58 protein-coding genes (1 of these 58 cut by a window edge) are annotated in these 57671 nt (G+C 45.9%); 46 read left to right on the top strand and 12 right to left on the bottom strand.

The window, feature by feature from the left end:
* Positions 1–137 precede the first annotated feature (137 nt).
* The 4 genes from C1714_RS14005 to C1714_RS06590 form a co-directional block, all read right to left on the bottom strand.
* Entirely contained in the window at positions 138–308 is a 171-nt protein-coding gene (locus C1714_RS14005; protein WP_167849954.1) for a hypothetical protein, read from the bottom strand.
* Positions 274–1113 carry an ExeA family protein gene (locus C1714_RS06580; RefSeq protein ID WP_167849955.1) on the bottom strand — a complete coding sequence of 280 codons (840 nt, stop codon included), beginning with the start codon at positions 1111–1113 and terminating at the stop codon, positions 274–276. Before C1714_RS06580 ends, C1714_RS14005 begins: the two co-directional genes overlap by 35 nt.
* Positions 1106–2713 (bottom strand): ISL3 family transposase, encoded by a 1608-nt coding sequence (locus tag C1714_RS06585; protein ID WP_102342427.1) that lies wholly within the window; start codon positions 2711–2713, stop codon positions 1106–1108. The genes C1714_RS06580 and C1714_RS06585 overlap by 8 nt, the downstream gene beginning before the upstream one ends.
* 164 nt (positions 2714–2877) lie before the next feature.
* Positions 2878–3462 carry a hypothetical protein gene (locus C1714_RS06590; RefSeq protein ID WP_102342428.1) on the bottom strand — a complete coding sequence of 195 codons (585 nt, stop codon included), beginning with the start codon at positions 3460–3462 and terminating at the stop codon, positions 2878–2880.
* Between the two features lie 452 nt (positions 3463–3914).
* Between C1714_RS06590 and C1714_RS06595 the strand changes: the two genes are divergently transcribed.
* The 46 genes from C1714_RS06595 to C1714_RS06820 all read left to right on the top strand — a co-directional run bounded on the left by C1714_RS06595 (position 3915) and on the right by C1714_RS06820 (position 49972).
* A complete protein-coding gene (locus C1714_RS06595) occupies positions 3915–4847 on the top strand; it encodes an immunoglobulin-like domain-containing protein (protein WP_102342434.1) in 933 nt (310 codons plus the stop codon).
* 1099 nt (positions 4848–5946) lie between these two features.
* Positions 5947–11682: a hypothetical protein gene (locus C1714_RS06610; protein WP_135567904.1), complete on the top strand. Its 5736-nt coding sequence runs from the start codon at positions 5947–5949 to the stop codon at positions 11680–11682.
* A 247-nt stretch (positions 11683–11929) separates the two neighbouring features.
* Positions 11930–12298, top strand: coding sequence for a hypothetical protein (locus tag C1714_RS06615; RefSeq protein ID WP_102342438.1), 369 nt, complete (start codon positions 11930–11932; stop codon positions 12296–12298).
* Between the two features lie 47 nt (positions 12299–12345).
* Complete coding sequence (locus C1714_RS06620) at positions 12346–12654, top strand: hypothetical protein (RefSeq protein WP_102342439.1); 309 nt, start codon at positions 12346–12348, stop codon at positions 12652–12654.
* Between the two features lie 105 nt (positions 12655–12759).
* Positions 12760–13497 (top strand): hypothetical protein, encoded by a 738-nt coding sequence (locus C1714_RS06625; protein WP_135567905.1) that lies wholly within the window; start codon positions 12760–12762, stop codon positions 13495–13497.
* Between the two features lie 63 nt (positions 13498–13560).
* Positions 13561–14859: a toprim domain-containing protein gene (locus tag C1714_RS14410; RefSeq protein WP_425349056.1), complete on the top strand. Its 1299-nt coding sequence runs from the start codon at positions 13561–13563 to the stop codon at positions 14857–14859.
* Positions 14860–14976: 117 nt separating this feature from the next.
* A complete protein-coding gene (locus C1714_RS06635) occupies positions 14977–15726 on the top strand; it encodes a class B sortase (RefSeq protein WP_102342442.1) in 750 nt (249 codons plus the stop codon).
* A gap of 5 nt (positions 15727–15731) precedes the next feature.
* Positions 15732–16007 carry a hypothetical protein gene (locus C1714_RS06640; RefSeq protein ID WP_102342443.1) on the top strand — a complete coding sequence of 92 codons (276 nt, stop codon included), beginning with the start codon at positions 15732–15734 and terminating at the stop codon, positions 16005–16007.
* A 53-nt stretch (positions 16008–16060) separates the two neighbouring features.
* On the top strand, positions 16061–16453 hold the full coding sequence (locus C1714_RS06645; RefSeq protein ID WP_102342444.1) for a hypothetical protein: 393 nt from the start codon (positions 16061–16063) through the stop codon (positions 16451–16453).
* A gap of 130 nt (positions 16454–16583) precedes the next feature.
* A complete protein-coding gene (locus tag C1714_RS06650; protein WP_102342445.1) occupies positions 16584–16976 on the top strand; it encodes a hypothetical protein in 393 nt (130 codons plus the stop codon).
* Positions 16977–16980: 4 nt separating this feature from the next.
* Positions 16981–17349, top strand: a complete 369-nt coding sequence (locus C1714_RS06655) for a topoisomerase C-terminal repeat-containing protein (RefSeq protein ID WP_102342446.1) — start codon at positions 16981–16983, stop codon at positions 17347–17349.
* Positions 17350–17405: 56 nt separating this feature from the next.
* Positions 17406–17660 (top strand): DUF5348 domain-containing protein, encoded by a 255-nt coding sequence (locus C1714_RS06660; protein ID WP_135567906.1) that lies wholly within the window; start codon positions 17406–17408, stop codon positions 17658–17660.
* Between the two features lie 90 nt (positions 17661–17750).
* Entirely contained in the window at positions 17751–18401 is a 651-nt protein-coding gene (locus C1714_RS06665; RefSeq protein ID WP_167849959.1) for a helix-turn-helix domain-containing protein, read from the top strand.
* 9 nt (positions 18402–18410) lie between these two features.
* Positions 18411–19151 (top strand): hypothetical protein, encoded by a 741-nt coding sequence (locus C1714_RS06670; protein ID WP_102342449.1) that lies wholly within the window; start codon positions 18411–18413, stop codon positions 19149–19151.
* 44 nt (positions 19152–19195) lie between these two features.
* Positions 19196–20290 carry a DUF5011/hyalin repeat domain-containing protein gene (locus tag C1714_RS06675; protein WP_135567908.1) on the top strand — a complete coding sequence of 365 codons (1095 nt, stop codon included), beginning with the start codon at positions 19196–19198 and terminating at the stop codon, positions 20288–20290.
* A 12-nt stretch (positions 20291–20302) separates the two neighbouring features.
* Positions 20303–21148 carry a HEAT repeat domain-containing protein gene (locus C1714_RS06680; protein ID WP_102342451.1) on the top strand — a complete coding sequence of 282 codons (846 nt, stop codon included), beginning with the start codon at positions 20303–20305 and terminating at the stop codon, positions 21146–21148.
* A 42-nt stretch (positions 21149–21190) separates the two neighbouring features.
* Positions 21191–21562, top strand: a complete 372-nt coding sequence (locus C1714_RS06685; RefSeq protein ID WP_102342452.1) for a single-stranded DNA-binding protein — start codon at positions 21191–21193, stop codon at positions 21560–21562.
* Entirely contained in the window at positions 21531–21779 is a 249-nt protein-coding gene (locus C1714_RS06690) for a hypothetical protein (protein WP_102342453.1), read from the top strand. The genes C1714_RS06685 and C1714_RS06690 overlap by 32 nt, the downstream gene beginning before the upstream one ends.
* The gene (locus tag C1714_RS06695) at positions 21776–22123 is read left to right on the top strand and encodes a hypothetical protein (protein WP_102342454.1); all 348 of its coding nucleotides are present in this window, start codon (positions 21776–21778) and stop codon (positions 22121–22123) included. Before C1714_RS06690 ends, C1714_RS06695 begins: the two co-directional genes overlap by 4 nt.
* Positions 22124–22207: 84 nt before the next feature.
* A complete protein-coding gene (locus tag C1714_RS06700; RefSeq protein WP_102342455.1) occupies positions 22208–22777 on the top strand; it encodes a helix-turn-helix transcriptional regulator in 570 nt (189 codons plus the stop codon).
* A gap of 219 nt (positions 22778–22996) precedes the next feature.
* Positions 22997–24340: an ArdC family protein gene (locus C1714_RS06705; RefSeq protein WP_102342456.1), complete on the top strand. Its 1344-nt coding sequence runs from the start codon at positions 22997–22999 to the stop codon at positions 24338–24340.
* Positions 24341–24424: 84 nt separating this feature from the next.
* Positions 24425–25078: a type 1 periplasmic-binding domain-containing protein gene (locus C1714_RS06710; protein ID WP_135567909.1), complete on the top strand. Its 654-nt coding sequence runs from the start codon at positions 24425–24427 to the stop codon at positions 25076–25078.
* Positions 25071–25199 (top strand): hypothetical protein, encoded by a 129-nt coding sequence (locus C1714_RS14560; protein ID WP_280951995.1) that lies wholly within the window; start codon positions 25071–25073, stop codon positions 25197–25199. Before C1714_RS06710 ends, C1714_RS14560 begins: the two co-directional genes overlap by 8 nt.
* Positions 25180–25776: a JAB domain-containing protein gene (locus C1714_RS06715; protein WP_167849960.1), complete on the top strand. Its 597-nt coding sequence runs from the start codon at positions 25180–25182 to the stop codon at positions 25774–25776. Before C1714_RS14560 ends, C1714_RS06715 begins: the two co-directional genes overlap by 20 nt.
* Before the next feature lie 8 nt (positions 25777–25784).
* Positions 25785–26363 (top strand): JAB domain-containing protein, encoded by a 579-nt coding sequence (locus tag C1714_RS06720; protein ID WP_102342459.1) that lies wholly within the window; start codon positions 25785–25787, stop codon positions 26361–26363.
* Positions 26364–26374: 11 nt separating this feature from the next.
* Entirely contained in the window at positions 26375–26710 is a 336-nt protein-coding gene (locus tag C1714_RS06725) for a hypothetical protein (RefSeq protein WP_102342460.1), read from the top strand.
* Between the two features lie 95 nt (positions 26711–26805).
* A complete protein-coding gene (locus C1714_RS06730) occupies positions 26806–28287 on the top strand; it encodes a conjugal transfer protein TrbL family protein (protein ID WP_102342461.1) in 1482 nt (493 codons plus the stop codon).
* 13 nt (positions 28288–28300) lie between these two features.
* Positions 28301–28651 (top strand): hypothetical protein, encoded by a 351-nt coding sequence (locus tag C1714_RS06735; protein ID WP_102342462.1) that lies wholly within the window; start codon positions 28301–28303, stop codon positions 28649–28651.
* Complete coding sequence (locus C1714_RS06740) at positions 28620–31226, top strand: VirB4 family type IV secretion system protein (protein ID WP_135567910.1); 2607 nt, start codon at positions 28620–28622, stop codon at positions 31224–31226. The genes C1714_RS06735 and C1714_RS06740 overlap by 32 nt, the downstream gene beginning before the upstream one ends.
* A gap of 83 nt (positions 31227–31309) precedes the next feature.
* Positions 31310–31462: a hypothetical protein gene (locus C1714_RS14010; protein WP_167849961.1), complete on the top strand. Its 153-nt coding sequence runs from the start codon at positions 31310–31312 to the stop codon at positions 31460–31462.
* Between the two features lie 313 nt (positions 31463–31775).
* A complete protein-coding gene (locus C1714_RS06745) occupies positions 31776–32621 on the top strand; it encodes a type III toxin-antitoxin system ToxN/AbiQ family toxin (RefSeq protein ID WP_102342464.1) in 846 nt (281 codons plus the stop codon).
* Between the two features lie 113 nt (positions 32622–32734).
* Positions 32735–34090, top strand: a complete 1356-nt coding sequence (locus C1714_RS06750; protein ID WP_167849962.1) for a C40 family peptidase — start codon at positions 32735–32737, stop codon at positions 34088–34090.
* 1 nt (position 34091) lies between these two features.
* The gene (locus C1714_RS06755) at positions 34092–34850 is read left to right on the top strand and encodes a hypothetical protein (RefSeq protein ID WP_102342466.1); all 759 of its coding nucleotides are present in this window, start codon (positions 34092–34094) and stop codon (positions 34848–34850) included.
* A gap of 373 nt (positions 34851–35223) precedes the next feature.
* Positions 35224–35679 carry a hypothetical protein gene (locus C1714_RS06760; RefSeq protein ID WP_102342467.1) on the top strand — a complete coding sequence of 152 codons (456 nt, stop codon included), beginning with the start codon at positions 35224–35226 and terminating at the stop codon, positions 35677–35679.
* Position 35680: 1 nt separating this feature from the next.
* A complete protein-coding gene (locus C1714_RS06765) occupies positions 35681–35938 on the top strand; it encodes a hypothetical protein (protein WP_102342468.1) in 258 nt (85 codons plus the stop codon).
* Entirely contained in the window at positions 35935–37428 is a 1494-nt protein-coding gene (mobL, locus tag C1714_RS06770) for a relaxase MobL (RefSeq protein WP_102342469.1), read from the top strand. The genes C1714_RS06765 and mobL overlap by 4 nt, the downstream gene beginning before the upstream one ends.
* Positions 37429–37440: 12 nt before the next feature.
* Positions 37441–39993 (top strand): type IV secretory system conjugative DNA transfer family protein, encoded by a 2553-nt coding sequence (locus tag C1714_RS06775; RefSeq protein WP_102342470.1) that lies wholly within the window; start codon positions 37441–37443, stop codon positions 39991–39993.
* A 63-nt stretch (positions 39994–40056) separates the two neighbouring features.
* On the top strand, positions 40057–40320 hold the full coding sequence (locus C1714_RS06780; RefSeq protein WP_102342471.1) for a hypothetical protein: 264 nt from the start codon (positions 40057–40059) through the stop codon (positions 40318–40320).
* Between the two features lie 145 nt (positions 40321–40465).
* Positions 40466–40657 carry a hypothetical protein gene (locus C1714_RS06785; protein ID WP_102342472.1) on the top strand — a complete coding sequence of 64 codons (192 nt, stop codon included), beginning with the start codon at positions 40466–40468 and terminating at the stop codon, positions 40655–40657.
* A gap of 114 nt (positions 40658–40771) precedes the next feature.
* Positions 40772–41221, top strand: coding sequence for a hypothetical protein (locus C1714_RS06790; RefSeq protein ID WP_102342473.1), 450 nt, complete (start codon positions 40772–40774; stop codon positions 41219–41221).
* 206 nt (positions 41222–41427) lie between these two features.
* Positions 41428–43263: a DNA methyltransferase gene (locus C1714_RS06795; RefSeq protein ID WP_210115267.1), complete on the top strand. Its 1836-nt coding sequence runs from the start codon at positions 41428–41430 to the stop codon at positions 43261–43263.
* 3 nt (positions 43264–43266) lie between these two features.
* The gene (locus C1714_RS06800; RefSeq protein WP_102342474.1) at positions 43267–45864 is read left to right on the top strand and encodes a DEAD/DEAH box helicase family protein; all 2598 of its coding nucleotides are present in this window, start codon (positions 43267–43269) and stop codon (positions 45862–45864) included.
* A gap of 87 nt (positions 45865–45951) precedes the next feature.
* Positions 45952–46614 (top strand): GIY-YIG nuclease family protein, encoded by a 663-nt coding sequence (locus C1714_RS06805; RefSeq protein WP_102342475.1) that lies wholly within the window; start codon positions 45952–45954, stop codon positions 46612–46614.
* Positions 46615–46634: 20 nt separating this feature from the next.
* Positions 46635–47291: a recombinase family protein gene (locus tag C1714_RS06810; RefSeq protein ID WP_102342476.1), complete on the top strand. Its 657-nt coding sequence runs from the start codon at positions 46635–46637 to the stop codon at positions 47289–47291.
* A gap of 203 nt (positions 47292–47494) precedes the next feature.
* Complete coding sequence (locus C1714_RS06815; RefSeq protein WP_102342477.1) at positions 47495–48919, top strand: recombinase family protein; 1425 nt, start codon at positions 47495–47497, stop codon at positions 48917–48919.
* 405 nt (positions 48920–49324) lie between these two features.
* Positions 49325–49972: a hypothetical protein gene (locus C1714_RS06820; protein ID WP_102342478.1), complete on the top strand. Its 648-nt coding sequence runs from the start codon at positions 49325–49327 to the stop codon at positions 49970–49972.
* 47 nt (positions 49973–50019) lie between these two features.
* On the opposite strand, the gene gdhA is transcribed toward C1714_RS06820, so the two are convergent.
* The 8 genes from gdhA to tsaA all read right to left on the bottom strand — a co-directional run.
* A complete protein-coding gene (gdhA, locus tag C1714_RS06825; protein ID WP_102342479.1) occupies positions 50020–51366 on the bottom strand; it encodes an NADP-specific glutamate dehydrogenase in 1347 nt (448 codons plus the stop codon).
* Positions 51367–51469: 103 nt separating this feature from the next.
* Complete coding sequence (gene phoU / locus C1714_RS06830; RefSeq protein ID WP_102342480.1) at positions 51470–52123, bottom strand: phosphate signaling complex protein PhoU; 654 nt, start codon at positions 52121–52123, stop codon at positions 51470–51472.
* Between the two features lie 5 nt (positions 52124–52128).
* Entirely contained in the window at positions 52129–52899 is a 771-nt protein-coding gene (pstB, locus tag C1714_RS06835; protein WP_102342481.1) for a phosphate ABC transporter ATP-binding protein PstB, read from the bottom strand.
* A 2-nt stretch (positions 52900–52901) separates the two neighbouring features.
* The gene (pstA, locus tag C1714_RS06840) at positions 52902–53792 is read right to left on the bottom strand and encodes a phosphate ABC transporter permease PstA (protein ID WP_102342482.1); all 891 of its coding nucleotides are present in this window, start codon (positions 53790–53792) and stop codon (positions 52902–52904) included.
* A 4-nt stretch (positions 53793–53796) separates the two neighbouring features.
* Positions 53797–54675 (bottom strand): phosphate ABC transporter permease subunit PstC, encoded by an 879-nt coding sequence (gene pstC / locus C1714_RS06845; RefSeq protein ID WP_102342483.1) that lies wholly within the window; start codon positions 54673–54675, stop codon positions 53797–53799.
* A gap of 75 nt (positions 54676–54750) precedes the next feature.
* Positions 54751–55623 (bottom strand): phosphate ABC transporter substrate-binding protein, encoded by an 873-nt coding sequence (locus C1714_RS06850; RefSeq protein ID WP_245305069.1) that lies wholly within the window; start codon positions 55621–55623, stop codon positions 54751–54753.
* Positions 55624–55721: 98 nt separating this feature from the next.
* Positions 55722–56714, bottom strand: a complete 993-nt coding sequence (trpS, locus tag C1714_RS06855; protein ID WP_102342485.1) for a tryptophan--tRNA ligase — start codon at positions 56712–56714, stop codon at positions 55722–55724.
* A gap of 280 nt (positions 56715–56994) precedes the next feature.
* Positions 56995–57671, bottom strand: the 3' portion of a protein-coding gene (gene tsaA, locus C1714_RS06865) for a tRNA (N6-threonylcarbamoyladenosine(37)-N6)-methyltransferase TrmO (protein ID WP_102342487.1). The gene runs 34 nt beyond the window's last position; only the last 677 of its 711 coding nucleotides appear in the window; its start codon lies off the right edge, out of view; the stop codon is at positions 56995–56997.

Raw genomic sequence — 57671 nt, forward strand, 5'->3', positions numbered from 1 at the left:
AGAAGGGTGCTCCAAAAATACGTATGGTCGGCTCTGATGCGCTCCAAGATTACTGGAGGTCAGGCCGACCATATTTTTGTGCGGAGCTTCTGAAGTCAGGCTGAATGCCTGCGGGCTCTGCAGATGTTACAGCACCGTCAGTTTTTCGTGCAGACAAGCTTCAGCGACAGCTGCAGGCATCCGGTTTCTCTGATATTTCTGATCTCGTCGATGGTATAGCCGGCACTGTACAGCGCTGCTTCAAGGTTCCGGCATTCTTTTCTCAGCTTCTCTTCATTCGCTGAGCAGGTTTCTGTCTTCTGTTTCATTTCTGTTCATGCAAAGCATCTCGTGCTGTTCGATATAGTGAATGGTGTTTCCGTCAATGGTATTCATATTGTTCTGTGCCGCATACATCAGGGCCGTTGTACAGATGCGGTTGATTCTCCGCATTCTTCCTCCGGTGTTGTTCTGAATGGCCTGATAAGCGTCCTCTGTAAACAGACTGCGCGTGCATCCGCAGCACTGAAGGCAATGCCTGATATATTCCTGTGTCTCGTTCAGGTTCAGCGGGTGAAGCGTGCAGCCGATCTGGAAGCGGTCCTCAATCGCATGATACTCATTCACGTCTGTCATCTTCTTCCAGAGTTTCGGCTGTCCGCACAGAACCATTGACAGATAGCTTTCTGAATCATAGGCCTCGTTCAGCAGGTACTGTGCTTCATGAAGAAGATTGATACGGAGCACATGCGCCTCATCAATGACCAGGCATACCTTCTTTCCTTCTCTGTGAAGGTGGGCAAGCTGTGATTTGGCCAGCTCCCTGGCATCGACACGGTAATAGCCGATATCAATTCCCATCTGCCTGAGAATGTCACAGTACAGCTTGCGGGTGTTTGTATTCAGCCCGTTGACATAGATGAAGAGCACATCTTCATTTTCTTTATACAGGCGCCTCAGCAGCGTCGTCTTTCCGCATCCTGGTTCACTGACCAGAATCATGAACTCATTGCCGGCAATGCCTGCCCGCAGCCTTTCCGCCATTTCCTTCAGCTCCGCTGATTCGTACATCTCACTGACCGGTACGTTCCTGGAAAACGGTTCTCCGGTCATTCCGAAATAGTCTTTATACATGTTTTCCTCCATCGTGGCTGTAGGAGACCGCATTCGATACCGGCACTTCTTCTCTGCTTTCAGCAGGCACCGGCTTGTTTTCCTTCTTCTTACCGATGGCATTCTCTGTCAGCGCCTTGTTGTATTCTTCGATCTCCTCCCGCCGTTTCTCTGCCGCCTGCAGGTATTGTTCTCTGCGCTTCTGATCACTGCGCCGTGCAGCTTCCATCGATGTGATGCGTTCGTCTGTGTCCGGCATAAGGATATACAGTCCGCGGTTGCGGAATCTTTCCCAGTTCGTATAGCCGCACGATGCTTTCTTGAGCAGTCCGTTTCTCCGTTCCAGCGGACCGGTTGTCGGACGGACGCCCTGAGTGCTGACCTCACCTGTAGCGGGGTCTATTTCATAACAGGCATCCACAATATCAAACGAATTGAGAATCTCGTTCCGCCAGCTGGTCAGCGTCACGCCGAAGCTGTTCATTTCGGGAACGGATGAATTCCTGAATTTCCTGATCAGTTCCGGGAACTGTTTCTCTGCTGTCTTTCTTGTATTTTCTTCATAGAACCTGATCAGTGATTCCTTCAGCTCCCAGGCTTCTTTCAGCTCGGGACTGAGAGAAAGAAGCTTTTCTCTGATCTGGTAGTAGTTCAATGTCTCCTTCAGTACGCTGTTGTATTTTCCCGGGGCGTTGGTCGCAAACAGAAGATGGCCGGCATCGTCAGTTTCATCATCACGCCGCCACAATACCCAGTTCCATGTCTTGTACAGATAGTAATCCGGGTTCTTTCCGTGTCCATCCGGGTTGCGGCGGGGACAGTTCTTCATCAGACGCCGCCTTACTCTGTCTGCCTGGTCATTGATTTCTTTTGAAATGTGGAATCGATCCACCGCGTGACAGGCATGTCTGAGGAAGGTTCTGCTTGCCCAGCGATAGTCTTCCCACATGTCTGAGCATACAAGCTTCACGTTGTCCCGTTCTGCCTGCGGGATAGATTCAAAGAAGCTCCGCAGGCATCTCTTCTGACGTGAAGGAAGAAGATCCACCGGTGTCTTTCCGGTGAAGTCATACAGTACACAGACATACTTGGAGTCCAGTTCCTTATGCCTGAAACTGTATACCTCATCAATATCAAGGTATTCAGGAAGCTTCTGACGGGGAATGTTCACGTGTGTGTCGAAGATCGATGCCGCACTGGTCGGTGAGATATGGTTTCTTTCCGCTGTCGATGTGAATGTCACGGCAGGATCTTTCAGATCTTCCAGTACGTTATTGACTGTCAGAACTGATATCTTCTGCTTTTTGAACGTAAGCGGATTTTTCTCGTAGTATGTATGACCGCAGCACCGGCATTCATACCGCCTTGCATGATAGATGACAATGCATTCTCTGCCGGAGAGCGCCGAGTGCCGGATCCTTTTCGTCACGTATTTGTTTACCTTTGGCGGCGGATCCTTACATCCGCAGGACGGGCAGGGCTCATACCTTGGGATCAGTGTCAGTTCAACGAAGAGTGTTTCTCCTTTCTCTCTGACATTGATGTCTTCTACATCTTCCGCTTCCAGCTGGAACACAGCACACAGACTTCTCTGCTTCTCATCAAGCTGTTCAATTTTCATACAGTCTTCCCATGCCGAAACAGACCGGATTGTCCGGTCCTGTGATAAAGCGTTCCTTTTCCATGCCTGAAGCGGCTGTTCCGCTGTGAATTGCGCAGGTTTGCATAAGATTCGTCTCCTTACGCATCGAAAATACTTCACACCAGCGGAATATTCAGTCTGAGTTATGTTGCAATGTTCTCGTAAAGCAGTACCTTCAGGCGGCTGTTCTGGAAAAATTGACGTGAGAAATTCTGTACAAAAGCGGTGCAGACTTCGAACCTGTCGCTTCTTACTGTCAGATCAAGAGTCTTCAGTTTCTTCCGCTCTTCTTCCATCTTCCTTTTCAGCCACTGAAACCATGAGCAGTCTCTGTCACAGAGATCCGGGTTTTCCTCGGGTTTGTGCTTCTCAGCGGCTTCCATCACATCAAGAAAGAAATCCGCTGTATTCTCCAGATACGGAACGGCATTCCGGAACAGTATGGCATGTGTCTCATACCCGCCGTCCGGTTTCCTTCGCCCGACTCTCTGGACACGCAGTAGCGCTCTGCCCTGGCCTTTAATGAACACCCAGCGGAAATAGGAGCCCCACATTCTCCATCCCGCAGGCAGGGTGACCGCCTCAAGCATCATTTCATACGCAAGCTGTATGACATGATCCGGATTCCACTCTTCCGGATCGCCTTTCTGCTTTTTCCATTTTCTCTTTCTGTTTTTTCTGATGATCAGCTCAGCAGGCTTGAAAGAAAGCCCTTTGCCAAGTACCATTGATATTGCCTTTCTAGGTGGCTGTAAACAGACTTGTGGAAGAGGGTGTTTACAGTCTTTTATTTATTCACGGAACAAGAAAAACACAGGTACGGTTTCCCGTCAACCGGTGAACAGCCGGTTTATCACTTTCGGGAAGAGAACCTGTGTTTTATGTTTGCGCTGCCATGGGCTGTCCTGCTGAACAAACCATATTTCATTTTGAAGCGTTTCAGCTCAGCAGAAGTACATCACCATACGTTGCCGGGGAGGACACCCTCGACCATATGTAAACGGGGATATTCCTAAACAGTAACGATGTAATTTATCTTACTATTGATCAATTCATGAATGAGTGCGACTCTATTGATTCATGGCGGGATATTTATTTTCCGAAATCACTTGAATCGATATAATTTGTTTATAAACACATTTATTGACTACATTGCTGGCAAAACAGATTGGAGGCCATTATGAATAAGAAGAAAGTCATTATTATTACTTCCATTGCAGTCTGCGCCGCTGCCGGAATCGGCGGATACGAATACTGGAAATATGAGGACGCAAAGAAACGTGCTACTGCATACCAGACCGCTAAGGATTCTCTGGTTCTTGAACTTGCGGTGGATCCTACGATTGAATACGGGGATACCATTGAGGATCCGGAAGCACTGGCAATGTCTTATGTTACGGATTCGTCTGGAAATGTTACGGTCACAAATGCAGATAAGCTTGATTCCAGTAAGCTTGGCTCCGTTGATCTGACCTATACCGTTTCGGCAACAGATACTTATGGTGTTGAAGTGTTGGAGTCAAAGGACCTGACTGTTACAGTTAAGGATACAAAGGCACCGGAAATCACACTGGAGTCCGATTCTGTTAGCATCCAGGAAGGCAGCGACTTCGATCCGCTGGCGAATGTGACAGAGGTCAAAGATCCGGTGGATGGAGATCTTGATAAGGCCACATTAACCGTTGATAATCCTGTTGATACAGCGGCTCCGGGCGATTACACGGTATCTCTTTCCGCTGCAGATGAATCCGGTAATACAACCGATGTTTCGTATGCTGTTACGGTTACACCGAAGCCCGTTGCAAAGAAAACAACGACAACCGCATCTTCAAACAATACTTCAAGTGGATCGACGGCTTATGCCGCTGCCGATTCTGGTTCTGAATCCAGCTATACGCAGCAACCAGCAGCAAGTGATTCCGGAACAGATGTAGCGGTAAACGATTCTTCTTCTAATTCCTCTGGCGGGGATTGGAGATACACAATTTCCAACGATATTATTGGACAATCTAAAGCTGTATATGATGAGGGTATGGAACATTATGGAGAAGGCACTTCATGGGGGGCTGGAATTATGCCGGATGGATCTGCTGATTGGTGGCAAGAATATTGATTTATACTTTACTAATTTACTAATGGTGAAAAATTTATACATTTAGCACAACAAAAATATATTCTTGTAGTTTTAATCAAAATACCTCTTCTCGACCGGAGTTAGAAAGGGTATGATGTTTATGCTGTTAGAAGTGTAGATGAGAAGCGTTCCGACAAGACGGAGCGCTTTTTTTCTGCACTTTTTTTCTTTCCCGGGGCGAAACGCCCCGGACTTTTTGGAGGGATATATGAGAAAGGAAAATGGCTTCATCCGACCGTTTGCAGCTGTCCTTGCATTTCTGATGATGGTTTCATCGGTGAATGCAGAGGATCCTGCCCCTGTACCTGAAGAGACTCCTACAACGGAGGTTTCCGGATCCCGGGATTCTGCAAACAGTGAAACATCTTCAACTGCTTCCGAGTTGCCGGAGCCTTCTGAAGAAACAAGTTTACCGACTGATCAAGAAGGAAAATACAGTTCGGAACAACCTTCCGATGCTTTTTCATCTGATGAAAAAAGTGGAGAAGATACTTCATATACATCTTCTTTAATTGATTGGGATCAGGCATTACAGACCATTAACTCTGGAAACGTATATCGCACTGATACCATGATTATGGGCACAATTAATCAGGTTGCTTCTTTACTTACACAAAGCAGCTCTTCCGCAACTGGTATTCGACGAGCGCCTAGACGTGCACCAGCGCAGCTTGATACTGGAGGTGAAAACTCAGTTTATTCAACATATACAGTTAATGGAACTGAACGATGGTCCAGCCCAATGTCTTTGCAAGGCCATCCGGCATATTGCATTGAGCCAGGTGTAAATACAGGTATTAATTACGAATCTGAGCTTGCATTTGATACTTTTGACAGCGTAACGGCTCATCTGGTTGAAAGAATTATGTGGTATGGTTACGGTCATCCTTTAACTGGTACTGATCCTCTTGATTATGAAGCAACCCAATTACTTGTATGGAAATACACTGTACCTGAAAAATTCAGTGAGATCTGGGCAACGTATACACTTTGTCCTACTTTTCCATCAACTGTTTCAGCATGTAATTTCACTACGGGGACTGGAAAGGCTGATGTTCAAGAACGCATGGACAAGATCATGAATCTTGTAGAAAACCATGATAAGGTTCCTTCCTTCGCTAATGAGTGGCATGGCACCGAGCATTATGATTTGGACTGGAATGAAACACTGACTCTGACAGATACCAATGGAGTAATGGATTGGTTTAACGATTATTCAGAAGAAGATCATCCTGGCATTAATATCAAGCGTGATGGTGACACTTTAAAAATTGATATTGATAATATGTACAATGCTGACGGGCAGACACTTACTTTCATGAGAAAGGATTCTGAATGGAAGGCTTTCTTAAACGGAATCCTGGTTTGGAGATCGCCAGGAAAACAGTCAATTATGGCGGCTGGAGCAACTGACCCTACTCCCCAATATTCACTTTCCTTTTCTTTAAACCGCAGCAACATCACTCTCGTCAAGCTTGATGAATACGGCAATGCCGGAAACTTCACTGCCGGAACACAGTTCTATGTAGGATGGTATGAAGATCCGGAAACGCAGTATGAAAAGACCGGTGACAATGATACCAACTGGACTGATATTCACGATCCCAATAAGGTGAAGAAGGACGATGTTGACGGCATGTCAAATGTCACCAACGGGACAACCTTCTATTATCCGATCATGACCGAGGACGGATCTTCCGTTCGGATCTTCACGGTTGGTGCAGATGGCAAGCTGCACATTGATGGGTTGCTGCCAACGAACAAGAAGTGGTGGATTCGCGAGGTTAACGCAACGAATCCATACACGGAAGATGACCGTGTCTTCTCTGTTACAACCGGAGCCACCGGAACAACGAATACCTATTCCTTTGAAAACGGGTTGCGGGATATTACCCTGTCCCTGGTAAAGAAGGACAAGGATGATCAATATACCAAGATCAACGGTGCTGTTTATCGGATCTGGGAAATCGGAAACGATCTGGATCTTTCCAAGGATCCGACGGAGTATGGAACAGAAGTCAATCTGAACCGCCTGAAGAATCCGACGCTGACCTATCAGCAGCTTGTAGAAAACACGAATCTTCAGAAGGGTGATGTGTTCCAGTTCAACGGCTATGTGTATGAGATCACGGAGGCCGGAGATTCTACCTATACCGTTAAGGCAGTTAAGGCAAGTGAGTACAACTTCAACACAGACGATGTTTTCTCCCGCTATCAGTTCTTAAAAGCGGAGGATCAGGATGATATTCTTGGATTCACCCCGGCGGATTCCTCCAGGGAAAACGCAGCCTATACGGTCTATGACATTTCCAAGCGCCATGCGACTTATGCAGCGGATGACGATGAGACGGCGGAACGCAAGATGAGCGTTACAAGTCTTTGCGACAATCTGAAGACGGATGACGGCACGATTGAGCCGGATCCGGACGGGAAGACACTTGCATGTGTTGTAAGCGTCACGGAAGACAGACCCGTCTCCCAGACCTTTACAGCTTCCACATCGCCAAGCATTGACGATATTAAGACGGCAGCCGCCGATCAGAATGTAGAGCTTGCCAAGGGCAATACAATTACCGTTAATAACGTTCGTTACACTCTGAACTCTGTTTCTGACGATCAGATTACAGCTTCCCCGGAACGTGATTATTCCGTCGATCTTTCCAATGCAAAGCCGAGTTACTACGATATACCGAACGTTCGTGACATTAAGACAGGCGATACCTTCACGCTTTCCTATCCGGAGACACTGGATGGAAAGACGTTCACGGAGGCAGAACAGAAGTTCATTGTTACGGACGCAAATGCTTACACTCTGACTATTGAAACAGTTCCGGAGGATCCGGATGAAACGCCGGAAACCTTCACCTATACCGTTCCGAACTGGATCGATTATGAAGATATTCCTTCTTCCATACCGGAAACGGAAACATTTACGATCACAGGCATTACGAATCCTACCTATACGGTTACTGACAGCAGAGGAAACAGCTATCTGGTCAAGAGCAGCGGAACCGAGGTGTTGACAAACGCATCCGGTGACGCTGCCATTACCGATATTGATTATCTGACAGTGATTGGATCCTTTACGACGGATCCGGATACCGGGGAGCTGGTTGAGGATGTGACAGGCTTACAGGAATCCGGCTGCCTGGATCCGGTAAATACGGAGGCATGTCCACTTGGGACGGAACGTCCCAAGTCCTTTACACGGACGGAAACGACGGAATACAGCGGTCCGCAGTATGCAGAAGCAGTCGGGGGCGAAACGCCCCGGAGCGCCGGAGACACATTTACAGTTGATGATGTTGAGTACACAGTTGTTACCGCTGACGATGGAACAAGCATCCAGCTGGGCTATGTGAAGGATGATAAGGAATGGATTGTCACGCTTCAGAAGGATACAGAAGTTAATGAAGCTGTTCATGGCGAGAAGTACGATGTTACCTTCACGATTGCCGCCAGTACGCCAAAGGAGTTTGATGTTTCCTGGAACAATATTAATGTTCCGGTTAATTCCTTAACGGCCAACAAGAGCTTCCATCTTTCTTCGACGGGGAATGATACAGGTCTTATTACCTGGGAAAGCATTCCGAATAAATCCGCCGCAGCCGGAACCACATACACGGACGCGAACGGCATTGAATGGACGATCCTTTACAATGACACGCTGAATCACAAGATTGTTGTTAATTCCAGCAAGGGACGCTACACGGTAACGCCGGAAGGCACGGAAAACAGCAATCCAACAAATTGGCAGTCGCTGATCGACGCAGAAGCAGCACGGGGAACGACCTATAAAGTCGGTGAATCGTATACGACAGAATGGACGAAGCAGCTGGAAAAGGGCGATACCTTCACGATTGACGGAACGCCTTATACCGTTCTTTCTCATGAATACACAACAACCAGCGGAACCACAAAGCTGACAGATCCAACAGCACATGTTTATACGCTTATTTTCCCCTGGGAGAAGGATGCACCTTATTCCTTCACGGAAGCAGAAACACTCGCTGCCGGAGGATCCAGTTTCACAGATGGAGGGAAGACCTATTCCTGGACCGCAGATCAGATCAACGGCAATACCGTCTATGTTCTGGAGGATCAGGGCACTGGAGAAACCTGGACATACAGCACGAAGACGCTGAAAGCTGATTCCAGTGCAAATGCACCTTATGAACAGATTGAACCGGAGTACACGCTGACAGTAATTAAGCCGTCTGCTATTACCTATCAGCAGATCACGAATGCAGCATACGATGAGAAACAGGTCGGAGACAGATTCACGATTGACGGTGTTACTTATACCGTAATGAAGATTGAAAACGTAACCGATCCGGAGTCCCAGAAGAAGATCACTGTAGAGAACGCTGACGGCGAAGAAAGCGTGATTTATGAGAAGCAGAATCCGGTAACAGATCCGGATGATGCAGACGCAGAAACCATTGCTGCATTCTCTTACGATGATTACACCGCCGCATCGAAGCTGGAGGAGGCCGGAGATACCGTTACCATCGAAGGAACCAAATACACGATTCTGAAGAAGGAAACGACTGACAATCACGGTGTAATGTTCCGGATCCGCAGCGCAGCCGGGGAAACAATGGATGTCTATGAGTCACCGGACAGCAACTACTACGATACGGAACGCATTTACACGCTGAAGACCAACACGGAGTACAACCTTTCGGATCTGTTCACTGGTGCCTATGATATGAAGCTGCAATCCGGCAATTATCATGTGACGCTTGAAAAGGAAGACAATGCGGACGGATCGAAGACAGTAACCGTTTCTTCTGATGGCAATACCACAATGGTTCTGCTCTTACTGGACAAGAACGGTTATGTTACGGATTCCAAGCAGATCGTCTTCTCATCCACGGGAACGGAAGGAAGTACCGATGGTCTTCCAGTCTTTGAAGGTGAAACCGGAAAGCAGTATTTACGCATTGTGGATTCTCTGAACCACAATGTTCCGGTCCCGTATGGAACTACACAGATCTACACCGATGAGGCACACACGAAGCTTTATAAGGAAGTGACAGCAGATAAGGATGGTGTTGTCGATGTTTCTGACTGGCCCGCGGGAACGTATTACTACACGACGGCAAGAGGCGAAGGAACAGTCGCAGTTGTCAGCCCGGAGGAAATGACAGGGCAGTTGAAGGTCAGCGGCCTGAAGTGGGGAAGATCTTACATGGCATGTGAGTTCGGTTTACCGGAAGGATATGACTATGGTAATGATGAAGTCTGCCATACTTTCACGATGAATGCGGATGCAGAAACCGATGTTATTAACGGCGAGGCATTGAACAAGCTGCGGAAACTGAAGCTGAAGGTATACAAGGTTGATCAGGACAACAACAGTATTCTTCTGAATGGCGCATGGTTCACGGTCAGTGATGTAAACAATACGGATACCGTCATTGACGAGCATGAAGCGAGTACCTTTAAGGAACGGATCACCCTGGCGGATATTCCGACAGACGCGGAACCAGGTGATGAAGTTATTGTCTGGAGAGCAAAGTCCGGCGGAACAGTGCATCGTTACCGGATCCTGAATGTTGCCGCAGATTCCATTCAGATTGAGTTGTTTGATAACAACAAGAGCGGAACGAAGTACAACATTCCGGTGAAGGGGATCAGCAGCACAGCACCGATGCTTTACAGCGATATTGTCCGTGCTGTTACCGTACCGAAGAAGGGATCTGTCTTCACGGTTACGGAGAAGGAACCGCAGAGCGCGGCACAGTATTATGAAGTGCTGGCAGTGACGCGGACCCAGGGAACCGATGCGTTTGGAAAGCCGACGGATATCGAAGTGATCAGCACTGCAACCGTCATCAACAAGAACGAAACCAATGCAGAGGCGATTGTACTGAAGGCAGTTGAGAGTAATGAAACCTATGCGGCTGAAGACTACGGAAAGTATGTTTCCGGCGGAATCTTCACGGAGGTTACGGAAGAAGTCAATGCACTTCCGGTCAGCTGGACGGATCTTGTGACAGCAGCCGGAGGAGCAGAGAACATTGCGGAAGGAACCGAAGTAACAATTCAGCAGCGGACAACAGTGGCTATGCCTTCCTACAGCGATCTTGAAGGACTGTTCGGAAAGACGCTTGCGGAGGTTACGGACGGGGACAACTTTGAATATCAGGGAGTCACCTATACCGTTGGATCCACTCTGATCCAGACGGAAGGTGAGACAACGACGTACACTTTCTACCTTGATGCACTTGGCAGCCGGTATACTTACAGGCCGGATACCATTGCGGGATCTGTAGCCTATACAGTAGCAGCTGCCGGAAAGGTAACAAGGCTGTATACAGATGCGTATGGAAACATTACCGCTGTTACCGTCGAGGATGGAAACGGCAATTCCTACTATGTGACAAATCAGGACGAGCAGAAGACGATTACCGTAGGAAAGCCTGGAGCTGAAGCTATTGTTAGTAAGAATGAGGATCTGAGCGATCCAGTCTATCTTGGATACACCGACGGTAACGGTCAGCTGGTTCTGAATGATGTTCCTGATGGAACTTATTACATTTCCAGAAACGGAACAGTCACAGAGGAACAGGTTGGCAAGGGTCTTATTTATCTGCCGGAAGTGGAATACGGACATAAGCTTCAAGTATGCGAAACCAAGTCTCCAGTCGGATACATGATTGGAAATGCCTGTGAGATTGTTGTTCCGACGGCGGACTATTCTACCGATGTTGTGACGAATTTCCGTACCAACGCGCAGATCCGCCGCAGACGGACAATCCAGCAGGCACGGATCCGGCGGTGGAGAATGGGCGCAATCGAAGAATGATTGCATATTAGTATCAGCTCTTGGGCGTGGCCCCTCCCCAAAGCGCGCTCAATCTGAATAGATGGCTGTAACAGCCGGAACAAGGTTTCCTCACGTGCCCGGCTGTTGCGGTCCTTTTTGTTAGGAATGCGAGAAACAGAATTACCTTGGGGCGAAACGCCCCAAGAGTAAATACTTTTGTTGACAGTTGGGACGAAACGTCCCAACTTTTTTACGGGGCGAAATGCCCCGGAAAGGATGAGAAAGAGTGGCAGAATATTCATGGAAGGAAGATTGGCCGGATGAGGAGAAGCTGAAGATCTTCAAACAAATGAAGTCCGATGGAAATACTTCAATCGAGGACCTGAGTGAATCGCTTTATGACTATGGGTTCCGTAGCAAAAACATTGATACGATACAAAGAGTCCTGGATCTGTCGGATGACCAGGCTGAAAAAACGGCTGATGATTTGAACAACTATGAACAGAATGACCGTGCGGAAGCACAGGAACTGTATGACATGGGGTGGCTAACACGTATTGATGAGGATGGCAGGTTGATTGCTACGCATCCGGATCTTGGGGATGACGCGGAGCTGTTTTATCCGGTCAGGGAATATCTCTTGGAGCTTCAGTAGAAAAACGAAGAAAAGACTATGCAGATAGTCCGGTAAAGGAGATCACAATGAAGGTTTTGAAATGGATCCTGCGAATTGCGCTTTCAATCGTTTTCTTTGCGGCATTCTTTATTCTTTCGATTGTCCTGGCAGTAGGCGGCTGGATCAGCAAGTTCTTTTGCGGGTTGTTCCTTATACTGCTTGGCCTTGAATCATTTTTCCGTATGTTCCACGTTGTCCTTTGGTGCTTTCCGGTTCTGTTGAAATACTTTGGAGTTGCTTTTCTAATTATGGCCGTCTGTCTAATTCTCGATGAATGCAATTTTGAATTGTATGACGGAAAAATAGCGGACTGGTTGGAATCACTTACCAAGTAAATCAGACTGAACTTGGGACGAAACGTCCCAAGTTTTTTGCGGGGCGAAACGCCCCAGAAGTAAACAGAAACATTGATAGTTGGGGCGAAACGTCCCAAGGTTTATATGGAGAAAAATACAATGCAATCCGAAAGGGAATATGAAATTGAACAGATAATCAACAATGTTGGAAGTGAATATATTTATGGTGATTGTTTGCCACGGGAAGCGGATCAATTAGCCATCCATGCAGAATTTGATCATCTAACGGATGAAGAAATTGAGAAGGAAGCTTTGGATATTTTTAAAGGGTATCCAAAGAAGATCCATGTAACGTTAAAGAATCTTGCAGATGCGCTTAAACGTGGGGAAACACTTGCAGATATGCTCCCGGTTGTGGCCGGACAGGAGTGTAATATTGTAAAGCTTTCTGATGAACAGTATGAGGAAGCTAATTCTGCTGATATTGTTTACATTCCGGATCTGAATTTGCATGAAATACCCTATTTCCGACCGGTTACCATTGAGGAAGCTGATGAAATCCTGCAAAGATGCTATACCAAACAGGATTTTATTGATGCGACCTTTGGCGTTAAAGATGCGGATCACTACCTGTTTGAGTTTGTTGACTGGCAGACACCAAATCTTCAGGATCTTCTGGAGGTTGGCCTTGGCGATGAAAACATGGAAAATGAACTTCAGTCACGCATGAATCAAAAGAAGAATGAAAAACAATTTAATGACTTGGGGCGAAACGCCCCAAGAGTAAATGCATGTGTTGACAGTTGGGACGTTTCGTCCCAACTTTTTAGGAGGATGAAATGTACAGTGCTGACTCAATCAAAAAATGCCGTGGATATCTAACGGACTATGTAAACAGCATTACGCAGCACAGTCCTTCCGGGGGACGGGGAATGTTGCTGTCCGATCTGCGGCAGCGGAACCGGAAACAGTGGCAAGAGCCGTCCTACCGGAGCATTTTCCATTGCCCCTGATAAAGAACACTGGAAGTGCTTTGCTTGCGGAACAGGCGGAGACATCTTTGATCTGGTACGGGAAAAGGAAAAGATCGAAGGATTCAATAAACAGGTGGAATTTGTTGCCGCAAGGTATTCCATTCCATTAACAGAAACAACCAGGGACGGCAAGGAAGTTCCGGTAAAGAAAACGGAGACAGATTACGGCTACCATAAACCGACAGAAGCCGGGATGAAAGCAGCGCAGCGTGTGATTGACGCAGCACAGCAGCATGGATCCGAAACGGATTATTTCAGGAAGCGGGGTCTTTCGGAGGAAATTATTGAACGGTTCCAACTTGGATTCAGTCCGGAAAGCCAGACGATCTATATCCCTTATGGATCTGGTTCCCATTACTTTGTAACCCGCAAGATAGGCGAAAAGGCGTATAGAAAGCTTCCGTCTGATATCTATGGAAGCGAACCTTTGTTCAATAAGGATGCACTCTACAGTGGGCAGCCATGTTTTATTTGCGAGGGTCCATTCGATGCCATGAGCATTGAACAGTGCGGCGGGAAGGCCGTTTCTATCGGCGGCAATGCCTTCTGGAAACTGATCCGCTGCATTCGTGAGAAGCAGCCGGACGGAACACTGATTCTTTCCCTTGATAACGATGATCCGGGACGGGAAATGCAGAAGAAATTTACGGACCTTCTGAGGAAGGAAAGTATTCCCTTTGTGGCGGCGCAGTATTCATATGATTCCTATCAGAAGAACAAAGATGCGAATGATATGCTTCAAAGCAATCCGGAGCAGCTGAAAGCAGACATAGCAGCAAACATAGAAAAAGCAAAAGAAGCTGAAAATAAGGAGTTGGGACAAAACGTCCCAACTTTTTATGAGGATCCGGATAGTTCATTAAAAGCCGGGCAGAATGAGCTTCGCCGATGGGATACGAAAGCCCAGGAACACGTTCGGGGGTATATGCAGCCGAATGAAAAAGGCTATTACAGTATGCCAGTTGATGGTGGAAAGGATTGGAGATTTGGGATCAGTCCTGGGAAATACGGCCCATATGTAAAGATTGGCAAGCACATCTTCCCGGTTAATAAATCCGGATACTTCTGGGTTAGACAGGGAAGCAAGAAGGAGGACAGCTTCAAAAATATTCTCCAGACAATGATCGACGCAATGCAGCAGAAACAAGAACAGTTCAAACAATTAGAAAGGAAATCAGAATGCCTAATGAATCCAGTGAAAACAATCTGAATAGAATCTCGCTTTCAGAAGCGCTTTGGGCGATAGTGATCTGCACTATTCTCACAACTGGTGCTGTATTTCTTCTGATGTTGATCCGTTAAATGCAGTATTCAGCCGGAGGAAATTATGGACAATAAAAAGAAACATCGGCGGCTTTCAAAGCGTGAAAAAATCATACTAAGTATGCTCGGCGTAATTGCCGGGCTTTCTGTTTATCTGGCTGGATCCAGAGCAAACGCTTCCTCTGAAATGGGGTCTTATGAAGTCAAGGACGGCAGCACTCTTTCTGATCTTGAAAGCTGGCAGCAGCAGAATCCAGAGATCCAGTACGTTCTGACCTTCCATGATGGTGAGAAAGTACGGCAGATTCCGGTGATTGAAACAGATCATCCGGATGATTATTACAGGCATAACGTTTATGGGAACAAGGATCCGATGGGCGCTCCATTTATCGATCATCTGATGGATCCGGTTGAGGATCAAAACATTGTTGTTTTTGCTCACTCATCCCCGACGGAAGATTGGAACTTTACGTTCCTGAAGAAGTACGTTGATTCAGATTATTTCAATTCTCATCCAACTTTTACTGTTGAAAGCGAAACCGGAACCAGTGAATACACGGTTCTTCTTCTGGAACACTATGACACCGACAATGAAGAAGAATGGTATGAATGGGCTGAACCAAGTTATGGAGGAATTGAGGAAACCGAAGCAGTGTTCCAGGAAGCTGCGAATCATGCGGTACAGATCCGTTACGGCATTCCATACCAGGGACAGACAATTATGACTCTTGTAACCTGTGATATTCCTTCCAACCTTTCCGGGAAAAACATGCGGTATGTGATCCAGGCGGTTAAGACAGCAGATTTGGGGTAAACAGAATGAATAACTATGAAAAGGATTTAGAGGACCTTGCCGGAAAGCTGAATGATTTCGGCTGGGAAGTATTGCCTTATGAAAGCGGGGATAACTTTAATTCCCCGGAAGAAGCGCTGGAAGATATTAAAGAATCTCTCCGTGAAGGACAGACAGATCATTATCGGGAGTATTTGCAATCATTCCTTGATGAAGGAATTGAGGTTGATTTTGATGTTCAGGGCCTGATCGATGATATTGATAAGTTTCAGAAAGCCTATTTTGTAAAAAGTATTACCTGATCGGGTTAAGGAGTTGGGACGAAACGTCCCAACTTTTTTGAAAGGAAGAAGAAATGGATAAGTATGACGATGAATTGTTAAATTGCTTTGCGGATGTTGCAAGGGATCTTGGATGGGAAAGCGATTGGGAAATGGAAAATGGATATCTGGATATCGAAAACTGGTCCCCATGGGGCGATAGCATTCTTATTTCATTAACTGAAGATGATTTTGAAAGCTATGCCAAGCTGACCCGCCGCCTGGATGATGAATATCAGAGCTTTATGACGGATGAATATGCAGCTGAATGGTATGAAAGAAACAGGGATGATCCTCATGGTATCCGGAATGCTTTGGAAAATGCAGATGGAATTGATGAGATCCTAAAAGAGATTGCCGAAACAACAAGATCAGAATTGGCAGAATCCAAAACCATAGATAAAGGCTACGGCGGAATAGATATTTAATTGAATGCATGGAGCTACAAGAAATAACTGACATTTTTATGCGGCAGGATAGTTTTGGGACGAAACGTCCCAAGAGTAAATGTAAACGTTGACAGTTGGGACGAAACGTCCCAACTTTTTAGGAGGATGGATGTGTGAAACATATGATGAAGAGTTGCTGAATCGCTTTGCCGATGTTGCAGAGGAACTTGGCTGGACGAGCGACTGGAATTTAAAAGGCGGATATTTGGAAATGGAAAACTATTCTCGTGCTGGGGAGGATCTGATAATGACGTTATTTACGAAGGACTTTCAATCTTTTGACAGTCTGATCCACCGTCTTAGGGATGAATGGTATGACTTTAATCCCGATGACCATGCGGCTATGTGGTACGGACAGAATAGAGGCGAATCCAGTAGCCTTCGGGCTTTGCTTAATGACGCTGACTATATTAGCGAAATGCTTTATGACCTTGAGAAGCTCACTTACAAAAGGCTTTATCAGTATGAAAAAAAGGAACACGATAATTTGACAATAGGTTGATGAAATGGCTAAAGAGACAAAACAGAATGCAGAACAGGTTGTAGTTGGTGTTTGCCCGCTCTGTGGGAACCCAGTAGTTGAAAAGGCGAAGTCTTATCAGTGCTCATCCAATAAGTTTCATAAAAACGATGATGGTGAGTGGGAGATGACAGAAGGCTGCGGATTGAAAATCTGGAAAACCATAGCCCATAAAAAGATTACACCGAAGATTGCAAAGACCCTGCTTGCGAAGGGAGAGACAGATACATTGTCCGGCTTCAAATCAAGATCCGGTAACGAATTTAGTGCTGCATTGAAACTGGAGGAAGACGGATCTGTAACTTTCATTTTTGATGACCAGGATGATGATTCCGAAGATGAAGAAGAGGAATAATCGGTAGCAATGACTGTTGGGGCGTTTCGCCCCGCTTTTTATAAGGGAGCAGGAGAGTGGCAGAAAAAATAGGAACATTTGCAATGAACTACCGCACAAGACGCTATGGAATCATGGATGAGCAATGGCACTGGATGAATATCTCATTCCATTGCGGAGATCCTGTTACGGTGATGAATCCAAAAACGGGCAAATGGATTAAGACAACTTTAGAAATGGAACATGGTCTTTGGTATTTGGCAGGAACAGATCTTTGCGGCGATGACCTGATGCTGTATTGCAAATTCCCGGAAAAAATACGTATGCGGTGACTCTGGGGGCGAAACGCCCCGGACAGCAGGTGGCTTGAATTTTGGCGAACATGCGCACCCATTGGGTGTAAAATGCTGATGGTGAAGCATATGGAAATAAGAGAAATGAGAGCGATGCTTGGAGATACGCGATCCGATTTTTCTGAGCGTTATAAGATCCCGGTACGCACAATTCAGAATTGGGAAAATGGAGTTCGCGAGGCTCCACAGTATGTGATGACCATGCTGGAAAAGCAGGTAAAGCATGATTGTGTCAATCGAAGAACATTCATGCTTCAGCAGCGTGATCCAAAGAAGGAAGATCTTCCGAAAATGCGAAACTTTTCGGAGACGATGGAATGGCTGGCTGCCGTTCAAAAGTGCCTGGGCAGTGACGTTGTTTTTGGGCTTGATGAAGCGCTTTTTTGTGATGAATCATTTCTGGGACGTATGGATGAATACCTTGTCTGGATCTATGGTGATGACTCGTTGAGAAAATTCAACGGGGTTATGGTTCTTGGAAATGAGATTGACCCGCTTTGCGTCAAGACTAAGAAGGGAATCCGTTATACGGATTTCAACAGGACACTGGCTGATGCATTTGCCAATGAGGGTATTCTTGATATGCAGGGAATTACGGAAGCACTAAGTTTTCACTACTTCAGAAACGGGGAGTCTTTCGATGGGATCTGTGTCCCGCCGGAATATCAAAAGCGTTTTGAAAAATTGGCTGATGATGCGGTTCATTATTATTCGGAATGATGAGGAGTTATGCCACACAATAATACGGAAGAAATGATGTATAAGGTTATGACTGCTATTTATGACAGTGGGCTGCCTATTGGATTTAAGGGATCACTTGTCTTAAAAGCCTTTCTTCGTAATGCTGGTTTTGAGGATGATTTGCGAACAACAAAGGACATTGATGCCAACTGGAGTTCTTCGGATTTTCCAACAGATCAGGAGGTTGTTAATGCTTTACAAAAAGCTGTTGATAGGACAGATCTTGGACTTGTTGTTACGATGACGAGACAGTATGGGGAAGGTAGATCGGCCGGTTTTGTTTTCTCCAATCCGGAAACAGGAATGAGTGTCTTTTCGATGGATATGGATATCAATAGACAACCGATCCCATCTACTCAAATGTATGAAGATTCTTATTTTCACTTTAGAGGGGTTCTTCCATCTAAGATGATTGCTGATAAAGTGACAGTTGTTTCTTCGGATAAGGTTTTCCGCCGCGTGAAAGATGTAATCGATCTTTATTATTTTTCTTCCGTTGTTGATCTTGATGCAGATAAAGTAATGAAGACAATAGAGGAATCCGGCAGAGAACTTGGAGACTTCAATGCTTTTCTTCATCGGAAGGATGAATTGCAACATGCGTATGAAAAGTTCCGCTTTGGAGAGGATATTTATAAACCTTCTTTTGAAGAGGTGTATCAGACTACGCATTCATATTTGTCTTCGCTTATGCCATTAGAGAAGGATAAAGGATTGATGATTGGATAAGTTGGGACGTTTCGTCCCAACTTTTTATGAAAGGAGGTGATCTTTTGGATATAAACATGCGGAAATATCTGGATTCCTTCCGCGCTGATGGAATGAACGACCAGCAGCTGAAAGAGATCCGGACAGGCATAGAACACAAAATATCAATCACACGGATCCGGCTGTATGCGAAACTGGAATACGACTCTCATCAGATGGAACAGATCCGTCTAGGAATTGAACACGGGTTGACGGATGAGCAAATTGCGACGTTTGCAGATCCATCATTTTCAGACGATGAAATGGAGCATATCCGGACGCGCCTGGAGTTTGAACGAAGATCCAAGGAAGAGATCACGGAGGAGTTGCACCGGAAACGTCTGCATAATCTTCTGATTGCTTTTGCAGCGGCGGGCCTCCTGATGGTGATTGGAGTGATCGGAATCTTTGGCTTTGACACCATACGGGACTATTTGCAACCGTTGAATATTGTGCTTACGTCGAATGATGTAACACTGGATCCTGGAGATGTTTTCTCACCGATGAATTACGTTAAATCCTACACACAGCAGGATACAGAGCTGATTCTGCCGGATCCCATTGATACAGACACCGTCGGAGATCAGAAGGTTCTCTATACACTGAAAAACGGCCATAAGTCGGTATCTAGGGAGCTGATGGTTCATGTGGTTGACGATGATGCTCCAGTGATTACCTTATCTTCAGACAGCGCAGAGCTGACACGGAAAACGGATTCCTTCAGCTGCCGCGCTTTTCTTTTATCCGCAACAGATTCCTATGATGGAGATCTGACAGATCAGGTCAAGTGCAACAGTCTGATTGATTGGAGCAAGGATGAGGTCACGGTTCCTTATACCGTCGAAGATTCTTCCGGAAATGCTGCGGAAGCGGATCTGGTGCTGACCATCAAAGAGAAACCAAAGCCTACACCGACCCCAACATCCGCGCCAACACCAACCCCACAGCCGAAGTACACACCTTCACCGGATTTCGGCAGCGGCCAGTCTTCCGATAGTTCTTCAGGAGGAGAATGGCAGACTTCCGGATGGGAAACGTATTCGGAGACGAGCGATTGGGTATATGAGGATGTCGGCGGCGGCGAAACTTACGTTGATAGCGAAGTAATTGAAGATTATTGAGGAAAGGAAATTATGCAAAAACCAATAAAGAAAGTATCTTTTGCAAGCGTTCCGGAAGAATACAGAGTGCTACTTGCCAGATACGGAAATGATACGGCTCTGGATACACTCTATGAGGATCCTAGTGAAAATGTGCGATATGAAGTTGCCAGACGAGGCCGTCCGCAGTATTCCCGTTATCTTCTGCATGATGATGCTCCTCTTGTGCGCAGAGGGGTCGCTGAAGGATATGGAAGCGCGGAGCTGGATGTTCTTGTAAATGATCCGGATCCGGATGTGAGAAAAGCAGTTGCCCTACGGGGAAGAGATCAGGATCTTGCAGTCCTGTTTCATGATCCCATTTCATGGGTTGCCACTGCCGCACGAACCGCAGATGACATAAATCATGGCATTATCACCAGGGATGTTCTTAGGGTTGGCCTTGAAAGCGGAATTTCATTAGCTGATCTTTTAGAAATTTCCTATGCGGAAAACGGCACAATTTTTTTTAAGACATCCAACGATGATGTTTATTCTTCCGAGCCGCGGATGGACCGGGTTGTATATATATCCTCCCTGTTTCAAAATGGCCGGAATATGATGCAGTCAAAAGCAGATCCATTCGATATTGAGAATATTCTTGATCGTTCCTATACATTGAATGATCTTTATACAGCAACCTATCAGAATATGTATGCCGTTTATGATTTGCTTGACCTCGCGGAAGGAGAACCTTTGGAGGAAGAAATTGATCATCTCCTTCATTTCTATGAGGAGAGTTCGCCAAATTTAGATCCTTATCAGGATCAGTTTCTTGACGATTACAACAAAGATCGAATGGCTAAGTATAAAGCAAATGAAGCCGTCAGAAGTATGTAACCAAATGCTGGGGGCGAAACGCCCCGGAAAGGAAAAAATCAAATGAACAAGTTTGTACTATCGGGAAGACTCACGGACAATTTCAAAACCAACGCAACGGAATCCGGACTGAAGGTGATTCATTGCTGCATCGCAAATAATGACCGGAAAGAAACACGATTTATCAACTTCACCATGTTTGGAGATGAGGCCGTGCGTCTTGAAACACGCTGCCCGAAGGGATCATGGATTGAGCTGGAAGGCTACATTGAGCCATCCACTTATGAGAAGGACGGGAAGAAGCGTACTGTCCTGAATCTTATTGGAACACATGTTCGGATGATTGTGAGATCTAAGAAAGATACTTCTCCGTTCCAGGACTTTAACGAGCAGGAGGATACGAATGAATCAGAAGAAAGTGAAGACAAGGATTGAGGACTGCATTTACTATTCCGGCGGAGTTCCGGTATTCTACCGATATGAGATCCACGGAGGCAGACCAGAAGCCCTTGAAGAATACCTGAATCGCCGCCTGAGCCGCGTCCACAGTAAGGTCACTATTTCCTGCCAGACGCGGGATTTGATCCTGTCAGCGACTAACGGATACGAGGCGATGAGCGAAAATGTTGATAAAGGAGTGATATTAAGATGATCCGCAGCTTGACGTTATATTTTGACGATTCTGTTGTCCCCAAAGTTTCGGGTACGCATATTGCAACGTTCCCGTTGAAAACAGACGGAGGAACCGTCTATTTTGACATTGATCTGAACAACGTCACCGTTAAAGGTGATTCATTCCGCGTGGAGGCGGAAAGTACAACTATGGTCCCAATGAAAAACGCAAAAGGAAAGATTGTTGGTAAGCTGTCCTGGGGAGCGATCTGCACCAAGTACATGATGGATAAGATCCAGAAGGAAAAGAGCGATCAGGATGAAGATGTTGTGATCTTCATTGACGAAGGGACGCTGACAGACGAAGAGATCCACGAAGTCTGAAAGGAATTGGGGCGAAACGCCCCATTATCTATATATTGACAATATATCGGCACACCGTTATATTGAGCATGCGGGAGGCTGAGTATGCTTATAAATGATGAACTAGAAGAAAAGAAGATGACCATTTACCAGCTTGCTAAATTAAGCGGGGTGCCGTATGCAACTCTAAATGATATTTGCCATGAGAAGACAAAGCTCACTAAGTGCAGTGCTGAGACTGTTTATAAAATTTCCCAGGCATTAGATATTTCCATGGAAGACCTGTTGGCTCCCTATCTTGTAAAGCGTAGTAGCTTTGAAAATTTCAAAAGTGCTGTCTGCCATAGAGTAAAGGAAGAAGGAGACATAGATTTTATGATAGGGGTTATTAAGAAGGAATATATCCCAAGGTACTTCAAGAGAAAATGGTATCCGGAATGTTATTACCTTCTTGCCATGGTTGATTATCTTAGCAGACTGAATGACTTTCCTTTAGTTTCTGATTACGATGATATTCGTCGGCATAAATTGAAAAAAATCATATATCCGGCAAGCATTCTGGCAATTGCGGCGGCCGATGGAAATGATGATGCGTTACGAAAATCTGAGAAGGAGGCAATTCCAGAGTTTATGCGATTCAATATCGTAGAAAGTGATATCCGAAATGTCGTCTGAGCAGAGCGTAGAGTTTACAAATGAAAGCATTAAATATTAAACAAATTTTTAAATGATCTGTCGGGGGCGAAACGCCCCCGTTTTTTATTGGAGAAAGGTATGGATGACAACGAAACACGATTGAACTTTCTTGCAAAGATGATTTTCACAACACTATTTGCGGCGCTTGCAGTGATGATAGCGTCCTCATTTTTGATGTAACGGAAAGGAGGTATATCAATGAAGACAAAAGAATACCGCGAGGAGATAGCGCAGCAGTTTATTGATTCTCTCCAGGAAAAAGGACTGAGCTGGAAACAAGGATGGATTTCTCCTGTTTCCATGGAAAACGGAATTACTAAGAAGGCCTATAAAGGGATCAATGCCTTCTGGCTTTCCATCGTAGCTGCCAGGATGGGATACCGTGATCCACGCTGGTGTACATTTAATCAGATTGCGAATGATAAATACCATCCAGGGCAGACCTGGCATTTGAAAAAGGGATCCAAAGGTACGTCTGTTGAGTATTGGTTCCCGTTTGACAAGGTGAAGCATAAATATCTCACATGGGAAGAATACCGAAAGGAGCTGGAGAAGCTGATAAGAGCCGATGAAGCAGACCCGGAGCGATTTATGATCTGCGCCAAATATTACATAGTGTTTAACGCGGACTGTATCGAAGGCATCCCAGAACTGACAAAAGATCTGGAAAAGAGGGAAATGAATGAGCTGGTCCTGAAGACTGCTAAGAATATGGGCGTTGAGATCATCACGGATGATATGGACGGCTGCTATTACATGCCACGGAAGGACATTATTCACCTTCCAAAACCAGAATATTTCAAGACGGATACCGACCTGACTGCCACTGCATTCCATGAGCTGTCCCATGCAACCGGAGCAGCAGGAAGATTGTCACGGCCAGGTATTGTGAATCCTAATATTTTCGGATCCTCCGATTATGCCTACGAAGAACTGATTGCGGAAATCTCCAGCTGTTTTATGACAGCCGACATCGGGACTGAAATGACGAAGGAACATATGGACTCACACAAGGGTTATGTAAATAGCTGGATTGAATCCATTAAGAAGGATCCGAATGTTCTGATCAAGGCGATCAAAGAAGCTACCGCAGCTGCGAATTATCTGAACTGGAAGGCCGAGCTGATTACCGAAAAGGAATATCAGGAAACGCTGAAGGAAACAAAGGTAGAGTCAAAGAAGAACACAGGTGATGAAACTCTGGAGCGTTTATGCAAACAGGCAGCAGAGTTCATTGACTACAACAGGGACGATACCTATACATTGGAACACTTCCATCGTGACTTTCCGGATCTGCACAACGTCGATCTTGTAAAGACAACGGATCCGGCATCCGGGAAAGAGCTGGTTGTGTCCTTTGACCTGATCGACCATTCCTACAGCCGCTATCTGGACCGTGATCTGGTTGATACAACAACATTCAAAGCCGATGAAGATTTTTCACTGGTGCTGCAATCAGCGATCCCGGAGGACTTTATGGATCTGGAAGGGATCAAAACAAGGGATATTGAGGCTCAAAAAGCAAAATTATTAGCGCTCTGAAACATGCCCTCGATTTAAGGGGCCAAACGTGCGATTTCAGGCACTTTTTTATTTGGGCGATAATTATCCTTCGGATGACTCGACTTGTTCAATTTTGGGCCATTTCTGAAGGCTGATATTTCATGCAAGCATATATTATGCGGTTGTGAGAGGAGAGATACAGAGAAAATGGATAATTTTGAGAATGAAACAGGAATTCCATGCAGACTTTATGTGCTGAAAGAGTGGCATGACGTTCTTGGCTACGGCGAGGAAGAGATTCAGGTGTTTCCCAGCAGGGACCTTGCCCGCGCAAAGCTAAAGAAGGATTTCTGCAAATGGGCGCACATTGATGAATCGGAATGGAACAAGGCACCGAAGATGTTCAATATTGGAAAGGATTGGTTCAACGAGGATTATGTCGAAGTCGATAATGATGTCACAGGATCTCATTTCTTCATTATTGATGAAAAGACGATGACTTTTTCTAATCCGGACGCTGAACTTATTTTCGATACGGTAAGAACGCAGAAGGACAAAGAGGCTGTCCGATATTATCTTGATGACTTTATTGATGATATGCAGTTGGATATATCCCCTGAAGAGCAGGAGAAGATTTTAGAAGATGCCGTGCGCATATATCACGCAAATTATGATGGATCCCTGGCTGCTTATGATCAGATGAATGGTGCCGTTGAGGATGTCCTTAAAGAGCGTGGTTTTATCAAATCCGAGAAAGGAATGGAGCTTTATGGATGAAGAAATCGAACTGATCAGCATTGAGGAGCTGGAAGCGTATCTCTACAGCCTGGAAGACGGGACGGTTGCGAAGATTCTTCTGAATGATGAGGAGGAATACGATGACGGATCTGATGAGTGACCAGCTTTCACTGTTTGATATGGATCCGGAACCGCAGACAGATGTGAAATCCTCAAAGCAGAAGTATCCGTTAAAGGAGCAGAAGGTACGGTTGCGGTTGGAAGAAGGCCCAGGACTTTACAGCACAAAACAAATGAGCAGCCCATATGACGCGGTTGATGTCATGGCAAAGGTGTTAAAAGAAATGGATCGCGAGTATATGGTTGTCGTAAACCTAAACAACTATCACCAGCCCCTTGGATATTCAGTCGTTTCTATGGGGACAATAAATTCTTCTATTGTCGGAATCAGCGAGTTGTTCAAGACTGCTGTACTTGCAAATGCTGGATCTATCATCATGATGCACAATCATCCAACTGGAACACTTTCCGCATGTGAACCGTCCAAGGCAGATTTAGACATAACGAAGCGAGTAGCATTGGCTGGAACAGTAATGGGTATTCCTCTATTGGATCATATTATTGTTTCTGGAGACTACACGCTTTCCCTGCGGGACAAACATCCGATGCTTGGATGGGACAGCGTAAATCAAAAAGATTTTGAAAAAATGTTCCGTAATTCCGGCAGAACAATGTAGGTGAACAGATGGACGAAGTAATTGCAGCAGCACTATCGGATCTTTCTGGAAGCGATAAGGGAAACCAGGGCTTTCATTTACAGGAACAATATGCCCGTGTCTGTCTTGAAAACGGCACGGGGCTTTACAGTGAAACACCAATAAAAAGCCCGGAGGATGCCGTGCGGGTGATGGCAGATGTGATGAGCGGAATGGACCGGGAATATGTGGTCGTAGTCAATCTGAATAACTTGAACCAGCCGATAGGATACACAGTCGTTGCCATCGGTAAAATCGGGACAGCATTGTTTAATCAGATCAATATTTTCAAGACGGCGATTCTCTCCAATGCGGTAGGGATCATTGTGCTGCATAACCATCCAAGCGGAAATCTGAGGCCAAGCAAGGATGATCTTGCTGTTACAGCACGTATCAATGTTCTTGCCAAACTGTTTGACATTAACTTTTTGGACCACGTTATTGTCGGGACAAAGGGAAAGACAAATTCTCTGGCTGGCAGCTGCCCGGACTTATTTACAAACGAACCTGTCGATATGCTGAACCGATGGGTTTCTTCGCGTTATAAATCAGCGAAAAATATTATCTAGGAGGGATTTCTATGAAGATCGGAACAAAGGCTTTTTTAATTGCAGCGGAAGCGTCCATGCTCATGACAAATGTTATGGCAGAGGGGGATGGCGATGGAGTCACCATTGATACGACTGAAGCACAGAATCAAATTCAAAATATTACTGACGCGCTGACAAAGATCGCATTGTGGGCGATTCCGATGGTCGGCGGCATTGCGATTCTTGTGACGATCATCCGGTGGCTGACACTGGATGAACAGGAACGGGAACAGCGCCCCGTCCACAAACCGATCATCAAGATCTTAGCTGTCGTTATTGTTGCCGAATCCATCAATGTTATCTTCCGCATCTTCGGGTTATCCTAATCCAAGTAAGAACTTGGGGCGAAACGCCCCAAGGGTAAATGTATGAGTTTACATTTGGGACGAAACGTCCCAACTTTTTATTAGGAGGTAAATGAATGACAGATGATGGAAGCATTATGATGAACGCCTTCCGCGCAGTCATGTGGGTCTTCGTTGAGAAGGCGCTGGAAATATGCGATCTCTGTTATCAGCTGGTTCAGGAAATGTTCGGGATCAATCTTGATAAGTTTCCCTGGATATGGACCTGGCTGACGATATTATCCGCACTGCTCATTTTCTTTGTGGCGGTCCGGCTTGTTGTCCTGATGATCAGGGCGCAGTTTGATGATCAGTCTGTTGAAATGCTGTCCGGTGTGGATCTACTGCGAAGAATCACAGTGATGATCGTAATTCTCGCGTTAATTCCGACAACACTGACTCTGATGAGCCGGGTCAGTTCTTCATTGGCAACGATCTTTCCGACGCTTGTTTCCGGATCCGATTCTCCTTCTTCAATCCTGCTGGAAATGTCTTCACTTGATTTCTCCCAAGTTGGAGCGAAAGCGGAAACAGCAATCACTCTGAAGGATGTTACGGATATTAACCTGATGGAAGGGGACTCCTACGTCTACTTTCCGCAGACCGGAAATATGGTCGTTGTCCTTTTTACGAGCGTCGTAGCACTTTATATCTATGTAATGATCTGCATTCAGATCGCATCCCGCATTATTGGTCTGCTGCTGAAAATCTGTATTGCCCCGTTTGCACTGTCTTCTTTGGTTGATCCAAAGGACCAGGCATTTCAGACGTGGGTAAAGCTGTGCGCAGCCGACTTCCTGGCAACGTTTTTTCAATCGGTATTATTGGTCCTTGCCATGACTGCTATTGCTTCAATTGATGTCTCAACCGTAGCAAAGGTCCTGTTCATGATCGGCGCTTTAATGGGCGTTCTGAATGCGCCGCAGGGCATTTCTTCTCTGCTTGGAGCCGATGTGGGCGCTGCTTCAGGAATGCAAGCAATTCAGTCTGCAATGACGATGGGCTATGCAATGACTTCAGCCGGACGGGTCGCAGCCGGAGGCGCAAAGCTGGCCGGAAAAGCTGCCATTGGAGCTGCGACCTCAAGCGTCTATGGGGTTGGTCGCGCCCTCGGTGGCAAGACCTTCAATCCTTCTAAAGTTCCTGCCGCATATGTTCCGGGAGGCGGCGGAGGTGGCGAAGGCGGGGCTACTGGAGGTGCCGCAGCCGGATCCGTTGGAGATGTGGCATCCGGCTATTCAAGACCACCTGGAGAGGATGGAGCGTCCGTTGATGGCCTGAACCGTGTCAGCTACGCAAACGGTATCAACACCAGAGAGAATACGGTTGCCAATAAGATCGGACGGGCTGCCGATCACGCCAGGGGGTTCCGTGGGGCGGCGGCCAGAGCGGTTCTGAAGATGGCCTCCGGAACATACAAGGCGGCTGGCCAGAAGCTCTATCAAAACAAGTACAATCGCTGGACCGGAAATGCTTCTCCTTCCGCCATGACAAGGATGTATAACTTCCGCCAATCTGCACGGAATTATGCACGTTTTGTAAGGAACGGTCAGGCATGAAAGGATGTAATTTATGGATAATGAACAGCCGTTAGAATTTATCGCACCCCGTAACTTCAAGCGAGGGCGCTTTTTGTTTAACCGCTTCCGTCCGATGGATGTTGGGATCTGGGCGGCGCTGCTGGTGGTGACCTTCATTGTTTTTATTGCGTACATGTCGGGAGAACACTGGAATATCGGCATCGTGATTCTGATCTGGGTTCCGGCAATGGTCTGTACGTTTCTTCTGATACCGTTCGGTCAGATTTATCACAACATGCTGTTTGCGATCCGCTGCGCATGGAACTACTACAAAGCGAAGCACAACTACTACTGGGAGGGGATATACAAGTATGAACCGGAAACCAAAGATGAGCCGGATTGAAAAGAAACGGGCTAATCAGCTGAAATCCGCTAAGAAAAGCGCAAAGAAGATCAAGAAGAAACTTGCGACAACGCTTGCCTGGATGGATGTTTCTTCCGTCGAAGATGACCGGATAACCATTAAACGCGATAAGAAAACGCTTTTCATTAAGGGCGTGAAGCTTTCCCCGCATGACATCTTTATTGATGATATTCCTACCCAGGCACAGTTAATCAATCGGCTGCGAATGGCACTAAACAACGTTCCGTATGAATTGTGGTTTGGATTTGTTTATGCGCCAGTCAACATTGACCAGCACTTGAACAACCTTGATGCTGCTCTGGATGAGGAAACGGATCCGATCTGTAAGCGGATGATCCAGTCGGATCAGAGTAAAGCCGAGTGGTTTATCGGCAATTTTTCCGAGCTGGAGTTCTTTGTTATGGTCCGTGATTCTGACCAGGAACGGCTGGAGAAGAAGCTCAATGATCTGTATGCCGGAATGCGTGTCGGTGGAATGGATCCTTCTATTCTGAATGCACGGGATTATTACAACTATCTTTCCTTTGTGTTTGAAAATCCGAACGTCAATGACTATGTTTTCAGCCGTGGTATCTTCAGCTTCTTTAACCAGAACTTTATCTGGAATGAGGAAGAAGAACGGTGGGAGGACAGGGACACAACCGAAACGTTTGAGCGTTTCGGAGGAGATCCGATCCCGAATATTGCGCCGGAATGGAATGAAGTCAAACGATCCAGAATTGCCCCGGTGTCGCTTCAGATCAGCAGCGATCATATGATCCTGGGCGATATTTTCATGACAAATCTGCTTGTGACGTCCATTCCGCAGTTCTTCTCCCTTGGATTCTTCAGCGGGCTGCTCAATGATAAGAACATCAAGCTATCGATTACAACATCAAAGCTGAATGTCTCTACATCGGTAATGCTGCGGAAGGAATACAACGAGAAGGAGCGGGAAGTACAGCGCACAACGGATCCGTCTTACAGGCAGCGTTTAGTCAATGAATTGTCTTCCCTCGACAATTACATTAAGGACGTTCAGGCGAAAAATGACCGGACACATAACGTTACGGTGATCCTGACGATCTGCTCTGATAATCTTCAAAATTTAAAGCTTGCCAAGCGCGATATGAAGGAAAATCTACGTGGAATGGGTATCTATACCTCTGACGGAAGATTTCTTCAGGAACAGCTTTTCCGGCTGTCTAATCCATTATTTATAGATACAAAGATGGAACCGATTGTGAAGGAAAACGTCGGGATCCCTCTGACCAGTGACGCGCTGGCCGGGCTGTATCCGTTTGTCTTTGAAACCATGAAGGACAATAACGGATTCCTGCTTGGAAACGAGCTGCACCAGGGCGGTGTGATCCTGATGGATCCGTTCTATTATCGGAACCAGGCGGAGGATTCCAGAGGCAATAAACGTATCAACGGCAACATTGTTGTGGTCGGTGCTTCCGGAATGGGAAAGACAACGACCATGAACCTGTTTATCCGGCACTTCATTATGAAGAAAGTTAAGCTGCTATGGATTGATCCGGAGAACAAGAACAGGTCGCTTGCCACAAAATACGGCGGAGCGTTCATTGACTGGGGCGAACCAGGGAACGTTATTAACGTGTTTGATCTGAAACCGAATGATACGGATGACGCGGATGAAGGATGGCAGGAACGGATGTGGGATACCCAAATAGCCGTGAACCGTGCAATCATCCGCGTTGATACCGTCCTCCATCTTCTGTTTCCGGATCTTGACCCGCTGACGGACAGCTGCACTAATGAGATAACCTTAATGGCTTTTAAGAAGGTCGGAATTGCGCCGGATAAGGACGGAGTATGGCCTTCCTTCAAAGGACGGAACCGCAAGGAATATCCAACCTTTGAAACCTTCTATGACTGCATTAAAGAAACCATAGACACCTTTACGGCGGATACAACAAGGACCCGTGAGCTGAAGATTCTGAACGATCTGGAGCTTGCTATGCGCCAGATGATCCACAAGACTTCCGGTAAATACGCAGACTACTTCGATGGGTATACGACGGTAGGCGTGAAACGGACAGCACGACAGATCATGGCCTTCGGAACCAAGAGCTTGTTTAATGCGGAGGACCGTCTTCAGAGAGCGTTGTACTATGTGATGTTTAACTATGCCTGGGCCGAGTGCCTTGACGCGAAACAATACTCTGCATTCATTATTGATGAAGCACACACAATGATCCTGAAGGACAAGACCGCAGAACTTGTTTCGCAGTTCTACCGACGCAGCCGCAAGTATCAGAACGTAATGCTGCTGGGGACGCAGGAGCCGCGTGACTTTGCAGATCCAAGAGTATTGACTGATGGTAAAGCAATTTTTAATAACAGTGCTTATAAGATCGTACTTGGCCTGGGGCACGACGCAACGGAAGACATCCGGAAGCTTGAAACGCTGAATGTTTCGGAGGCGGCATTGATTGAATCCTTCCAGCAGGGCCAGGCACTTTTGCTTGCTGGTGACAGACGTATTGCCATCAATGTTTTAGCAACCGAGGATGAGCTTTCTGATATGCGGGGCAGTAGCGATTTTTAACACATTGGAGCGACAATCTTCTGATTATTTTTCGGGAACATGGGATCTGTTTGCATATGAAACAGTGAAAGGAGGTCATATCAATGACCACAACTATCATTGTTTCTATTGTTATCATTGCTCTGGTTCTTATTTTTGCACTGCTGCAAATGGCAAAACTGGAGAGGCGCATCAATGATCTCTGCATCCTTGTTGTTGCAATAACCGAAAGCCTGGGAAGTCTGGATTATTTATGATCAGCACATAAAAAGTTGGGACGAAACATCCCGACTTTGCCAGCGGATTTCTTGAAGTATCGATTCTGATGTGCAGGGGAGCAAGATATTTCTGCTTCCCTTGCATTATCAGAAAAAATCAGTTATATAGTGAGTGCTCTTAAACAAATGGTGTACCCTACCAACTTGAAATGGGAATGATGAAAAGTGGTGTACCCTACCTTACCATAAGTGGGAATGATGAAAAGTGGTGTACCCTACCTGATCATAAGTGGGAATTATAAGAGCAGGAGACAGACAGAAATGTTTGTCTCCTTTTTCTATTGGAGGACGAATGTCTTTACGATTTTATTCAGTCAACAATGACTATCTGTCATTTTTGCGTCTTTATGACAAGCATGTGGTGTTTAATCACGGAGTACATGACAGACCTTATGTTGGCCCGGTATTTTCGTTCGGTGATTTTAGTTATTACATCCCTCTGGAGCATCCGAAGGAGAAGCATAATTCAATGGACGATTCCATTGGCCTGATGGGAGTCGGGGATCCTCCCATTGCCGTTCTAAGCATAATCAACATGATTCCGATTGCGAAGAATGAGGTCGAGTGGTTAGACTTCCGGACAAAATCTGAATGTTTTGCGGATGATCGGCAATATAAATTCCTTTTGCAGAATCAGTACCAATGGGTTCGTGACAATGAAGGAAGAATCCTGAGAAACGCTACGAAACTATATTGTTTGAAAGGACAGGATGAACTGAAAGGACCATATAGGAAAATATGCTGTAACTTTCCTTTGCTCGAAAAAGCATGCGTTGAGTACGAGTATCCGCTCGATGATCTTCAGCAGCTTCCCAGGGCGATTGAGCCGGATCGACTGTATCTCGCTGCGAAACCTGTTTTGAACAAATATCAGCTGATCAACACCTTTGACTTCAGCACCGATGGATATGAGGAGGGTATCTTCCGGGGGATGAACCTTCACCGTGACTTTGCAATATTCGGGATCAATGCAGAGCAGGAGGCTTTCATTTACAAAAGAGACATGTTTGACACGTCAGATTCTAAGACGTTTGACGAAGCTTTTATGACTTCTCCAGTGACAGACTTACGGGGACTTGAAATATCAATCGGACAGCAATTTGAGGTGATGGAAAAATCACCTTTTCTTTTGCGCTAGATGACAGATGAAGCAGGGAGGAACCCAAAGTGGATGTAAATGCAAAACTGAAAAAGTTCCTGATGATCTTTTCAGGATCCTTCATGATAGTCCTCCTAATCGGAAGTCTTCTGATGATGATCATCATGCTGCCGACAATCATGATTGGAGAGGTTTCCAATACACTGCAAAACATCTGGAAGTCTGACACGCTGATTCCAGGGTGGCACTCGATTCTGTCATCATGGCAGCGACAAACAAGGATCTCTGTTGACACCGCTGAAATTATGGGCTGCGTGGAAGCCGGATCCGCCGATGATGCGGCATTGCGCAGCTGCCTTCAGCGTGTAGATACCAACGGAAACCTCATTTTCTCTGACGGGCAGTATGAAGACATCGGCACTTTGTTTGACAGCTACCGTTCTGACATTGATGAATACAAGGGCCAGATTGCATTGTCAGCCTTCAATCAGATCACAAGGCCAGCGATATACACTGTGACTCATTTCTATAATGCAACAGCCGGAAATCAAACAGCTGCTGCGCCGACCTGGATGGAGGACGATTCTTATACAACAATAGAGCCAGTTGAAGAATACGAAACGGAAACTGAAAAACTGGAATGCAAAGAAACAGAACCGGAGAGACAAGTCTTCCCATACTATCTGCCAACAGGATCCATTTCCAAATCGTATGGATTCTCATTGACGAACAATGCGAAGCGGGACGCAAATGGAAACTACTCAACGTTCCAACCAGGGCCAGTCTATTCCGGCGCAGGGGAGGTGACAGCATTTTCAAAAGGGACCGTAACTGATCTCGATGGAACAACGTTGACGCTTCAGGTAGATAACGGCTTTCCGCTTTACGCTCAATATGAGGGGCTGGATCCGGCAGACGGAATTGAAGAAGGATCAGAAGTCTACGTGACTCAGTTAATCGGATCTGCTACGGGGGATCTGACGTTTACCGTCTGGACGGAAATCAACGGCAGCCGCGAGTACATCAATCCGGACCTGTTCGGATATAACTATTCCATCGATGATTCCTTCAGTGTACCGACGGATCCGATTGATCCTGGAGCTTTCTCCGACATTCTGGAATTGTGCAAGGCACTGGAAGGAACAAAGTACACTTGGGGCGGGGAGGATCCGTCTACTGGTTTCGACTGTTCGGGGCTTGTCTGGTACGTCTTTGAAAAGACTAGAACCTATCACTGGGACCGGACAACGGCAGCTGGTCAGTATCAGCAATGTTCGATGAAGCCGATTGCACTTCAGGACGCGCAGCCAGGCGATCTTATTTTCTTTTACTTCGGGGGCGGACAGATCCATCACGTTGGTATCTGGATCGGTGACGGCAGCGGAGAGTTCTGGTCCGCAATTAACGGAGGTGTGAGAAGGACAACGATCAATCTGTACATCATCGGATCGAGATCCGCTGGTGCAACAGGCGAGTATACATTCGGACGTTTAGCGACAGGAGGATAACATGAGCGAAAACAACAACAGCACTTCACCACATTTCAATCCAAAAATTCTTACTTTGATCGGACTGCCGATCATCATCCTTGCGGCATTTCTTCTGCTGCCGAAGAAGGACACTTCTTCCGGCGCAACTGCTTCTCCCGTTGTTGGATCCTGGTACGCATCCAACTCAACGAAAGGGAGGATCCCTTTTGAGATCCGGGCCGACGGAACAGCGACAGACATCCTCGGTCTTGAGAACACATGGACCCTTCAGGGCGAGACACTTACTTTGACATCAACAACAATTGAAGGCCGGACCACAACTTACAGTTACAATTCCGGTGTTGATCAGCTGAAGGATGAATCAGGTGTAATCTATTTCACTACACTGGAATCAGCTGCCGCAGCTTATCAGGAATTGTGGGGAGACATGGGAAGCAGTGAGACAGACAGCTACCGCGATACCCGTTCGCTTCCGACGTTCCATTACTATTCCATCGAAGACAATTCATGGACGCTGGATCTGACAGGGCCAGGTGCTGAACTGTTTCATGACGGAGAACTTGTTGACGAGTTCTCGGCGGAGGACTGGACCTGGTATCAGACGATGTACGACATGACGATGGAAGGCCATCCGACATCGGGCCAGACAATCTATCTGTATTTCGGTGAGGCTGCCACCGCAATGCTGGACGCAGAGGACGGTTGGTTTCTTGCAGTGCGCGGACTGGAGGACGGGGTTCCAACGCTCTACACATCGAACCCTGTTTATGCTGACTAACGGCATTTTGTATGACAAAAACACACGAAAGCAAGATAAGGAAAAACTGAGGACGTTTTTCGGTAAAATGTCGGACAAAGCCGACATTGAACTGCATATTTAAGCCTTTTTCTGAAGTTTTCTTGTACGTACAAATTACAGATCGTTGTACGTACAGGTTTTTTTCGTTGTCATACATTTTTGGGTTTCGGAATTTCGCAATTATTTGTCGCGGATTGATCGGTTTTTCGGTCTGGAATGAATCGATTTTTGAATTTCTTCGGAGGCATTTTGAATTTTCGGATCGATTTTTTCTTCGATTGATTTTCAAATTTCGTTCTTTTTGACCGACGGTCAATCCCATAACTGATTTTGATTTTTGTGATGGAGGATTATGGAAAAATCATCAAAAGATTCTCGGATTAACATCCGCTGCGAATACAAAGATATTGAAAAGCTCACACAGATTCAGGAGATATTTGCGCGAGCCGGAGAGAAAAAAACTACAACAGAAGTTTTACTTCTGGCGTTGGATCAGATGTACATGAGAATGAAAGACCAGGAGTCAGGCAACATTTACTCTGATTATTTGAAGAGTGTTGTGGATGAATCAAATCGACTTGCCGCTCAAAATATTGCACGACTTGAAGACAAGAACATGACGGCAATAGCAAAGATTTTGTATCAGGTTTATCTTTCAAATATTTTTATCGCATGCTGCTTCAAACTGCCGGAGGATCTGAACAGAGTATTCGATCACAATCAAATTGAGTCACTAATCAAAGAACGCAGCATTCAAACATTCGATCAGTTCATTTCAGAATTTACAAATAACGAGGAGGAAAAATAAAATGAACACAGAAGCCATTAAGAAATCGATTCAGAAAACAAACAGCAAAATCACGCAGTTAAAAAATCAGAATGAGAAAATAAGTGCGGAATTGAAAAAACTGGAAGAGAAAAACAAATCGCTTGTGTCGATTCTGAAACGCCAGGAAGCAATTGATAAAGAGTATGAATCACTCAATGATGATCGTCCTTCAAAGGATAAATCTTCAAAGACTACAGTTGCTGCCGTTGAAGAAACTTCTGAAGCTCAGACAGAATGATCGTAAAAAATTACTTCATGGTCACGGGGAAGTCAGCACCAAAGACTTCCTCGTTCAAAGGAATTGTCAGCGCTGAAACGATCTTCGGATCACGCAGCTTATTCAATTACCATGATCGAAAAGACGCAACGATTGACTCAAATCATGTTGCGGGTGAATCGCTTTTTGAAATCAAAACAGGCCAGGAAGACAGCCTGATGGGATACACCGGACGCGGAAACGCGACGGAAAATTCTCAAAAGGACGCACGCTATTTCACACAGACTTCTTCCGGAAGACTGTACACCGATGAGGATCGTCAGCGGTTTGCAGACGAGAACAGAAAGTATCTGGAAGTAAATGGAAAGCCAATCTGGGAATTCATTGTCAGCCTGGATTCGTATCAGTTTGCGAAGGATCATCATTGTCAGACACAAGAGGACTGGGCATCAATTACGGAGAGATTGATTCCGAAAATTGCAAAGTCAATCGGCATCAGTCCGGTTAATCTTGTTTACTGGGAAGACTTCCATACCAACACAAACAACCCGCACATTCACTTAACTTTTTTTGAAAAGAACTTAACCAGGAAGCGGGGAAAGATACCTGAGAAGACAGAAAAATATATCAAGACATTATTTGTGACTGAGGTTGTGGGACGAGATCTGTTCAAAGAGAAAAATGGAATTTCCGTAGATGAGTATCTGAAAACAACAAAGAAGAAAGCACATGATGAGCTTGTAACTTCCATTAAATCCGTTGACTACAGATTGTGTCAGGGCCTCGCGGATCTGTATGCGAAGCTGCCAACTAACGGACGGCTTCAATACAATTCCTATCAGATGAAGCCATATAAAGAAGAACTGGATTCCGTCATTACTTCGCTGCTTCAGATGGATGGAGTAAAGGAAAAGTATGATGAGTTCATGCAGACCTTTGATGTTCTGGAAGACACGCCGAATGAAATCATGAAGGGCAAAATTGCCACGATGAAGGAAGCGGAAATAAAGAAGTTGTATACAGTCACGGGCAATTATCTTCTGAATATTTTCAAGACAATGGATGGAGCTAAGAGTTATCAGCAGCTTGCCTCATTAAAAAAATTCAAATGGACTACGGATGATGAAACACTCCAGTCGATGATCACAGCGATTCGATCCAAAACAAATCTCACGAAGAGCGATGAGAAGTTTCTGCTTGCGGCGGAAAAATATCTCAACAATGATCATGATCCGGATGCGCTCATGCAGCTTCAGACACTTGCAGCAGAAGGCCAGCCGGAAGCAAAACATTTTGAAAACAAGCGGCAGCAATCTGTTCCGATCACGAAGTTAACGCTGCCTTCTATCAGTCGGTCCGTGAGAAAAACGGAGCGCGGATTGAAACGAACTGTATCAGAACAGAAGGCGGAACTTGATTCAGAGATCCGGCAATTCCTCCAGGAAAATCCGGATTATTATTCCGAACTTTCAAGAAAGAATCAGATTGAACTGGAGGCGAACAAAGCATAAAGGGGAACTGAAATGATTGTTATTGGGCGAATAATCAGTGTGATCATTGCGGACGCACTGATTCTTTTTTTAGGAATGCAGATAGCGAATCTGATTGCCAATGCTGAGTCCATCCTTAACGGCGGCGTTTCATTTACGCTGGATTACAACATTCTTTTTTGGCAGGGGAACAATGATTATTTTCACCTGGTGCTGCTTGCGATCATCGGGGTTGATCTTCTGATCCTGCTCAATCCGTTTTTCAGCAAGAGCTACAGAGAGCGACGGAAGGCAATGCGTAAGCTGTCCTCTAAAGAACTGGAACAGTATTCGCAATTGTCAACCGTACATCAGGCAAAGAAGGGACTGCTGCGCTTGGAACTGTCAAAGGACGGCCACATTGCGAATAAGGAATTTGATGTAGTGTCCGTTCTGATCGGAAAGGTGTGTGCTGTTTTTTGGTCGTGCAGTGCCGTTTATTATGTGATTCTGCTGGTTGCGGTGATCAGGGAAAAGGTGTTCAAGTCTGCTTTGGGATCTTTCCTTGGGACGGTTGAAAAGATAACTGTTCCATTCAGCCTTGCGCTGCTTGGTTCCGGTATCCTGTTTCTTGTTCTTGGACGGGGATACATCCGTGATTATTGTGACCAGGTCTTTGACTCTGCTAAGAAATCCTGGAATCAACTGCTGGATACATGGTCCCGTAACACTCCGTGGAAATTCAGCGACATGAAGAAAATGAACACGCGGAAGCGGTACAACTACAATCCGCAGCTGCCGTATGTTCATGGAGGATTGCCGATCCTCACGAAACGAAAAATGTTGTGGGTGGATCCAACGGCAAGCCACTCTCTGATCATCGGTACAACGAACTCAGGAAAAACATTCTCCGTGATTCACATTCTGATTGATATTGCGCGGATGGCAGGGGAATCCATGGTGATCAATGACCTTAAAGGTGAGCTATATAAAATGCACTACGACTCCCTGATAGCAGACGGATACGACGTAAAGGTGCTGAACTTTGTAGATCCGGACGCATCCGACTACTGGAATCCGTTCGGGCTGGTCTACAAAGCCTACCGAAACGCACAGGATGAATTTGAGAGAACTTACGGATCCAACGAGCATTACATAGCGATGATGGAGGCAAAGAAGAGTCTTTACCGCTGCCTTGCAAAAAAAGAAGCACTCTATAACCTGTTTGCTAAACAGGCGGCGGAGAGCAGCATGGAGCGGGGAAGCAGAAGGGTCCCCAGTAAGAAAATCCTCTCGCATATTGACGGACGAATTGCAAAAGCCAGACGTATCTATCGGGAAGAAAAGGGACTGCTTGGTGCTTCTCCTGACTTTTCGGACGCTTTTGAATATCTCAAAGAAATTGCAACTGCCATTGGTGATGAGCCGAATGCGAAGGACAGATATTGGTCCGACAGTGCGATCCATCTGATCGAAGGCGCTGTCTGCTTTCTTCTGGAACAGGAGGAATTGCAACCCGATGGAAGCCTGAAACGTCTGGAAGAAAATCAGATTAACTTTCGCAACATTAAGATCCTGGTTGACCAGGGACTCCTTCCGCATAAGATCTGTGGCGGAACTGGCATGCTGTTGGATTATTACCTACAGAACTTCCGCTTTCCGGATGATCAGTCAGTTATCAAGCTGATGGAGATCGTTCAGACACCGGATCAGACGCGGACAACGATTGTTTCTGTCTTCGGTAACAAGATGGATCTTGGAACATTGAATGACAGAGTTGCCCATATGACTTCCAAAACGAACTTTTCCTTTGAGGACATTGGCCGAAAGAAGACAGCCGTATTCATGATCGTCCACGACGAAAAGGAAACTTACTATCCGCTTGTCACCTTGTTCGTACAGCAGATGTATGTTGAGCTGATCAAGACGGCCCGTGGCAGCAAAGGGGATAAGCTTCCGGTTCCTGTTCATCTGATCTGGGATGAGTTCGGTCTTTCTCCGAAGCTGGAGAACATTATTCAGATCCTGGCAGCTGCCCGTTCCCGTGGCGTGAAAATGTACATGGTTGTTCAGGATCTTGCACAGTTAGATGCTAAGTATGGCAAGGATCTTGCTAAGTCAATCAAGAACAACGTTATGAACATAGTTTTCCTGCTTTCAGGAGAGAAGGAGAGCAGATCCGAAATATCGGAACTAGCTGGTGAGAAACTTGCATGGGACAAGGATACAGGGAAATACAATGCGGTTCCCGTCATTACAAAGGAGCGTCTTGCAACGCTTTCATTGGGCGATGCCGTTATCATCCGTCAGCGCAAATATCCTCTGATCACGCGATACTACCCTTACAATAGATATGTGTTCTATAAGAGCTTGTCTCAGGAAGGATCATTTATCAGGAAACCGCTGCCTGAAATCAAAACATTCCGTCTTGCCGATGCCTATGATGATATTGTACGGATGGTAAGTGGCGGAGAAGAAATGCAAGCAATCAAGGAACAGATGAAGGAACCAGAACAGCCGAAACCAAGACCTTTCCCTGGCTCTGCCGAAAAGCATGAGGTAAAAGACTCATCACCATTCTTCTGGAGCGGCGGGGAAAGCGAGTAGAGGAATGAATGACGGGGGCGAAACGCCCCCTCTTCTGACGGACAATGGATTAGGAGGCGAAAAATGGAAGGAGAATTTGTTGAAGGTTACATTCACGGAGACTACGTGGACCACTTTTACCATATCAACGGGGTTCGATTGGAGAAAAATACCAGGCTTTCGATCCGAGAGGGAGATCGGTGGATCCATACTATGATGATGTACTCTACGGAAGGCACCCTTATTTTCAACAACTTCTATGGAGGGTGGTATCTCAGGGGAACCAAATATTACGAGTCCTATATGGAGAACCTATACGCAAGGGCTTTTATTCCAAAGAAAAAATGATGATCCATTCCTTCATGTTTGGACATCTCCTGGATTGATGTGACATTTGAAAGATGCTTGGGCGACCATTATTCTTTAGAAGAGGCTATTATTTAATGGCTACCAAGATGTACTCTTGAGATTATGGCCTAAGAACGGTGAAATTATGATCAGAAAAGAAGTGATACAAAAATATCTTGACGATGTTGCCAAGCCATATGAGGAACAGGATCATTATGACGGCATCCCCAAATGGATTGAAGCCATGAATGATGAAGAGCTCGATTACTGCATTGCATTGGAGAGAAAAAGAATCGAAAAGATGAGGAATGAGAAGGCAAATTCAAGGAACAAATAAAAAGCGAGCAGATGATGGATCACAGCCTTCGCCCGTTCGCTCTATATACAAAATAGTTTTTTTTACAGGTTAAAGAACGTCTAGAGATGGGCGTTTTTATTTTAGGAGGATTTAATGCGATATATCGAAGAAAACGACTTAAAGAAACAGTTCTGGAAGAATTACGGTTACAGAAAAAATATCCTGGCGCATCAATTTGAATGTCTTGCCCGCTCTGGTGGTGTGGATCTTCTAACGGTTGAAAAGGTGACTGATAAAGACGGCAGCAACCATATCGAGTTTGTGAGCTTTGAGTTTAAGTTGGATGATATTAAGAAGGCGTTTGCCCAAGCTTATGCCAACATGGAGTTTTCCCATAAGTCCTTCGTTGTGGTTCCTTCTGATAAGGAGAAAATCATTGCGGACCGTTATTCTGACTTCCTGAAGGAGAATCCTTCAATCGGCTGCATATCCGTAGAATTTGAAGGTAGATGGAAGATATTCCACCGGGCCGCTGCAAAGCCTGATAACGCAGTGCAACTGAATCAGGCGATCATTAAATTGTGTCTCCACCAAATCGGCTGATTTGGATCCGAATCAGAAAAGCCTGGATAATCTCCCTCAATGTAAAATCAGGGTGTACCCCAACGTTACACTTTTATTTGGAAATGAGGACCATAATTAATGTAAACTTAGAGTTATAAACATTGATGCAAACCGTAAATTTTTTTAAAACAATTCTAAATTTACAGTTCCATGTTTATAAATTGTATGAAGGGAAGAAGTTAACAATGGCGAATATGCTTCCGGAAGATGTATCAAAAAAAATAAATTCTTTTTTTGATACCGTTCTAAATGTGTTAAAGAAGGACAATAGATTTTTTGCAAAGGATGGAACTTTTCTAAGAAATGCCGTTTACGAGGCGGCAATGCAGATGGATGAAAATTTGATCCATCTGCTTATTACTAATCCGGAAACTAAAGCACGCTTTTTCAAAAAGGTTGATGATGTTTTTGTTTTTGATAAGGTTGGCTTTGCATGGGTGATTAATAATCGTGAATTTCTGCCAGATAGTTATACCCGTTTCAAGAATAAAATTGGCCTTGTAGATGAGAACGAAGAAATGATTGCTACTTCTGGTAAGGTGGAACTTGTATTCCCATATAAGGATTGCGTTCTTGAAGGCGGTCAGACAAAGGAAGACCAGAAGCGTGATGAGATTTTTTATAATGAAACACTTGCCCCAGATGAAGTTGATCGGCTTTTGTATCCAAAGGTATTCACGAATGCTAAGAGGTTTTCATATGATGGAGACTATGATTTATTAGGACAGCCTACAGGTAATAACTCTAAAGTATCCTGTGTTAGAGCTGATCGATTTGAGGATACTGACAATCTGATAATTAAAGGAAATAATTTGTTCGGGTTAGCTTCAATATTAAAAAGATTCGAAGGCCAAGTGAATTGTATTTATATTGATCCACCTTTCAATACTGGCAATGATAGTTTCAATTACAATGATAGATTTTCCAGATCCACATGGCTTACGTTTATGCGTAATCGATTGACTATTGCAAAGCAACTATTAAGGAGAGATGGCAATATTTTCATTCATATTGATATAAACCAATCTCATTATTTGAAAGTTTTATGTGATGAAATCTTCTCTGAGGACAATTTTGTTGAAGAAATAATATGGGCATATGGTTCTCCTTCAGGTGGACGGGCCGCAACTCCCAAACCTGTTAATATCCATGACTATATTCTCCATTATTCAAAGGATTACCCTAATCGTAAGCAAAATCGTGTTTATGTTCCCTATACGGAAAAGTATATAAATGATTGGTTTAAATATACAGACGAAGACGGTAGAAGATACCAGCGCAGACAGCGTGGCAAAGACGAAAATGGTAATCCTATTTGGACAAAACAATATTTAGACGAAAGCAAGGGCGTTCCTCTTTCGACTGTTTGGACCGATATCCAACAGGTTTATGCGGATCCGCGGGCCTATAAAGAAGGTAATAAGGCTGATGTTGAGGTTATTAAATCATTCAGCGGTGGGCAAAAACCGGAAGCTCTTATTAAGCGCATTTTTGAGATGTCAACAGATGAAGGAGACCTTGTATTAGATTTTCATTTAGGCACAGGGACTACAGCAGCAGTCGCACATAAAATGAAAAGAAGATACATAGGCATAGAACAAATGCAATCTCAAATTGACATAATAGTAGACCGTTTGAAAAAGGTCATCTGCGGAGAATCGGCTGGCATATCGAAAGCAATGAATTGGCATGGCGGTGGTTCATTTGTGTATTGTGAACTTTCACAACTCAATCAAAATTTTGTTGATGAAATTCAGGCCGCAAATGATTTAAATACTTATAAAAATATTTATAAACGCATGGTCAAAAGCGGTTTTATCAGTTGCAAGGTTAATCCCTCAGATATTGAAGCTGCATCAGCGGATTTTGAAAATCTCTCCATGGAAAACCAGAAACGTTTCTTAATGGAGCTTCTTGATAAAAACATGCTTTACGTAAATTTCTGCGATATGGAAGATGAGGATTTTGAAATTTCTGAGCAGGATAAAATATTCACCAGAAGTTTTTATAGGGAAGGCTAATGCATGACATTTTTATATGAAAAGATGGATGCTTTACGTGAAGCGGGGGCTAGTAAAGTAATACCGTCATATATTCAGCAGAACCTGAATCCAAATTTTGAACTTCGTCCATACCAAAAAGAAGCCTTTGAGAATTTTGTTACTTATTTTGAAGGAAGTCTTCGCCAAGATCCATCCCAAACACTATTCCATATGGCCACGGGAAGCGGAAAAACACTTATCATGGCGGGGCTAATGCTTTATTTATACAAGCAAGGATATAGAAATTTTCTATTTTTTGTTAATCTGTCTAATATTGTAGAAAAAACAAAAGTAAATTTTCTTGATGCTTCTTCATCAAAATATCTTTTCAATGACGAAATAAGAATTGACGGTGAAAAAGTTGCTGTTCAAGAGGTGAGTAACTTTCAGACTGCTGATCCAGATAAAATTAATATATGTTTTTCAACTACGCAAGGGCTTCACATGGATATTTGGTTGACAAAAGAAAATGGAATGTCCATTGACGATTTTGACAATCAAAAAGTTGTTCTTATTTCAGATGAAGCACACCACCTGAATGTAGATACAAAAAAGAAGATGTCTGAAGAAGAATCAGTAAGCTATCATTCTTGGGAACAGACAGTAAAGAATATTTTTTATAAAAATTCCGGAAATGTTTTGTTGGAGTTTACAGCAACCTGTGATCTTGATAATCCAGCAATTAGGGCTGCTTATGAGAACAAAATCATTTTCAATTACCCATTACCAAATTTCTACCAGGATAAATATTCAAAGGATATATTGACTCTCCGGTCTGATCTACCTGTTATGGACAGAGCTTTACAGGCGTTGGTCCTTAGTCAATATCGACTTAAAGTATTTCAGGATCACCGCTTATCAATAAAACCTGTTGTGTTATTTAAAGCTGCGAAAATCGCTGATAGTAGGGAGTTTATGTCTTCATTCATTGAGACAGTAAGTAAACTTTCCGGGACAAAGCTGCGAGAACTAAGGGCCGCAACAGATAATCCGATTATGCAACAGGCATTTACTTACTTTGTTAAAAATGGAATTTCTGCGGACACATTAGCAGCGGAATTACGTGATGATTTTGCAGAGCAACATTGTGTATCTGTAAATGATGATAAAGACGCAACAGAAAAACAAATTCTTTTAAACTCTCTGGAAGATGCCAATAATCCTTATAGGGCAATCTTTGAAGTTAAGAAGCTAGATGAAGGCTGGGACGTTTTAAACTTGTTTGATATTGTTCGTTTGTATGAGACACGTCAATCAAGTGGCAGAAAAATTTCACCTGCGACAATTGCAGAGGCACAATTGATTGGCCGTGGGGCAAGATATTGTCCTTTCCAGATTGATCCAGAGCAACCAAAGTACCAAAGAAAATACGATGATGATATCACAAATGAAATGCGTGTTTGCGAGGACCTTTTCTACCACTGTCAAAACGACCATCGTTATGTGACAGAACTTCACCAAGCTTTACGTGAGATTGGACTCGATACTGATAGGATCATCCAAAGAGAATACGTGCTTAAAGACGATTTTAAAAAGGATCAGTTATACAAAAATGGAATCATCTTTACAAATGATCGTGAAGTGAAAAGTCGCACAGAGGTTTTTGGCCTTCAGCCGACTGTCCGTGATGCCCTTTACAGCTATACATATTCACCTGGAAATTCCGGGTTAGATGAAATCATGGCTGAAGGTAAAAATGAAAACGACTATTACCCGAATAATTTAATTACCACACATACTACTATTGGTGAAATTGCTGATATTAACTATGCCATTGTTAGTAAAGCACTTATGAAATATCCGGTTTTTAGATTTGACACGTTGAAGTCATATTTTCCAAATATCCACTCTACGAGAGAGTTTATTACAAAGGATGAGTATCTTGGAAAAGTTAGAATTGATATTCATTGCCCCGAAAAGAGTCCGTCAGTGGCTATTTATTATCAGGCAGTCTTCAATACACTCAATAAAATAAGCGATTCAATTTCTGGCATAGAAGAAACTTATTTTGGAACAAAGGAATTTAAAGCACACCGAATCAACGAGGTGTTCCGCAATAAGACAGTTAACTATACCGATCCACATGATGGTGGGATAGGTGTTTCTCAAAATGATTCATCTGTACCTAAAAAATGGAAAATTGATCTTTCTAAAGAAGATTGGTTTGTCTACACAGATAATTATGGTACTTCGGAGGAAAAAGCTTTTGTTGCATACTTTCATGGGTATGTAGATGAACTTCGAAAAGTTTACAGCAAAGTATATTTGGTAAGAAATGAACGGGAATTCCATCTTTATTCTTTTAATGATGGTGAACGTTTTGAACCGGACTATGTAATTTTTCTTCAGCGGGCAGAAACAGACGGTTTTGAGCAACTACAAATATTTGTAGAGCCAAAAGGAACAATGCTGCTTGAAAAAGATAAATGGAAAGAAGATTTTTTGTTACAGATGGAGAAAGCAGCTATTCCTGTAAAAACGTTTGTTGATAACAACCAATATAAAATTTGGGGACTTCATTTCTTTAATCAGGACCAAAGAATGAAAGAGTTTGATGAAGATATAAAGCGATTACTCTGATCATCTGAGGAATGGCATACGTCTCAGGAGATGCCTACAAATATCTAACAGAATAAAGATGTTTGCGGCTGGAAAGGACAGAATAGTATGACTGAAAATTATAAAAACGTTATTTATATTCTCACGAACCCTGCACTTGACGGATTCGTGAAAATTGGCTTTGCCTCAGATCTTCGGCAGAGAATCAAACAGTTGAGTCAGGCTTCAGCTATCCCTTATTCTTTTCAGGCATATGCGGTCTATGAGACACCTGCTAAACTGACCGACAAAGCATTACATGATATGATCGACAGCCTAAATCCTACCCTACGGACGGTTGAACAGGATGATCAGGGCAAAACTCATAAGAAAGAGTTTTTTATCATGTCTCCAGAAGAGGCTTTCACGATTTTGGAAGATATAGCTAAGATTAGCGGAACGACTGAGCGACTGCACCGGATCAAGCCAACAAAAGAAGAAACTGAGGAAACGGCGGAAGCAACAGAAGTAAAAAAAACAGCAATGCTAAAACCATTCACCTTTAGTGCATGTGACATTCCTATTGGAGCGGAGGTGGTTTTTACAAGAGATCCTTCAATAATAGGAATAGTTGTTGATGACAAACATATTAAGATCGGTAACGAGATATCAAGTCTTTCAGCGGTTGTAATGAAATATACAGGATGGAAATCAGCCCAAGGGCCGGCATATTTTACATACAACGGGAAATTATTGAAGGAAATCCATGCTGAAAAGTGTGGCAAGAAATAAACCTGTAGGAGGTACTGCAAATGGCGGCGAAGACTTACTATTATGCACGTGTGTCTTCTGCGTCTCAGAATCTCGCTCGTCAGATTGAAGCATTCCATAAAGACGGTGCGGATGATCATGATATCATCACAGAAAAGCAATCAGGGAAGACCATGGATCGGCCCGAATACAAAGCCATGAAAGAACATATGCTCCGCCCAGGCGATACTCTTGTTGTCATGTCTCTGGATCGTCTTGGAAGAAACAAACAGGCAATTAAGGACGAGTTGGACTACTACAAGAAGAACAACATCCGGGTGAGGATCCTTGATCTTCCGACTTCAAATTTAAAACCAGGACAGGGCCAGGAATGGATCCTAGACATGGTAAACAACATTATTATTGAGGTACTTTCTTCCCAAGCTGAACAGGAACGGGAGACTTTACGAAAACGACAAGCAGAAGGCATTGCAATCGCTCAAAGCGAAGGAAAATATAAAGGGCGGCAGCCGTGTAAAGTAGATGAACAGCTTTTTGCAACTCTATATGCTGATTTTTGCGAGAGAAAGATATCCAAAGCGGGAATGGCAGAGCAGCTAAAGATTACCCGGCCTACGCTTGACCGCATTTTAAAAAACCGGAAACTGATGAGAAAAGATAATCAGGGCAAAACGGAATATTTACCATTATCCGATTGATTATTTTCCCAAAGACCAGCCCCTGCTAATGGCAGCTTCAAAACTTAGACAACAACACCACAGACAAGACTTTCGTCTTGTCTTTTTTATGGTTCTTTCTATTTTGGGATTTAAGGCTCTGTTTAGAAAGCAAAACTTAACCTTGGATCCGTCAGATCATATATTCTTTTGACGCTTACTCATGGTTGCATGCATATGCACGTATGGAAAAATACATTCATTGCAATTTAACGTCAGATAGAAAGGCGGGTTTTATTGTGGATAGAAAGCTAAGAATTGTAGGCTATGCCCGTGTGTCCACCCAGCGGCAAGCGGTAGAAGGATTTAACCTGGATGGACAGATCCGGCAGATCAAGAACTACGTTGATATTTATTATGAAAACTATGAATTAACTATCCTTCGAGAAGATGGACAATCCGCTAGAACCATGGATCGCCCGGAAATGTCAAAAATCATAGCCATGATAGAAAACAATGAAATGGATGTTTTGGTTATTTACACATATGACAGACTAACCAGAAGGTTGAAGGATTTTATTGATTTTCTGGACCTCTTGTCAGAGCATGGAGTGACGCTGGATTCTATGAGAGAAAAGTTTGATACATCAACTGCATCAGGACGATTCATGGCCCATATGATCACGGCAATGGCTGAATGGGAAGAAGATACCATCAGCGAACGGACACTCCGAGGAATGCGAGAAGCTGCATTAAAAGGGAACTATATCCGAGGTGGTAAAGCTCCATTTGGGTATGAGCGTGATCCAAATGATAAACATGCGTTGATTATTGACGAAGAAAAAGCTCGTACTGTAAAGGAGATATTTCAGACTGCTGCGGACAATCTTCCGCTTTGGGGGTTGGCGGCCATCTATGATGCGGAAAAAAGAAATGGGTATGATACTTGGAGCGGAGAAAGACTCTATAAGATTATTTCCAACAAAATTTACTACGGTGTTATGACGCTAGATGGCGTTGACTATCCAATTAACGTTCCTCCTATCATTTCTCAGGAATTGTATGAGGAAGCTAACGAAAAGCGTATTTCAAAGAATTTCCGATCCTATGCTTATATTTTCAAAGGATTCATGTATTGTTCTAAGTGCGGAGGGTATCTTACTGGAAGTGGAACGTATAAGAAATCTTTACAAAAATATTATCGTTACTACAGATGTCCAAAATGCCGGGGCATTATTTCAGAGAAAAGCATATTGGAACAGGTTGAGGATCCTTTTACGCAAAGAGAACGAGAAATAAAATTCTCTCAGTGTTATCAGAGTGCCAAGAGGGCAAACGCCAGATATGCGCAGGCATTGGAACGGTTGAAGGTAAGCGATTTACTAAATCTTCCGGAAACTTATGTTCAAGAAAAGGCGGCAGAGCTTCGCATAAAACAAGCGGACCTGGTGCGTGAATTTCAGCTTGTATTAAATTCTATAAAACGGATTCATTTCTATAATAAGAACTCTCAGGAAATGCGTTCGTTTTTGACCGAGAATGTTTCGGTAATTAATGTAGATTTTAGAACGCTTACTCCCACAACGAATATTGTTTGGAAGGACGATAAAGAAATTGCAAAGCAGAGCAAGCCGAAGGTAAAAGCCAGTAAAAATGGGGCAAAAAAATGAATATGTTATTTTGTAGAAATAATGAATAAAATTGTGAAAGACAGTAGAACTATTGTCTTGCAAATTTATTTGCATCCAGTTATATTGCTTACAGGTGGTTTTATCAAGATTTAGTTTGTGAAAACCAATACGGCTCCAGCCATAAAGTACTAACAGGTCGCCGGGTTGATGATCCTTGTCAGCTCAGTGGCCTTTTTTTTGCCGGTGTGCCGGCCGCCGGCCGAACGCCAAGAGTGTCCATTGTGAGGTGGAATCGGAAAGAAGCGAAGGCAAATCTCCGGCCTGAGCGATACGGGCCGATCAGGCGCGGCTGGCGTTCCCAGAAGCACGCCTCTTTAGAGGCAGGTAGTTCACGCTCGCGTGTCTTGACAGCGATGACCGGGAAGACACGGTACAATAGGTTCGATGAAACGTAGAAAACTGTATCGTCTGATGGTAATGATTCTGGTTCTGCCGCTGCTGTTATGCGGTGGCTGCAAGCAGGCAGAGGCTGCCGATACCTGCGTCACTGCTTTTCTTGCGGCCATGGAGGCCGGAAACCGGGAGGATATGCAGAAGTGTGTTTCTTCCTCGGAAGACGGTACGGTGACGGCTCTAATGAATGTCTATGACAAGGCATCACTGGAGACGACGCTTTCTGCTGTATTTTCCGATGCTGCGCTGGATGATGATGCAGTGGCGGCCTGTGACGACCTTGCGTCGGCTTATCTGAACGCTTTATTTCAAAGCACGGCCATTCGTGAGACGCATCATGAAGGTCATCGCGTTTACAGTGTGACAGTCAATGCGGTCATGGCTTATGAAAGCCGTCTTTCCGATGAGATGTACGGCCTGCTGGGAGATGCCGTCGGAAATTTCAGCGACGACCTGTATAACGGCGTCGCTCTGGGGGACAGTGCGTCATTGACGTCTGCGGCAGCCCGGACGCTGACGTTTGCGGCTGAGCGCCTTTTTGCGTCACTGACTACGGATGATTATCATTCGGTGACCTTTGTGTTTACGGTGCAGGATGAGGATGGTTCCTTCTATATCACATCGGCGAGTGTACAGTAAAAATCCGGAGGCAGTGCCTCCGGATGGATGCTGGTGATATTGATCTTTTAGAACAGACCCTGTGCCATCATGGCATCAGCGACCTTTTCGAAGCCTGCAATGTTGGCTCCGGCGACGAGATCTTCGCCATCTCCGTATCTCTTAGCGGCATCATAGGATGCGTCTACGATGTTGCGCATGATCGCCTTGAGACGGGCATCGACTTCTTCCGCTGTCCAAGCGAGGCGTTCGCTGTTCTGGCTCATTTCCAGTGCCGAAACCGCAACACCGCCTGCGTTGGCGGCCTTTGCCGGTCCTACCACGACACCGTGCGACTGCATGTATACATGCGCCTCATGGCTGGCCGGCATGTTGGCACCTTCGAAGTAGTACTTCGTTCCGTTGGATACGATGGTTTCCGCGTCGTTGAGGTCGACTTCATTCTGGGTTGCGCACGGAATGACGATATCGCCCTTGACGCTCCACGGCTTTTCATTTTCGTGGAACTCGCAATGGAAGCGGTCGGCGTACATCTTGATGTTGGCATTGCGGGAAGCACGCATCTCGAGGAGATAATTGATCTTTTCTTCGGTATTGATTCCATCCGGGTCATAGACATAGCCGTTGTGGCCGGAGATGGTTACGACTCTGGCTCCCAGTTCGGCAGCCTTCTTGCACACGCCCCAGGCAACGTTGCCGTAGCCGGAGACGACGATGGTCTTGCCCTGGAAGGTGTCATTGTGATGTTCCAGAACACGCTGCGCATAATAGAGGACGCCATAGCCGGTGGCTTCCGGACGGATCAGGGAGCCGCCATAGCTCAGGCCCTTGCCGGTCAGAACGCCATTGTCCCAGGAATCACGAATGCGGCGATACTGTCCGAAGAGGTAGCCGATCTCACGGCCGCCAACTCCGATATCACCGGCCGGAACGTCAACGGACGGACCGATGTGGCGCTGCAGTTCAGTCATGAAAGACTGGCAGAAACGCATGATCTCACCGTCGCTTTTCCCATGAGGATCGAAATCGCTGCCTCCCTTGCCGCCGCCGATCGGAAGGCCGGTCAGACTGTTCTTGAATACCTGTTCAAAGCCGAGGAACTTGAGCATGCCGAGCGTTACATCCTTATGGAAGCGAAGGCCTCCCTTGTAAGGCCCAAGGGCGCCGTTGAACTGAACACGGTAGCCGCGGTTGACCTGAACCTTTCCTTCGTCATCGACCCAGGTGACACGGAATTCAATGACACGCTCCGGCTCACTCATCCGCTCCAGAAGGGCGGCTTTTTCATATTCCGGATGTGCTTCGATGACGGGTTCAAGACTCGTGAACACTTCTTCGACAGCCTGCAGAAATTCGGGCTCCGAAGCGTTTTTTGCCTTTAAGGCGGAAATGACGCGATCTGTATAATCTGACATGATTTCTCCTTTTTTGGATTTCTTTCTCCATTATAGAGTGAGATTGACACGGGCTATAAAAAAGATGCGGATACTGTTTGTTCCGCATCTCTATGTGCATTTCTCAGTTGACGCCGCCTTCTTCGGTATGGACGCCTGTAATTGCAAACAGTGCCCAGGCCGCAATGTTTACGGCATGGTCGCCGATCTTTTCGAAGTACTTGGCGATCATGAGGAGGTTGAGGACATATTCAACGTTGGTGTCCTTGGTGAAGCTGCTGATCAGCTCCTGCTTGGCGCTGATGAATGCCTTGTCGACGATATCGTCCATGGCGATGGTTTTTCTGGCAAGGTCTTCATCCTTGGTGTTGAGGGCGGTGATGGCATTGGTCACCATCTTGGAGGTCGTATCAGCCATCTTCTGGATATCGATGATCTGCGAAGCTGTGGAGACATGTTCGTTGATGACGATGTCCGCAATGTCGGCAGAGATAATGCCGATCCGCTCCAGATCATAGATGGCCTTCAGTACGGCGCTGATGTCACGCAGATCGCTGGCGACCGGCTGCTGCTGAAGAAGAAGCTTGAGGCAGAGGTTTTCAATTTCCCGTTCCTCACGGCGTGTCTCCGATTCAAGACCGATAACGCTTCTGGCAAGCTTTGTGTTGTCTTCCATCAATGCGGTGACGGCGCTGTGGATGGCCAGTTCGCACTGGCTTCCCATGTGGGCAACGGACTGGCGCAGGGTTGCCAGCTGATCATCAAAATGTTCACGCATAAGTATCAACCAAACCTTCCTGTAATGTAATTTTCTGTGCGCTTGTCCTTCGGCATGGAGAAGATCTGATCCGTCGCTCCGAATTCAACGAGATCGCCAAGAAGGAAGAAGCCCGTATTGTCCGATACACGGACAGCCTGCTGCATGTTGTGGGTGACGATGACGATGGTGTACTTCTCTTTCAGTTCAATGATGAGATCTTCAATGCGCGAGGTGCTGATCGGGTCAAGAGCCGATGTCGACTCATCCATCAGAAGAACCTCCGGTTCCACAGCCAGTGCTCTTGCGATGCACAGACGCTGCTGCTGGCCACCCGAGAGGCCCAGGGCATTCTTGTTGAGACGGTCCTTGACTTCATCCCAGATGGCGGCACCGGTCAGAGACCTTTCGACGATTTCATCGAGCTTTTTCTTGTCGCGGATGCCATGAACGCGCGGTCCGTAGGCGATGTTGTCATAGATCGACATCGGGAAGGGATTGGCCTTCTGAAACACCATGCCGACCCGGCGGCGGAGAATGTTCACGTCCATATCGTGATAGACATCGACATCGTGAAGCTTGACGTCGCCTTCGATGCGGCAGTCCTTGATCAGGTCGTTCATACGGTTGAGGCAGCGCATGAACGTCGATTTGCCGCAGCCGGAAGGACCGATGAGAGCTGTGATCTTGTGCTCCTCAATATTCATGTTGATGTTCTTGAGGGCCTGGTGTGAACCGTACCATAGATTGAGGTTCCGTACGGTCATGACACTTGGATTCGTTTTCGTTTCTGACATAGTTACTCCACATTCTTCTTGAGTCTTGAAGCAGCGAATTTGGCGAGGAAGTTGATCAGCAGCGTCAACAGCAGCAGAATCGCCGCAATCGCAAAGGCAACGTCAACTCTGTTCCGCTCCATTGCATACATATACATGGCAACCGTCAATGTTGCGCCGGAGGTTCCTGGAGTGATTGCCTGCGTGAAGCTGAGGATCTTGTTGGCCATACCTGCCGTAAACAGCAGAGCGGCCGATTCACCGACAATACGGCCGACGGCAAGGATACAGCCGGTGACAATACCGTCGATCGCAGAAGGCAGGACGACCGTGCGGATCATGTGCCATTTGCCGGCTCCCAGTGCCAGAGCACCTTCCCGGTAGCTGTCTGGAACTGTCTTGAGGCTTTCCTGGGTCGTACGGATGATCGTCGGCAGCGTCATGATGACAAGGGTCAGCGATCCGGCCAGCAATCCGGTGCCAAGGCCGAAGAACTGGCAGAAGATCAGCATGCCGGCAAGACCGTAGATGATCGAAGGAATACCGGAGAGACATTCGGTCGCAAATTCAATGACCTGTACCAGTCTGATGTTGGTCGCATATTCATTGAGGTAGATGGCTGCACACACACCGATCGGGAGAACGATGATCAGCGTCATGATGACCATGTACAGGGTGTTGAGGATATTCGGCAGAATGCCGTACGTGTTGCGCAGGACGGAAGGCTCTGTTGACAGCATTTCCCAGGTGATGTTCGGGAGGCCGCGGAACAGAATGTAGCCGATGATGAAGACAAGAATGGCAAGAATCAGAACGAAGGAGATGATCATCAGGGCATTGAGCAGCCGGATCTTACGCTTGCGGGAAGTCGAGATCGAATCGATCGGTTCCGCATTTACCTGTTTTGTGGACATAGGGTCAGTCCTCCTTCTTCTTGATCACGAAATTCAGAAGGAACATGATCAGCATTACAAAAATGAACAGAACCAGGGCGATGGAGAACAGAGCTTCACGCTGCAGGCCGCTTGCATAGGACATTTCCGATGCGACGGCAGTTGTCAGGAAGCGGACGCTCTTGAAGAGGGAAGGCATGTTGGCGACGTTGCCGGATACCATCATGATTGCCATGGCTTCGCCGATCGCACGGCCTACACCCTGAACAACAGCAGCTGCGATGCCGGAACTTGCGGCCGGTAGGGAGACCTTGAAGACGGTTTCGGTATAGGTTGCACCAAGGGCGAGGCTTGCCTCCTCATACTCCTTCGGGACGGCATTGAGTGCCGTTTCAGAGACGGAGATGATGGCGGGAAGAATCATGACGCTCAGGACGATGATGGCAGTGAAGAGGCAGGATCCGTTGGCAATGTGGAATGTCTTCATGACCATCGGAACGACGACGATCATGCCGACAAGACCATAGACAACCGAAGGAATGCCGGCCAGCAGTTCGACGGCGCTGCGGATCAATGAAGCGATCTTTGGCGACGCAATCTTTGAGAGATAGATGGCGCACAGCAGTCCGACCGGTACGGCGATGATGATGGCGCCGAGGGTGCCGTAGAAGGAGGTGAGAATGAACGGCAGGATGCCGAATTTCGGGTCGGCTGCGGTGGAAGCCCAGACGGTTCCGAAGAGAAAGTTGGTGATACCGATCTTACCGATGGCCGGTACGCCGGAAACGATCAGAAAGGCGGAGATGAAGATGACGAAGGCAATCGAGAGGATGCCGAAGAAGAACATGAGTCCATGCATGAACGCTTCGACAGCGGCGGCCCGGGGATTTTTAGTTTTCTGCATACTTCTCCTTATACGCAACGATACCGCCAGAGCAGATGCGCTGGCGGCAGGGTGCGTTCAATGACGAATCTGAGATTACTTCTTGCTGGTAGGTACAGCGCCTGCAGCTTCAATCAGCGACGCAGCTTCATCGCTCTGTGCAAATTCAAGGAACGCCCTGGCCGCATCAGAGAGTGTAGCGGAATCGTTGGTGATCATATTGAAGTCACGCTGAATCTTGTAAGTACCATCGAGAACTGTTTCTTCCGAGGGAGCAACGCCTTCAACCGTCAGCGTCTTGATGCTGTCATCAACAGCTGCCAGAGAAGCGTAGCCGATTGCGTTGGGGTTGGCGCCGACTGCCTGGATGACAGCGCCGGTGGAAGTCAGTTCCTGAGCGAGCTTGCAGTTGTCCTTGGTGTCAGTGATGGTTTCGAAGCCGTCACGCGTTCCGCTTCCTGCTTCACGTCCGATGACAACGATTTCAGCATCGTCGCCGCCGACATCTTTCCAGTTCGTGATTTCGCCGGTGTAGATCCTGGCAATCTGATCGATGCTCAGATCGGTGACAGGGTTGTCATTGTTGACGATCATGGCGATACCATCGATTGCGACCGTAATCTGGGTCAGACCGTTCTTTTCATCATCCTTGAGGTCGCGGGATGCCAGTCCAATGTCGCAGGAACCTTCGGTGACAGCCGTGATTCCGGAACCGGAACCTGTCGGGTTGTAAGTGACGGTGACGTTCGGATACTTTTCAGAGAAAGCTTCGGACAGGGCGCCGATGACCTTTTCCATGGATGTGGAGCCATCGGTGGAAACCGTTCCGCTGAGATCTGCAGTTGCTTCGGAAGCTGCTGCACTGGTAGCTGCTGCAGCAGTGGATGCAGATGCGGAAGACGATGATCCGCAGCCTGCCAGCATTGCGACTGCCAGCAGTGCAGATGTAATACCCTTGATGCTCTTCATATTCATTTTTCCTCCTGATACATGAGGCATGATAAAAAACCACGGTAAAGAACATTACCGTGGTATTGTAAAAACTTTGTAAAATATGGTTTTTCGGCTTAGAAGTGAATTTCCATGCCGAGAGCACGCTGTACCAGATCCAGCTTTGCGGCGGCAATGGGACGTGCCTTGGCGGCACCTGCCTGCAGAACATCTTCGATCATGCCGGAAGTGGTGACTTCGCGGTACTTCTTCTGGATTCCTTCCAGCGTTGTGCATACACTGTCGGCGACGGCACTCTTGAAGTCGCCATAGCCTTTGCCGGCAAACTCTTCTTCAATGGCAGAATAGGGTCTGTCATTGTTGAGTGAGGAATAGATCTGGATCAGATTGGATACGCCGGGCTGGTTTTCAGGATCGAACCTGATCTGGTTGAGAGAGTCGGTCTTGGCGCTCATCACCTTTTTGCGGGCGGCGTCAAGATCGTCGAGCAGATAGATGCAGCCCTTGTTGATGCCGTCGGACTTGGACATCTTCCGGGTCGGATCGGAGAGTGACATGATGCGGGCACCGACCTTGCCGATGAGAGGTTCCGGAAGCTTGAACAGTTCGCCGTAGCGGTTGTTCATGCGGGCCGCAACGTCGCGGGTCAGTTCGACATGCTGCTTCTGATCTTCGCCGACCGGTACATAGTCCGGATCATACAGGAGAATATCGGCAGCCATCAGGGCCGGATAGGTATACAGGCCGCCGGAAAGGTTCTTTTCGCCCTTGGCCTGCTTGTCCTTGAACTGGGTCATGCGGTTGAGTTCGCCCATGTAGGTGTTGCAGCACATGATGTAGCCGAGCTGGGCGTGCTCCTTGACATCGGTCTGCAGGAAGATGGTTGCCCGGTTGGGGTCCAGGCCGCAGGCAAGATACAGAGCGACACAGTCGTACAGATTCTTTTTCAGCTGTTCCGGTTCCTGCGGGACAGTGATGCAGTGCAGGTTGGCGATGAAGGCGAACATTTCGTATTGATCCTGGTATTCGACGAAGTGATGCAGAGCGCCGATGTAGCTGCCCAGATGAAGCTGGCCCGTAGGCTTGATTCCCGATAACATGCGTTTCATAATGTATTTCCTCCAATACGTTCAATCAAACTCATCGAAACAAATAAAAGCGCCCCAGAAACTGGGACGCATGGCTTCTATGCGCGGTACCACCCGGATTACGGATGATATTCATCCGTCACTCTTCTGCGATAATGGTGCAGTCCATTTTACTCCCGGGTTCCATGAAGGTATTTTCTGCGGCAGCTTTCACCAGATCTGCCTCGCTTTTGTAGAAAACAGGATTCCTTCGCTGCGCCCGATCAACGTACGCTCATTCTAGTATCTTTTCTGCTGATGCTCAATAAAAATCGATGGATACGACATGGAGCACTTGATCGGCACTAACGGTGAAGCGTACATTCATGCCGGCGTACTTGAGGCCATAGATACGGGATTCATCCTGCTGGTAGGCGGGGCGGGGATCCTGGGCAAGAATTAAAGTAAGCGTCGATAACACATCGGTCGGGATCTTTTCTTTCAGAATATCGGGTATTTCGACAGTAAGGCGGGGGCGGGGAAGAGCAGCCATGCCTTCTTCGGCATCCGGAATACTGTCGCTGTAGGGAATGTAGGGCTTGATGTCATAGACCGGTGTCCCGTCCACCAGATCGACGCCGCGGATCCTGATCGAATAATTGTCTTCATCGATCTCTTCGATGCGCACGGCGGAAAGGCCGAGCGGATTGGGGCGGAACGGTGACCGTGTTGCAAAGACACCCATGCGTACATTTCCGCCCAGACGCGGGGGACGTACGGTCGGTGACCAGCCGGGCTTCGACAGGGTGAAGCCCCAGATCAGCCAGAGGTGGGAATACTGGGAAAGACCATGAAAGACACCCGGCTTCTGATAGCCCGGCGTGAGGACGATCGTTCCCTTGAGGTCCTTGATGATGTCAGCCTGGCGGGGGATGCCGAACTTTTCGGGAAAATCGGTATGAACGATGGCCACCGGTTTCACCTCGAGCGATTCAAACG

Origin of the sequence: Galactobacillus timonensis, assembly GCF_900240265.1 — a bacterium.
GTDB lineage: Bacteria > Bacillota_I > Bacilli_A > Erysipelotrichales > Erysipelotrichaceae > Bulleidia > Bulleidia timonensis.

Bases quoted from the DNA above. Each gene is read 5' to 3' on its own strand.
- C1714_RS14005 (WP_167849954.1), bottom strand. From the start codon at position 308: ATGAAACAGAAGACAGAAACCTGCTCAGCGAATGAAGAGAAGCTGAGA.
- C1714_RS06580 (WP_167849955.1), bottom strand. From the start codon at position 1,113: ATGTATAAAGACTATTTCGGAATGACCGGAGAACCGTTTTCCAGGAAC.
- C1714_RS06585 (WP_102342427.1), bottom strand. From the start codon at position 2,713: ATGAAAATTGAACAGCTTGATGAGAAGCAGAGAAGTCTGTGTGCTGTG.
- C1714_RS06590 (WP_102342428.1), bottom strand. From the start codon at position 3,462: ATGGTACTTGGCAAAGGGCTTTCTTTCAAGCCTGCTGAGCTGATCATC.
- C1714_RS06595 (WP_102342434.1), top strand. From the start codon at position 3,915: ATGAATAAGAAGAAAGTCATTATTATTACTTCCATTGCAGTCTGCGCC.
- C1714_RS06610 (WP_135567904.1), top strand. From the start codon at position 5,947: ATGAATCTTGTAGAAAACCATGATAAGGTTCCTTCCTTCGCTAATGAG.
- C1714_RS06620 (WP_102342439.1), top strand. From the start codon at position 12,346: ATGAAGGTTTTGAAATGGATCCTGCGAATTGCGCTTTCAATCGTTTTC.
- C1714_RS06625 (WP_135567905.1), top strand. From the start codon at position 12,760: ATGGAGAAAAATACAATGCAATCCGAAAGGGAATATGAAATTGAACAG.
- C1714_RS06635 (WP_102342442.1), top strand. From the start codon at position 14,977: ATGGACAATAAAAAGAAACATCGGCGGCTTTCAAAGCGTGAAAAAATC.
- C1714_RS06640 (WP_102342443.1), top strand. From the start codon at position 15,732: ATGAATAACTATGAAAAGGATTTAGAGGACCTTGCCGGAAAGCTGAAT.
- C1714_RS06645 (WP_102342444.1), top strand. From the start codon at position 16,061: ATGGATAAGTATGACGATGAATTGTTAAATTGCTTTGCGGATGTTGCA.
- C1714_RS06650 (WP_102342445.1), top strand. From the start codon at position 16,584: ATGTGTGAAACATATGATGAAGAGTTGCTGAATCGCTTTGCCGATGTT.
- C1714_RS06655 (WP_102342446.1), top strand. From the start codon at position 16,981: ATGGCTAAAGAGACAAAACAGAATGCAGAACAGGTTGTAGTTGGTGTT.
- C1714_RS06665 (WP_167849959.1), top strand. From the start codon at position 17,751: ATGGAAATAAGAGAAATGAGAGCGATGCTTGGAGATACGCGATCCGAT.
- C1714_RS06670 (WP_102342449.1), top strand. From the start codon at position 18,411: ATGCCACACAATAATACGGAAGAAATGATGTATAAGGTTATGACTGCT.
- C1714_RS06680 (WP_102342451.1), top strand. From the start codon at position 20,303: ATGCAAAAACCAATAAAGAAAGTATCTTTTGCAAGCGTTCCGGAAGAA.
- C1714_RS06685 (WP_102342452.1), top strand. From the start codon at position 21,191: ATGAACAAGTTTGTACTATCGGGAAGACTCACGGACAATTTCAAAACC.
- C1714_RS06690 (WP_102342453.1), top strand. From the start codon at position 21,531: ATGAATCAGAAGAAAGTGAAGACAAGGATTGAGGACTGCATTTACTAT.
- C1714_RS06695 (WP_102342454.1), top strand. From the start codon at position 21,776: ATGATCCGCAGCTTGACGTTATATTTTGACGATTCTGTTGTCCCCAAA.
- C1714_RS06700 (WP_102342455.1), top strand. From the start codon at position 22,208: ATGCTTATAAATGATGAACTAGAAGAAAAGAAGATGACCATTTACCAG.
- C1714_RS06705 (WP_102342456.1), top strand. From the start codon at position 22,997: ATGAAGACAAAAGAATACCGCGAGGAGATAGCGCAGCAGTTTATTGAT.
- C1714_RS14560 (WP_280951995.1), top strand. From the start codon at position 25,071: ATGGATGAAGAAATCGAACTGATCAGCATTGAGGAGCTGGAAGCGTAT.
- C1714_RS06715 (WP_167849960.1), top strand. From the start codon at position 25,180: ATGACGGATCTGATGAGTGACCAGCTTTCACTGTTTGATATGGATCCG.
- C1714_RS06720 (WP_102342459.1), top strand. From the start codon at position 25,785: ATGGACGAAGTAATTGCAGCAGCACTATCGGATCTTTCTGGAAGCGAT.
- C1714_RS06725 (WP_102342460.1), top strand. From the start codon at position 26,375: ATGAAGATCGGAACAAAGGCTTTTTTAATTGCAGCGGAAGCGTCCATG.
- C1714_RS06730 (WP_102342461.1), top strand. From the start codon at position 26,806: ATGACAGATGATGGAAGCATTATGATGAACGCCTTCCGCGCAGTCATG.
- C1714_RS06735 (WP_102342462.1), top strand. From the start codon at position 28,301: ATGGATAATGAACAGCCGTTAGAATTTATCGCACCCCGTAACTTCAAG.
- C1714_RS06740 (WP_135567910.1), top strand. From the start codon at position 28,620: ATGAACCGGAAACCAAAGATGAGCCGGATTGAAAAGAAACGGGCTAAT.
- C1714_RS14010 (WP_167849961.1), top strand. From the start codon at position 31,310: ATGACCACAACTATCATTGTTTCTATTGTTATCATTGCTCTGGTTCTT.
- C1714_RS06745 (WP_102342464.1), top strand. From the start codon at position 31,776: ATGTCTTTACGATTTTATTCAGTCAACAATGACTATCTGTCATTTTTG.
- C1714_RS06750 (WP_167849962.1), top strand. From the start codon at position 32,735: ATGATGATCATCATGCTGCCGACAATCATGATTGGAGAGGTTTCCAAT.
- C1714_RS06755 (WP_102342466.1), top strand. From the start codon at position 34,092: ATGAGCGAAAACAACAACAGCACTTCACCACATTTCAATCCAAAAATT.
- C1714_RS06760 (WP_102342467.1), top strand. From the start codon at position 35,224: ATGGAAAAATCATCAAAAGATTCTCGGATTAACATCCGCTGCGAATAC.
- C1714_RS06765 (WP_102342468.1), top strand. From the start codon at position 35,681: ATGAACACAGAAGCCATTAAGAAATCGATTCAGAAAACAAACAGCAAA.
- mobL (WP_102342469.1), top strand. From the start codon at position 35,935: ATGATCGTAAAAAATTACTTCATGGTCACGGGGAAGTCAGCACCAAAG.
- C1714_RS06775 (WP_102342470.1), top strand. From the start codon at position 37,441: ATGATTGTTATTGGGCGAATAATCAGTGTGATCATTGCGGACGCACTG.
- C1714_RS06780 (WP_102342471.1), top strand. From the start codon at position 40,057: ATGGAAGGAGAATTTGTTGAAGGTTACATTCACGGAGACTACGTGGAC.
- C1714_RS06785 (WP_102342472.1), top strand. From the start codon at position 40,466: ATGATCAGAAAAGAAGTGATACAAAAATATCTTGACGATGTTGCCAAG.
- C1714_RS06790 (WP_102342473.1), top strand. From the start codon at position 40,772: ATGCGATATATCGAAGAAAACGACTTAAAGAAACAGTTCTGGAAGAAT.
- C1714_RS06795 (WP_210115267.1), top strand. From the start codon at position 41,428: ATGGCGAATATGCTTCCGGAAGATGTATCAAAAAAAATAAATTCTTTT.
- C1714_RS06800 (WP_102342474.1), top strand. From the start codon at position 43,267: ATGACATTTTTATATGAAAAGATGGATGCTTTACGTGAAGCGGGGGCT.
- C1714_RS06805 (WP_102342475.1), top strand. From the start codon at position 45,952: ATGACTGAAAATTATAAAAACGTTATTTATATTCTCACGAACCCTGCA.
- C1714_RS06810 (WP_102342476.1), top strand. From the start codon at position 46,635: ATGGCGGCGAAGACTTACTATTATGCACGTGTGTCTTCTGCGTCTCAG.
- C1714_RS06815 (WP_102342477.1), top strand. From the start codon at position 47,495: ATGGAAAAATACATTCATTGCAATTTAACGTCAGATAGAAAGGCGGGT.
- C1714_RS06820 (WP_102342478.1), top strand. From the start codon at position 49,325: ATGAAACGTAGAAAACTGTATCGTCTGATGGTAATGATTCTGGTTCTG.
- gdhA (WP_102342479.1), bottom strand. From the start codon at position 51,366: ATGTCAGATTATACAGATCGCGTCATTTCCGCCTTAAAGGCAAAAAAC.
- phoU (WP_102342480.1), bottom strand. From the start codon at position 52,123: ATGCGTGAACATTTTGATGATCAGCTGGCAACCCTGCGCCAGTCCGTT.
- pstB (WP_102342481.1), bottom strand. From the start codon at position 52,899: ATGTCAGAAACGAAAACGAATCCAAGTGTCATGACCGTACGGAACCTC.
- pstA (WP_102342482.1), bottom strand. From the start codon at position 53,792: ATGTCCACAAAACAGGTAAATGCGGAACCGATCGATTCGATCTCGACT.
- pstC (WP_102342483.1), bottom strand. From the start codon at position 54,675: ATGCAGAAAACTAAAAATCCCCGGGCCGCCGCTGTCGAAGCGTTCATG.
- C1714_RS06850 (WP_245305069.1), bottom strand. From the start codon at position 55,623: ATGAAGAGCATCAAGGGTATTACATCTGCACTGCTGGCAGTCGCAATG.
- trpS (WP_102342485.1), bottom strand. From the start codon at position 56,714: ATGAAACGCATGTTATCGGGAATCAAGCCTACGGGCCAGCTTCATCTG.